At 61.2% G+C, this 57,032-nt stretch carries 48 protein-coding genes, 1 tRNA gene and 1 pseudogene (1 of these 50 running past the window's edge); 23 read left to right on the top strand and 27 right to left on the bottom strand.

The window, feature by feature from the left end; translation table 11 throughout:
• From ACTIFK_RS16420 to ACTIFK_RS16395, 6 genes are all read left to right on the top strand, one after another.
• Positions 1 to 414, top strand: the 3' portion of a protein-coding gene (locus tag ACTIFK_RS16420) for a TetR/AcrR family transcriptional regulator (protein WP_439544089.1). Its footprint begins 363 nt before the window's first position; 414 of the gene's 777 nt are visible here — the last part of the coding sequence; its start codon lies beyond the left edge, outside the window; its stop codon occupies positions 412 to 414.
• Positions 415 to 721: 307 nt separating this feature from the next.
• Positions 722 to 2,176, top strand: coding sequence for a type III glutamate--ammonia ligase (glnT, locus tag ACTIFK_RS16415; RefSeq protein ID WP_439544088.1), 1,455 nt, complete (start codon positions 722 to 724; stop codon positions 2,174 to 2,176).
• Positions 2,177 to 2,194: 18 nt separating this feature from the next.
• The gene (locus tag ACTIFK_RS16410; RefSeq protein WP_439544087.1) at positions 2,195 to 3,175 is read left to right on the top strand and encodes a metallophosphoesterase family protein; all 981 of its coding nucleotides are present in this window, start codon (positions 2,195 to 2,197) and stop codon (positions 3,173 to 3,175) included.
• A gap of 62 nt (positions 3,176 to 3,237) precedes the next feature.
• Positions 3,238 to 4,860 carry an amino acid permease gene (locus ACTIFK_RS16405; protein WP_439544086.1) on the top strand — a complete coding sequence of 541 codons (1,623 nt, stop codon included), beginning with the start codon at positions 3,238 to 3,240 and terminating at the stop codon, positions 4,858 to 4,860.
• 197 nt (positions 4,861 to 5,057) lie between these two features.
• Complete coding sequence (locus ACTIFK_RS16400) at positions 5,058 to 5,840, top strand: hypothetical protein (RefSeq protein ID WP_439544085.1); 783 nt, start codon at positions 5,058 to 5,060, stop codon at positions 5,838 to 5,840.
• Positions 5,841 to 5,891: 51 nt separating this feature from the next.
• A complete protein-coding gene (locus ACTIFK_RS16395) occupies positions 5,892 to 6,746 on the top strand; it encodes an alpha/beta fold hydrolase (protein WP_439544084.1) in 855 nt (284 codons plus the stop codon).
• A gap of 342 nt (positions 6,747 to 7,088) precedes the next feature.
• Here the strand turns inward: ACTIFK_RS16395 and ACTIFK_RS16390 are convergent, their stop codons facing one another.
• On the bottom strand, positions 7,089 to 7,748 hold the full coding sequence (locus tag ACTIFK_RS16390) for a TetR/AcrR family transcriptional regulator (protein ID WP_439544083.1): 660 nt from the start codon (positions 7,746 to 7,748) through the stop codon (positions 7,089 to 7,091).
• Positions 7,749 to 7,940: 192 nt separating this feature from the next.
• On the opposite strand from ACTIFK_RS16390, the gene ACTIFK_RS16385 reads away from it, so the two are divergent.
• The 4 genes and pseudogenes from ACTIFK_RS16385 to ACTIFK_RS16370 form a co-directional block, all read left to right on the top strand.
• Positions 7,941 to 9,068, top strand: coding sequence for an efflux RND transporter periplasmic adaptor subunit (locus tag ACTIFK_RS16385; protein WP_439544082.1), 1,128 nt, complete (start codon positions 7,941 to 7,943; stop codon positions 9,066 to 9,068).
• Positions 9,065 to 12,223 carry an efflux RND transporter permease subunit gene (locus ACTIFK_RS16380; RefSeq protein WP_439544081.1) on the top strand — a complete coding sequence of 1,053 codons (3,159 nt, stop codon included), beginning with the start codon at positions 9,065 to 9,067 and terminating at the stop codon, positions 12,221 to 12,223. The genes ACTIFK_RS16385 and ACTIFK_RS16380 overlap by 4 nt, the downstream gene beginning before the upstream one ends.
• 51 nt (positions 12,224 to 12,274) lie before the next feature.
• Positions 12,275 to 13,090 carry an oxidoreductase gene (locus tag ACTIFK_RS16375; RefSeq protein ID WP_439544080.1) on the top strand — a complete coding sequence of 272 codons (816 nt, stop codon included), beginning with the start codon at positions 12,275 to 12,277 and terminating at the stop codon, positions 13,088 to 13,090.
• Between the two features lie 213 nt (positions 13,091 to 13,303).
• Positions 13,304 to 13,948, top strand: a pseudogene (locus ACTIFK_RS16370) (tyrosine-type recombinase/integrase); the annotation flags it as partial.
• A gap of 211 nt (positions 13,949 to 14,159) precedes the next feature.
• Here ACTIFK_RS16370 and ACTIFK_RS16365 read toward each other — a convergent pair.
• Positions 14,160 to 15,305 (bottom strand): esterase/lipase family protein, encoded by a 1,146-nt coding sequence (locus tag ACTIFK_RS16365; protein ID WP_439544079.1) that lies wholly within the window; start codon positions 15,303 to 15,305, stop codon positions 14,160 to 14,162.
• Between the two features lie 534 nt (positions 15,306 to 15,839).
• On the opposite strand from ACTIFK_RS16365, the gene ACTIFK_RS16360 reads away from it, so the two are divergent.
• The gene (locus ACTIFK_RS16360; RefSeq protein ID WP_439544078.1) at positions 15,840 to 17,060 is read left to right on the top strand and encodes a M20 family metallopeptidase; all 1,221 of its coding nucleotides are present in this window, start codon (positions 15,840 to 15,842) and stop codon (positions 17,058 to 17,060) included.
• A 10-nt stretch (positions 17,061 to 17,070) separates the two neighbouring features.
• Here the strand turns inward: ACTIFK_RS16360 and ACTIFK_RS16355 are convergent, their stop codons facing one another.
• Entirely contained in the window at positions 17,071 to 18,846 is a 1,776-nt protein-coding gene (locus ACTIFK_RS16355; RefSeq protein WP_439544077.1) for an HTTM domain-containing protein, read from the bottom strand.
• Between the two features lie 164 nt (positions 18,847 to 19,010).
• Here ACTIFK_RS16355 and ACTIFK_RS16350 point away from each other — a divergent pair, with 164 nt between their 5' ends.
• From ACTIFK_RS16350 to ACTIFK_RS16335, 4 genes are all read left to right on the top strand, one after another.
• Positions 19,011 to 19,160: a hypothetical protein gene (locus ACTIFK_RS16350; protein WP_439544076.1), complete on the top strand. Its 150-nt coding sequence runs from the start codon at positions 19,011 to 19,013 to the stop codon at positions 19,158 to 19,160.
• A 359-nt stretch (positions 19,161 to 19,519) separates the two neighbouring features.
• On the top strand, positions 19,520 to 22,438 hold the full coding sequence (locus ACTIFK_RS16345; RefSeq protein WP_439544075.1) for a caspase family protein: 2,919 nt from the start codon (positions 19,520 to 19,522) through the stop codon (positions 22,436 to 22,438).
• A gap of 26 nt (positions 22,439 to 22,464) precedes the next feature.
• Positions 22,465 to 24,066 carry an alpha/beta hydrolase gene (locus ACTIFK_RS16340; RefSeq protein ID WP_439544074.1) on the top strand — a complete coding sequence of 534 codons (1,602 nt, stop codon included), beginning with the start codon at positions 22,465 to 22,467 and terminating at the stop codon, positions 24,064 to 24,066.
• 134 nt (positions 24,067 to 24,200) lie between these two features.
• Positions 24,201 to 25,232: an IS110 family transposase gene (locus ACTIFK_RS16335; RefSeq protein WP_439544073.1), complete on the top strand. Its 1,032-nt coding sequence runs from the start codon at positions 24,201 to 24,203 to the stop codon at positions 25,230 to 25,232.
• Positions 25,233 to 26,272: 1,040 nt separating this feature from the next.
• Here the strand turns inward: ACTIFK_RS16335 and ACTIFK_RS16330 are convergent.
• The 13 genes from ACTIFK_RS16330 to ACTIFK_RS16270 all read right to left on the bottom strand — a co-directional run bounded on the left by ACTIFK_RS16330 (position 26,273) and on the right by ACTIFK_RS16270 (position 40,616).
• Positions 26,273 to 26,479 (bottom strand): hypothetical protein, encoded by a 207-nt coding sequence (locus tag ACTIFK_RS16330; RefSeq protein ID WP_439544072.1) that lies wholly within the window; start codon positions 26,477 to 26,479, stop codon positions 26,273 to 26,275.
• A gap of 1,041 nt (positions 26,480 to 27,520) precedes the next feature.
• Positions 27,521 to 28,546 carry a helix-turn-helix domain-containing protein gene (locus ACTIFK_RS16325; RefSeq protein WP_439544071.1) on the bottom strand — a complete coding sequence of 342 codons (1,026 nt, stop codon included), beginning with the start codon at positions 28,544 to 28,546 and terminating at the stop codon, positions 27,521 to 27,523.
• 366 nt (positions 28,547 to 28,912) lie between these two features.
• Positions 28,913 to 29,860: a DUF2950 domain-containing protein gene (locus ACTIFK_RS16320; protein WP_439544070.1), complete on the bottom strand. Its 948-nt coding sequence runs from the start codon at positions 29,858 to 29,860 to the stop codon at positions 28,913 to 28,915.
• Between the two features lie 33 nt (positions 29,861 to 29,893).
• Positions 29,894 to 31,186 carry a DUF3300 domain-containing protein gene (locus ACTIFK_RS16315; RefSeq protein ID WP_439544069.1) on the bottom strand — a complete coding sequence of 431 codons (1,293 nt, stop codon included), beginning with the start codon at positions 31,184 to 31,186 and terminating at the stop codon, positions 29,894 to 29,896.
• 34 nt (positions 31,187 to 31,220) lie between these two features.
• A complete protein-coding gene (locus ACTIFK_RS16310) occupies positions 31,221 to 32,162 on the bottom strand; it encodes an HlyD family secretion protein (RefSeq protein WP_439544068.1) in 942 nt (313 codons plus the stop codon).
• Complete coding sequence (locus tag ACTIFK_RS16305) at positions 32,159 to 32,395, bottom strand: DUF3302 domain-containing protein (RefSeq protein ID WP_439544067.1); 237 nt, start codon at positions 32,393 to 32,395, stop codon at positions 32,159 to 32,161. Before ACTIFK_RS16305 ends, ACTIFK_RS16310 begins: the two co-directional genes overlap by 4 nt.
• A 10-nt stretch (positions 32,396 to 32,405) precedes the next feature.
• Positions 32,406 to 33,452 carry a DUF1254 domain-containing protein gene (locus tag ACTIFK_RS16300; RefSeq protein ID WP_439544066.1) on the bottom strand — a complete coding sequence of 349 codons (1,047 nt, stop codon included), beginning with the start codon at positions 33,450 to 33,452 and terminating at the stop codon, positions 32,406 to 32,408.
• A 47-nt stretch (positions 33,453 to 33,499) separates the two neighbouring features.
• On the bottom strand, positions 33,500 to 34,897 hold the full coding sequence (locus ACTIFK_RS16295; RefSeq protein ID WP_439544065.1) for a DUF1254 domain-containing protein: 1,398 nt from the start codon (positions 34,895 to 34,897) through the stop codon (positions 33,500 to 33,502).
• Positions 34,898 to 34,934: 37 nt separating this feature from the next.
• The gene (locus ACTIFK_RS16290; RefSeq protein ID WP_439544064.1) at positions 34,935 to 36,326 is read right to left on the bottom strand and encodes a DUF1254 domain-containing protein; all 1,392 of its coding nucleotides are present in this window, start codon (positions 36,324 to 36,326) and stop codon (positions 34,935 to 34,937) included.
• 10 nt (positions 36,327 to 36,336) lie between these two features.
• Positions 36,337 to 37,353, bottom strand: a complete 1,017-nt coding sequence (locus ACTIFK_RS16285) for an HAD family hydrolase (RefSeq protein WP_439544063.1) — start codon at positions 37,351 to 37,353, stop codon at positions 36,337 to 36,339.
• A 64-nt stretch (positions 37,354 to 37,417) separates the two neighbouring features.
• Positions 37,418 to 39,232 (bottom strand): arylsulfatase, encoded by a 1,815-nt coding sequence (locus ACTIFK_RS16280; protein ID WP_439544062.1) that lies wholly within the window; start codon positions 39,230 to 39,232, stop codon positions 37,418 to 37,420.
• A gap of 110 nt (positions 39,233 to 39,342) precedes the next feature.
• Positions 39,343 to 39,675, bottom strand: a complete 333-nt coding sequence (locus tag ACTIFK_RS16275; RefSeq protein ID WP_439544061.1) for a hypothetical protein — start codon at positions 39,673 to 39,675, stop codon at positions 39,343 to 39,345.
• A gap of 11 nt (positions 39,676 to 39,686) precedes the next feature.
• A complete protein-coding gene (locus ACTIFK_RS16270) occupies positions 39,687 to 40,616 on the bottom strand; it encodes a formylglycine-generating enzyme family protein (RefSeq protein ID WP_439544127.1) in 930 nt (309 codons plus the stop codon).
• Positions 40,617 to 41,265: 649 nt separating this feature from the next.
• On the opposite strand from ACTIFK_RS16270, the gene ACTIFK_RS16265 reads away from it, so the two are divergent.
• The gene (locus tag ACTIFK_RS16265; RefSeq protein WP_439544060.1) at positions 41,266 to 42,225 is read left to right on the top strand and encodes a SphA family protein; all 960 of its coding nucleotides are present in this window, start codon (positions 41,266 to 41,268) and stop codon (positions 42,223 to 42,225) included.
• A gap of 106 nt (positions 42,226 to 42,331) precedes the next feature.
• Here ACTIFK_RS16265 and ACTIFK_RS16260 read toward each other — a convergent pair whose 3' ends face one another.
• Complete coding sequence (locus ACTIFK_RS16260; protein WP_439544059.1) at positions 42,332 to 42,769, bottom strand: hypothetical protein; 438 nt, start codon at positions 42,767 to 42,769, stop codon at positions 42,332 to 42,334.
• 258 nt (positions 42,770 to 43,027) lie between these two features.
• Positions 43,028 to 43,360, bottom strand: coding sequence for a hypothetical protein (locus ACTIFK_RS16255; RefSeq protein ID WP_439544058.1), 333 nt, complete (start codon positions 43,358 to 43,360; stop codon positions 43,028 to 43,030).
• Positions 43,361 to 43,457: 97 nt separating this feature from the next.
• Between ACTIFK_RS16255 and ACTIFK_RS16250 the strand changes: the two genes are divergently transcribed.
• Positions 43,458 to 43,958, top strand: coding sequence for a hypothetical protein (locus ACTIFK_RS16250; protein WP_439544057.1), 501 nt, complete (start codon positions 43,458 to 43,460; stop codon positions 43,956 to 43,958).
• 86 nt (positions 43,959 to 44,044) lie between these two features.
• Complete coding sequence (locus tag ACTIFK_RS16245; protein WP_439544056.1) at positions 44,045 to 44,302, top strand: hypothetical protein; 258 nt, start codon at positions 44,045 to 44,047, stop codon at positions 44,300 to 44,302.
• Positions 44,303 to 44,320: 18 nt separating this feature from the next.
• Here ACTIFK_RS16245 and ACTIFK_RS16240 read toward each other — a convergent pair whose 3' ends face one another.
• The 5 genes from ACTIFK_RS16240 to ACTIFK_RS16220 form a co-directional block, all read right to left on the bottom strand.
• Positions 44,321 to 44,605 (bottom strand): hypothetical protein, encoded by a 285-nt coding sequence (locus ACTIFK_RS16240; RefSeq protein ID WP_439544055.1) that lies wholly within the window; start codon positions 44,603 to 44,605, stop codon positions 44,321 to 44,323.
• Positions 44,606 to 44,695: 90 nt separating this feature from the next.
• Entirely contained in the window at positions 44,696 to 45,517 is an 822-nt protein-coding gene (locus tag ACTIFK_RS16235; RefSeq protein ID WP_439544054.1) for a ferredoxin--NADP reductase, read from the bottom strand.
• Positions 45,518 to 45,659: 142 nt separating this feature from the next.
• Complete coding sequence (locus ACTIFK_RS16230; RefSeq protein ID WP_439544053.1) at positions 45,660 to 46,337, bottom strand: Crp/Fnr family transcriptional regulator; 678 nt, start codon at positions 46,335 to 46,337, stop codon at positions 45,660 to 45,662.
• Positions 46,338 to 46,558: 221 nt separating this feature from the next.
• The gene (locus ACTIFK_RS16225; RefSeq protein ID WP_439544052.1) at positions 46,559 to 47,158 is read right to left on the bottom strand and encodes a 5-formyltetrahydrofolate cyclo-ligase; all 600 of its coding nucleotides are present in this window, start codon (positions 47,156 to 47,158) and stop codon (positions 46,559 to 46,561) included.
• Positions 47,155 to 47,607: a group III truncated hemoglobin gene (locus tag ACTIFK_RS16220; protein WP_439544051.1), complete on the bottom strand. Its 453-nt coding sequence runs from the start codon at positions 47,605 to 47,607 to the stop codon at positions 47,155 to 47,157. The genes ACTIFK_RS16225 and ACTIFK_RS16220 overlap by 4 nt, the downstream gene beginning before the upstream one ends.
• A gap of 295 nt (positions 47,608 to 47,902) precedes the next feature.
• Here ACTIFK_RS16220 and ACTIFK_RS16215 point away from each other — a divergent pair, with 295 nt between their 5' ends.
• The 3 genes from ACTIFK_RS16215 to ACTIFK_RS16205 all read left to right on the top strand — a co-directional run bounded on the left by ACTIFK_RS16215 (position 47,903) and on the right by ACTIFK_RS16205 (position 53,230).
• Complete coding sequence (locus tag ACTIFK_RS16215; protein WP_439544050.1) at positions 47,903 to 48,865, top strand: NAD(P)H-dependent flavin oxidoreductase; 963 nt, start codon at positions 47,903 to 47,905, stop codon at positions 48,863 to 48,865.
• 166 nt (positions 48,866 to 49,031) lie between these two features.
• Positions 49,032 to 50,132, top strand: a complete 1,101-nt coding sequence (locus ACTIFK_RS16210) for an efflux RND transporter periplasmic adaptor subunit (protein ID WP_439544049.1) — start codon at positions 49,032 to 49,034, stop codon at positions 50,130 to 50,132.
• Positions 50,129 to 53,230, top strand: coding sequence for an efflux RND transporter permease subunit (locus ACTIFK_RS16205; protein WP_439544048.1), 3,102 nt, complete (start codon positions 50,129 to 50,131; stop codon positions 53,228 to 53,230). The genes ACTIFK_RS16210 and ACTIFK_RS16205 overlap by 4 nt, the downstream gene beginning before the upstream one ends.
• A 13-nt stretch (positions 53,231 to 53,243) precedes the next feature.
• Here ACTIFK_RS16205 and ACTIFK_RS16200 read toward each other — a convergent pair whose 3' ends face one another.
• The gene (locus ACTIFK_RS16200) at positions 53,244 to 53,681 is read right to left on the bottom strand and encodes a universal stress protein (protein ID WP_439544047.1); all 438 of its coding nucleotides are present in this window, start codon (positions 53,679 to 53,681) and stop codon (positions 53,244 to 53,246) included.
• A gap of 291 nt (positions 53,682 to 53,972) precedes the next feature.
• Between ACTIFK_RS16200 and ACTIFK_RS16195 the strand changes: the two genes are divergently transcribed.
• Both ACTIFK_RS16195 and ACTIFK_RS16190 read left to right on the top strand, forming a co-directional pair.
• A tRNA-Thr gene (locus ACTIFK_RS16195) sits at positions 53,973 to 54,047 on the top strand.
• Positions 54,048 to 54,252: 205 nt separating this feature from the next.
• Positions 54,253 to 54,480 (top strand): hypothetical protein, encoded by a 228-nt coding sequence (locus ACTIFK_RS16190; protein ID WP_439544046.1) that lies wholly within the window; start codon positions 54,253 to 54,255, stop codon positions 54,478 to 54,480.
• Positions 54,481 to 54,861: 381 nt separating this feature from the next.
• Here the strand turns inward: ACTIFK_RS16190 and ACTIFK_RS16185 are convergent, their stop codons facing one another.
• From ACTIFK_RS16185 to ACTIFK_RS16175, 3 genes are all read right to left on the bottom strand, one after another.
• A complete protein-coding gene (locus ACTIFK_RS16185) occupies positions 54,862 to 55,452 on the bottom strand; it encodes a toxin-activating lysine-acyltransferase (protein WP_439544045.1) in 591 nt (196 codons plus the stop codon).
• A 353-nt stretch (positions 55,453 to 55,805) separates the two neighbouring features.
• Complete coding sequence (locus ACTIFK_RS16180) at positions 55,806 to 56,075, bottom strand: hypothetical protein (protein WP_439544044.1); 270 nt, start codon at positions 56,073 to 56,075, stop codon at positions 55,806 to 55,808.
• Positions 56,076 to 56,294: 219 nt separating this feature from the next.
• Positions 56,295 to 56,534, bottom strand: coding sequence for a hypothetical protein (locus tag ACTIFK_RS16175; protein ID WP_439544043.1), 240 nt, complete (start codon positions 56,532 to 56,534; stop codon positions 56,295 to 56,297).
• Positions 56,535 to 57,032 lie beyond the last annotated feature (498 nt).

Here is a 57,032-nt window from a genome sequence, read left to right as displayed (position 1 = left end):
ATGCGCGCCATCGAAGGTGGCAGTGCGGATCCCGCCGATCTCATTTCGGCGTGGCTCGACAATCACGTCGAGCGCTACGCGGAAATTCATCACTTCGTGAAGATTGCCCTCGACTACAAAGGCTCGTCGGAGCGGGATCCGGCTGTGGATGCGACGATCGCAAGTTTCTACGCCAAAGAACGGGAACTGCTGTCGCGCTTCATCCGGCTTGGTATCGATCAGGGACGGTTCAAGCGCGTCGATCCCGGTCGTATGGCGCAATTCATCTCGACCCACCTCGATGGGTGCATGGTGCGCATGGTCATTCTTCCGGATTTCCCGCTCAAGGCTGCCGTCGGCGACCTGCATCGCTTCGTTCTCGATCATCTCGAAAGCGAAGCGCAGCCGAAGACGACGCGCAAGACGCGGCGCTGACACGCGTTGCGCGACGTTTCCAATATACATTTTTTTGGAAGCGACATCATGAAACGTAAATTGATAATTGACTAATCAATTAACACTCCGTACTATGCGCTCTGCTAACGAGGCGGTCGCGGCAGGTTCCGCAGACTGCCCGCCTGGGAGGAACGGGGACTGAAATAGCATTTTGAATTCTACGGACGCCGAGCGGCCGTCTTGTGTTTTGGTCGCGTCACGCACGTAGGACCCACGCCTCTTCCAGCCGATCGATGTGTCCCGGATAGCGGGCCGCAGCACACGCCGACGGGAGGAGAGTGCGCTCATGGGCGACGTTACAAACAAGGCAAAGGTGAAGGCGAAGGGCACGCAGGAAGAAGGTCCTGCGCGCGAGACAATGCAGAGCCTTATTGATAAAGGCGTCGAGTACTGCATGCCCTGCTACGTCGATGTGCACGGCATTCCCAAAACCAAAGTCGTGCCCATAAGCCACTTCGATCGCATGATGCGCGGTTCGGAGCTGTTCACCGGTGCCGCCCTCGACGGATTGGGGCAAGGCCCGCACGATGACGAACTCGCGGTCATCCCGGATCCGGACGCTGTCGTCCAGCTCCCCTGGCGCCCCAACGTGGCGCTCATACCTGGGCAGCTCAGCTATCACAATCAGCCGTGGCCCATGTGCTCTCGCAGTATCCTTGCTAGGCAGGTTGAGCGTGCAGCAAAGTTGGGGTTGAAGTTCAACCTCGGCATTGAGTGCGAAGTTTACGTCGTGCGCAAGGATCAGTCGTTTCACAACGGCATCGCGCCCAACGATCCGCGCGACAACATTCCAAAGGCCGCCTACGACGTTTCGCTGACTCTACTGAACATGGAATTTCTCCACGACGTCGTCACCGCGATGGACAAACTCGGCTGGCAGGTTCACTCGCTCGATCACGAGGACGCCAACGGCCAGTTCGAGTTCGATTTCGCCTATGCCGACGTCATGACGATGTGTGACCGCTTCATCATCTGGCGGCTCATGATGAAGGAGATCGCCAGGAAGTACGGCTGGGAAGCGACCATGATGGCGAAGCCGTACGCCGACCGGACCGGGTCCGGCGCGCACTTCAACATGTCGATCGCCGACATCAAGACAGGCAAGAACATCTCGGGTGATCCCAACGACAAGCGCGGCTGCGGTCTGTCCAAAAAGGCCTACCAGTTCCTCGGCGGCATGCGCAAACACGCCGCGGCCATCGTCGCCACCAGTTGCCCGATCGTCAATTCCTACAAGCGCCTGATCAAATCGGGCTCGATGACGGGTTACACCTGGGCGCCGATTTTCATTTCCTACGGCGGCAACAATCGCACGCACATGTTCCGAGTTCCGATGCTGCGGCCTCAGATCGAAGGCGATCACGCCAGCGAGACGGGCATCAACCTATCGAGCACCAGATGGGAATGCCGCGCCGTCGATCCGTCGACAAACCCCTACCTCTCGGCCGCAATGTTCCTTGCTGCCGGCCTTGATGGAGTGGAGCAGGATCTCGATCCCGGCGACCCCGATCTCGTGAACATGTACGAGCTGCCGGATCAGGAGCTCGAGCGGCGTGGCGTCAAGCAGCTGCCGCGTACGCTGATCGAGTCGATCGAGGCCTTTGAAGCCGATGACCTCGGCCGCCGGGTCATGGGCGACGACCTCTTCAAATCCTACATTTCTCTCAAGAAGGCCGAGTGGTGGAACTACCACAATTCGATCTCGCAATGGGAAGTCGACCAGTACCTGACCAAATTCTAGCTCGCGCGGAGGTCGTCTGTGTTCTGGCGAAAGAAAACTAACGGTGGCGACGAGGTGAAGATCTTCTTCGCCTCCGATCTCCACGGCTCCACGGTCTGCTTCAAGAAGTTCATCAACAGCGCGGCATTCTATGGCGCCAACGTTTTGGTCCTCGGTGGGGATCTGACGGGTAAGGCCGTCATCCCCATCGCCGAACAGACAGACGGGACGTTTCTCAGTTTTCTTCACGGAGAAACACACGTCCTCAAAGGCAGGGCTGAGGTTGATGCTTTCTCGAAGCGTAACGCCAACATGGGCTTCTATCCGACGGTGATCTCGGAAGCTGAGTTCCAACGGCTCAGTAGCGACCAGAACGCCCAGGATGCGCTTTTCAAGACATTGGTGCTCGAACGGATCCGGGAGTGGGCGGCCATCGCCGCCGACAAACTCAAGGGCACTGAAATTCCGCTCGTCGCCATCCCCGGCAACGACGACTTCCACGAGATCGACGAAATTTTGACCAGCGCGCCGCACTTCGATTTCCACGAGATGCAGGTCTGTGACTTCAAGGGCGGCTACCAGATGCTCTACTGCGGCGGCTCCACTCCGACGCCGTGGGATACGGAGCGCGAGTACTCCGAAGATCAGTACATCGCCCGCTTCGCCGAGCTCCTTCCTCAGGTCAAGGACATGAGCCGGTGCATCTTCAATGTGCACGTGCCGCCCTTCGGCACGACGCTCGATGCGTGCCCGAAACTCGATGAGAATATGCAGGTTGTCTACGAGATGGGGATGCCGGCGCAGTTGCACGCGGGCTGTCAGACGCTCGTCGACGTCATCAAGCAGCATCAGCCGCTGCTTGGCCTGCATGGGCACATCCACGAGGGACGCGCGAAAATCAATATCGGCAAGACGATCTGCATCAATCCGGGCAGCGTCTATCCGGAAGGAATTCTGCAGGGTGCGGTCATCGCACTGCGGGATGGAGAAGTGAAATCAGTCAATCTCACACAAGGCTGAAATCAACGAGCGAATAAAGAGCTCAAAGGGAGAGCTGCAACGGTCGGGAAAGGGAGACGTCGATGTCCATTTCGGATGCACCAGGCGAGAAACGTATCTTTCTGCGGAAGGCTTCAGGCCTAATCAGGACAGCGAGTGGGCTAGACACCTTCATCTACAATCTCGGCGTCGTCAGCATCGGGCTCGGCGTCGGCACCATCCTCTACTACGGGCCTGCGTTCTACCCGATGGGCAACCTGCTCATCGGCTGCGTGATCGCCGGCATCGCCATGGCTATGATCTCGCTCGGCTTCATATCCTGGACCGTCACGCTGCCGCGGTCCGGCGGCATCTATGTCTTCGCGTCCCGCATCCTTCCGCCGTCACTGGCGCTCACGCTCAGCCTGGTCGAAATCACGGCCTGGCTCTTCTACTGCGCCATTGCCGCTTACTGGATCGTGACGTTGGCGCTCGCGCCAATGTTCGCCGCGCTCGGTTTGCTGACCGGAACGGCGACGTTCACCGAGATATCGACTTGGATGCTTACACCCTGGGTCACCTTCGCGATCGGCTCGGCGATCCTGGCGCTATCGGCCGTTATTCTGTCGATGGGCATGCGCTTCTTCCTGGCCGTCAACAAGTGGGTTTTCGTACTGGCTATGGCCAGTTCGATCCTGCTGATCGCGACGCTCGCCATGGGCACGCGCGAGGAGTTCGTCGCCCACGTGAACGAGCTCTTCGGGCCGGCTCTGGGCGTGCCTGACGCCTACAATGCGATCATCGCCAGCGGCAAGGAGAAGGGCTGGGGCAATGAGGGCTTCGATTGGGGGCAGACCATCCTGGTCTCCAACTGGCCGTTCCTGCCGCTCATCGGTGCCGCATTCTCGATCGCCATCGGCGGCGAGATCAAGTCGGTCGAAAAATCCCAGAAGTGGGGCATGCTCGGCGCCGTGCTCCTGGCCACCCTCTTCTGGATGACGACGATCTACTTCGCGCTCAAGGTCTTCGGTTTCGAGTTCCTCGGCACTGCCGTCTTCAACCTTCTGAGCGCTAACGGCGGTCTCACGACGCCGACCGATCCGGCCGTGGCTCTGCTCACGGGCGTGCTGACGAAATCGCCTCTCATCACCGTCATCACAAGCCTTGGGCTTGCGCTCTGGATGTGGATGTGGATTCCGGCGATGCAAACCTTCGGCGTTCGTGCGGTTGTCGCCTGGGCGTTCGACCGGGTCGCACCGTCTCCTCTCGCTCGGATCTCCGAGACGCACCATACGCCGGTCGTTGCGATCATCGTGACCTGCATCGTCACCATCCTCGGAATGGCGGCATTCGTGTTCGTGCCGTGGTTCTCGAAGGTGGTCATCTTCATCGAGGCCGCGCTTCTCGCATGGTCCGTGGTGCTGCTGGCGGGCGTCTTCTTCCCGTATCTCAGGCCGCACATCTACGAGAAGTCTCCGATTGCCGGCCGCAAGTTCCTCGGCCTGCCGATCATGTCGGTGACGTGTTTCCTCGGCTTCCTGGGATCCCAATTCTTCTTCTGGACGCTGTATTCCGATCCGGTCGCGGCGGGCCACGACCCGGCGCAGGTTGCGATTGTCGGGGGTGTGTTCGCGTTCGGTCTCGTCTTCTACTTCATCATGAAGATGATACGGGCTGCGCAGGGCATCGACGTCACGCTCGCATTCAAGGAGATCCCGATCGAATGAACCTTGATCGCATATGAAGCTACACCGTTCGAGGATGTAGAGAGAGGATTGCTCCCCGCTCCCTGTCACCCTCCTCAATGTGGCGGCCCAGCCAAACGCCGGGCCGCCACATCTGAGATCGACGATGGGCACGCGAGATCTCGCGCGATCCGCATTTTCAATAAGACGGCGCACTCTTGGAGGCAGATGTGAACCAGATGAGCAATGACCCGGGTCTCAATCTCGAGTTTGTGGATGAAGCCCTGATCCTCGTGCGCGAGGCGGAGGCGAAGGGCATACGGCTCCGCATTCTCGGATCCATTGCCTACCGGCTGCAATGCCCGAACAACCTGCACCTGTTTCAGGACATGAAACGCGTGCTCACGGACGTCGACTTCGGAGCGGAGAAAACGCAGAATCGCGCCATCCGCGAGTTCCTCATGGCGCGCGGATACGTGCCCGACGAGGGCGTATATGTCGCCTCGGAGGGGTCACGCCACATCTATCTGCACAAGGATACGAAGCTCAACGTCGACGTGTTCGCCGACGAGCTCAATTTTTGTCACAAGGTCCCGTTCAAGGGTCGCCTACACATCGACAGTCCCACGATTTGCAATACCGATCTTCTGCTCGAGAAGATGCAGATCGTTGAAATCAACCTCAAGGACTTCAAGGACACCATCGTGTTGATGCTCGAGCATCCGCTGTCGCATCAACAGCCGGGGCACAAGTCCATCGATACGGATTACATCGTCGACATGATGCGCAGGGACTGGGGATTCTACTACACCTTCACGACCAATATGAAGCGCGTGCCCGAATACCTTCATGAGTTCCCTTCGATCAAGCCCGCCGACGCCGAGCTGATACGATCGCGTATCGACGAGCTCCTGCAAAAGATCGAAAGCGCGCCAAAGACGATCGGCTGGAAAATGCGCTCGGTCATTGGCACGCGGAGCAAGTGGTATCAGGAAGTGTCGGAGAAATCGGAACAGTACTAAGGACCGGCACGGCACGGCATACTTTACGCCCAGGACAGATAGAGGCAATCGGTGCAGCATCCACACGTGGCGTTCCAGAGCGGTCAAAAGACCGCCGAACTCGAAGGCCTAAGTCACCGTCCGCTGAAAGTCGCATGGACCGAATCCGGCCACGGCGCGCCGATCATCCTCCTGCATGGAATTCCAACCTGGTCATACCTCTATCACGACGTCATCCCGCTCCTGGCGTCGCACGCGCACGTCATCGCACCCGATTTCCTCGGGCATGGCTACTCCGACAAGCGCGATTTCTTCGATCGCTCACTTTTGGCGCAGACGGCGATGATTTTGCGCTTCATGGATCATCTCGGGGTCGATCGTGCGCATATCGTCGGACACGACACGGGTGGCGGCGTCGCGCTCATCATGGGAATCCATCATCCCGAACGCGTCGATAAGCTCGTTCTGACCAACGTCGTGGCCTACGATTCCTGGCCTATCGACGACATGATCGCGCTCGGCAATCCGAGTTGGCGTTCCAAACCTCCGAAAGAGGTCTGCGACTTCCTCGCCTCCGGACTGCCCGATGGGTTATTCAATGCGGACCGCCTCACGCCCGCGTTCATCGCCGGCATCGTCGCGCCCTACAACGACGAAGAGGGTAAAATTTCGATGATCCGCAACGCCAGCGCACTTAACTCCAACCACACGACCATGCTCGTGGATCGCCACGGCGAGATCCAGGCCAAGACACTCTGCCTCTGGGGAGTTCACGACCCGTGGCAGACCATCCGCGACGGCGAGCGCCTCGCGCGTGAAATACCGAACGCTCAGTTGGTGCGCGTCGAGAACGCATCTCATTGGATTCCTCACGACACGCCCGAAAAGTTCGCCTCCGAAATCGCCAAGTTCATTGCGCCGGCTTGATCGCCTACCCAAATTTCCATGCGAAAGCAGAAGTTTTTATCTTCATCCGGAGCGCCAATAATTTCGATGACTTAGACATTTTGGTGGTTCTCACGAATGCCGTCGATGACCGACCATCACACAAAAGCAGACGCTGAATAGATAAGCGGAACAAACAAGCGGTGATCGTCGTCAGACTTCCGCTTTTGGGACCGATCGTCGACGCTGCCGAGGCAGCCACGCCTCCTGGCCACAGCATGTCGAGGCTCGAGGTGATCCGATAGCTTCCGTCGAGTGTCCGGCGCTAAGGGCCAGGAACGGACGTTGCGGGGCAGCCCCCCCGAGATCCTGGGCGCCCACAGATCAGCGCGTCTTGCGGCGTGCCGTGGAGCGAACTGCCTGACCGGCACCTAGGAGTCTCGGCGTTACGTCAGCGATCAGCTTGTAAACGTCGAGACCCGGCGCGACACGTTCATAGTCGCCGTCGAGCTCGAGTGACGACGCGCCGTGCACGAACGTCCAAAGCCTGAGCGCGATTGCCTCCGCGTCGGCGGTGTGCCCGTGCTTGCGGCTGTAGGCTGCGACCTCATCGATCACGCCTTTCAAGCACTGATTGCCGCTCTCATCGACCTGTTTGACCTTCCTCAGTTCGGATTTGTGGCCGAACATGAGTCGGAAAATGGCAGGCTGGGCAACGGCGAATTCGAGATAAGAGATGCCCATGGCCGTGATACCAGCGATCGTGCCAGGCCCGCCTTCGGCAACAGCCCTGGCATTGGCGGCCGTCAATTCTTCGAAGCCTCGCGCTACGATCTCCTCCAGGATCTCCTGTTTGTCGCGGAAATGCTTGTAGGGCGCAGCGGTGGTGACGCCGGCGCGGCGGCAAGCGTCGGCCAGCGTGAAGCCATCGGGGCCATGCTCGATCAGAAGCTCACGCGTCGCGGCGATCAGCGCCTCGCGAAGGTCACCGTGGTGGAAGCTCCTTTTTGGGCGTACGGCGGTTTGTTTTTGCGCTTTTGCCATAACGAACTTTCCCGATGCCATCGGCTGGCGAGCCAATAAGTTAGCATATCTAACTTAAGTTAGCTCGCCTAACTTTTGTCTCCTCGCGCCGATTTCCGCTTGCAAAGTTAGTGATACTCACTTAAGTAAGCGACGCTAACTTGCAAGTTGACACGCTCGTTCTCTTCGGCCGACACAGCGATGGGGTCTTAAATGAGTGCGACATCCGTATTCCGGTTCAGCAATGGACAGCCGCGCCTCGCGCGCACCGCTTTCAGAGCCGGCGCGCTCCTGGTTCTCTCCGCTGGGCTGTCCGGCTGCAAAAGCGAAGGCGCGCCGTATGTAGCCGCGCCTCAGCCGGTGCGTGCCGCAACAGTGGTCCTTTCCGCCTCTACTGACACGCGCTCCTACACGGGTACCGTCAAACCGCGCTACGAGAGCGATCTCGGCTTCCGCGTCGCGGGCAAGATCGTCGCGCGCTTCGTCAACATCGGCGATGCGGTGACGCCCGGCATGACCCTCGCCCGTCTCGACGCGACGGACTACCGGCTCTCGCTCGAATCTGCCGAGGCCGAGCTCAAAGCCGCGCAAAGCAACCTCAAACAGGCGGACTCCGACGAAGCCCGCTACGCGGCGCTCAACAAGAAGACGTGGGTCAGCGACGCCAGCTACGATCAGAAGAAGGCCGCCGCCGACGAAGCGCGCGGCCGCGCGGAGCGGGCTGAGAGATCGCTCGCTCTCGCGAATAACCAGCTCGCCTATACGGACCTCGTCGCCACGGAAGGCGGCATCATCACCGCGCTCCCGGTCGAGGTCGGGCAAGTCGTCAGCGCGGGGCAAATGATCGCGCGCGTCGCGCGTCTCGATGAGCTGGAGGCGGTCGTCGCGATCCCTGAAAGCCGCATAGACGGAGACCCTAACGCCACGGCAACCGTCACGCTTTGGGCGGACGCCGATCGCGTCTATGACGCCAAGCTGCGCGAGATATCTCCGCAGGCAGATCCGGCAACGCGCACCTATCAGGCCCGGTATTCGCTGGTGAAGCCCAATGCGACGATCGCCCTCGGCAAGACAGCCACCGTGCACCTTTCCAACCGCAGCAACAGCCTCCGGGCCGCGCTTCCCCTGGCCGCGGTATTCAAGGACCAGGGCCAGGCTTCGGTGTGGCTCATCGATGAAGCTCACGGACGCCTGATCAAGACCGGTGTCGAGGTCAGCGCGTGGACCGAAACGTCCGCGATCATCGCGAGCGGACTATCGGCCGGCCAAAAAGTGGTTGCGGCGGGCGTGCACAAACTAGACGCCGGAATTCCGGTGCGCATCGTGGAGGTCGCGCCGTGACCGCTCCTACAGATCCCGAGCACGTCTCGCGTGGCAATCTTTCCGCCTGGGCGGTCGCTCATCCGGCTTTGGTGCTATTTTTTATCATCGTGTTCTCGATTGCAGGCCTGATGAGTTACCTTAACCTCGGCCGCGCCGAGGATCCGACATTTGCGATCAAGACGATGATCATCTCGGCTGCGTGGCCGGGCGCGACCGCCGAGGAGATGCAGGATCAGGTCGCAGACAAGCTCGAGAAACGCCTCCAGGAGCTCGAGCTCTTCGATTACGTGAAGACCTACACGCGTCCCGGCGTCACGGTCATTCAAGTCCAGCTCAAAGATCTGGCGCGGGCCAAGTCCGTGGACGACGCTTGGTATCAAGTGCGCAAGAAGCTCAACGACAGCCGCTCGACTCTGCCGCAAGGCGTGCAAGGCCCGTTCTTCAACGACGAGTACGGCGACGTCTATTCCGCCGTCTACATGCTGTCGGGCGCGGACGTGTCGCTCGCTAAGCTCAAGGACTATGCAGAGATCGTGCGCCAGCGTCTGCTCCGCACGCCCGGCGTTTCCAAGGTCGATATCGTCGGCGTGCGCGAACAGCGCATCTTCATCGAATTTAGCCATCGCAAGCTGGCGACGCTCGGCATCACACCGCAGACCATTTTCGACAGCGTCGCGCGCCAGAATGCGGTGACGGCTGCCGGCACGGTCGAGACCAGCGCCGATCGCATCGACGTTCGTGTCACCGGCGCCTTCAAAGGCGAAGCGGCCATCGCGGAGGTGCCGATCGAAGCCGGCGGAACCACGTTCCGGCTCGGCGACATTGCCACAGTCAGGCGCGGCTATGAGGATCCGCCCAGCAGCATCGTGCGCCACAACGGGGTCGAAGCCGTGGGAGTGGTCGTCGCCATGACCACGGGCGCAAACGTGCTTGAGCTCGGTCAGCGGCTCAAGGAAGCGATCGCAGACGCCAAGATGCAGGTGCCGACCGGTGTCGAGATCGACCAGATCACCGATCAGCCGCAGGTCGTCGAAGAATCGGTCAGCGAGTTTCTGCGCTCATTCGTCGAGGCGCTCGGCATCGTGCTCGTCGTCAGCTTCATCTCGCTCGGATGGCGCTCCGGCCTCGTGGTGGCGACGTCCGTGCCGCTCGTGCTCGCGGTCGTCCTTCTCGTCATGTCGGTCGCCGGCGTCAATCTCGACCGCATTACCCTCGGCTCGCTCATCATCGCACTCGGCCTGCTGGTCGACGATGCGATCATTGCCGTCGAGATGATGGTCGTCAAAATGGAGCAAGGCTGGAACCGCATGCAGGCCGCGGCCTTTGCCTGGGACTCGACCGCTTTCCCCATGCTGACCGGCACGCTCGTGACTGCGGCCGGCTTCCTCCCTGTCGGCTTGGCGCAATCTACCGCCGGAGAATACGCCGGCAACATCTTCTGGATCGTCGGCCTCGCGCTTGTCGTGTCGTGGATCGTGGCCGTGATCTTCACGCCCTACATCGGCGTCAAATTTCTGCCGGACTTTGCGAAGCACGGCGCAGCACATACCTCGCACGACCTCTACGACACGCGGCTCTATCGCGCTCTCCGCCGCTCGGTCGGTTGGTCCGTGCGCTTCCGGTGGGTGGTCATCGGGTTCACGCTTGGAGCGTTCGTCGCGGCCATCGCGGCGTTCACGCAAGTCCAGCAGCAGTTCTTTCCGACCTCCTCGCGCCCGGAGCTCTTCATCGAGATCCGCATGCCCGAGGGCACCTCCATCGGCGTCACGGAAGTTGCCGCCAAGAAGGCGGAAGCGCTGATCAAGGGCGACCCGGATCTCGAATACTACACGACCTATATCGGCGAAGGCTCGCCACGCTTCTTCCTGGCCTTGAATCCAGTGCTGCCGAACGAGAACTTCGCACTCATCGTGATGATGACGAAGGGTGCGGAGGCGCGAGAGCGGCTCAAGACCCGCCTCGAGGGGCTTGTTGCCGACAACGTCATTCCGGAAGCTCGCCTCAGGATCGACCGGCTGAACTTCGGGCCGCCGGTCGGCTTCCCGGTGCAGTTCCGCGTGCTCGGGCCCGACAGCGACAGCGTGCGCGCGGTGGCCGACAAGGTGCGCATCGCCATGCGCGCCAATCCGAATACGCGCGACGTTCAGTTCGACTGGAACGAGCAGAAGAAATCCATCCGGCTCGAAGTCGACCAGGATCGCGCTCGCTCGCTGGGTCTGACGCCGCAGGACATCGCGCAGACGCTCGAAACTCTCCTCTCCGGCTATACGGTGACGGAGTACAAGGAAGGCATCGAGCTGGTGCCGGTCGTCGCCCGCGCCATTCCGGATGAGCGTCTGGGTCTTGGCTCGTTCGAAGACCTCACCATTCCGACGCGCTCGGGCGCTGCGGTACCCATTACCCAGGTGGCGCGCGTGCACTACGGGTTCGAGGAGCCGATCCTGTGGCGGCGCAACCGCGACGTGGTTCTGACGGTCCGGTCCGACATCGCGCCCGGCATGCAGGCTCCCGATGTGACGGCGCAGATCCAGCCGGCCATCGACGCGATCGCCGCCACGCTGTCGCCTGGCATCCGCATCGAGGTCGGCGGCGCGGTAGAAGAAAGCGCCAAGGCCAATGCGGCTCTGTTCAAGATATTCCCGCTGATGTTCCTGGTCATGCTGACCCTTCTCATGGTGCAGTTGCAGAGCTTTTCGACGCTGTTTCTGGTGTTCTCGACAGCGCCCTTGGGCATCATAGGCGCGAGCTTTTCGCTGCTCGCGTTCAATGCGCCGTTCGGTTTCGTGGCGCTGCTCGGACTTATTGCCCTCGCCGGCATGATCATGCGCAACACCGTCATTCTGGTGGATCAGATTGATGCGGACGTAACGTCTGGCCTCACGCGTTGGGATGCGATCATCGAATCGACGGTGCGCCGCTCGCGTCCGCTGGTGCTGACGGCGCTGGCCGCCATCCTGGCCATGATCCCACTGTCGCGGTCCGTGTTCTGGGGTCCGATGGCGATCACCATGATGGGCGGGCTGCTGGTGGCGACAATCCTGACGCTACTATTCCTCCCCGCCCTCTATGCGGCTTGGTTCCGGGTCCGACGTCCGAGTGCGGAAGTGACACTCATGTTGCCACGACATGAGAAACCGTTGGGATCAAGTCGAATAATCGGGGCTTCCATTTGAACGAATGTCACATCGAGACAATGACATCCTCAACAGAGCGAGTACGATTCCATGAGCAAGACTAAAAATGGCGTAGCGATTGTCACGGGCGCATCCACAGGCATTGGACGGGTGACGGCTCAAGCCCTGCAGAACGCGGGTTTTCGCGTGTTCGGAACCGGCCGTCGCGCTGCCGCCGAAAGGACCGACGGCGTCACCATGCTGACCTGCGACGTCACCGATGACGCATCCGTTACCAAGCTCGTTGATGAAGTGCTGTCCAAGGCCGGGCGCATAGATCTCCTCGTCAACAATGCCGGCATCGGTTTGCTCGGCGGCGCAGAAGAATCCTCAATTGCCCAGGCCCAGGCACTGTTCGACGTCAATGTCTTCGGCGTCCTCCGAATGACGAACGCCGTGTTACCGACGATGCACCGTCAAGGAGTAGGCCGGATCATCAACGTGAGTTCCGTCCTAGGCCTCGTCCCGGCTCCCTACAATGCCCTCTATGCATCGACGAAGCACGCCATAGAAGGCTATTCTGAATCCCTCGACCACGAACTTCGCACCCTCGGAATTCGTGTTGTACTCGTCGAGCCCGGCGTTACCCGTACGGCCTTCGAAGAAAACATCACGAAGCCAGACCAACCACTTCCCATCTATGAAGTCGTTCGCGACCGCATGGCAGCGTTGATGCGGAAATTCATAGAAACCGGAGATGCACCCGACATTGTCGCAGATGCGGTTGTGAAGGCTGCAACGACGGCGACGCCGAGAAGGCGATATACGGCTGGAAAACAGGCCGGCCAAGTCCGCTTCCTGCGTCGTTTCCTTCCCGAATCCATGGTCGACAAGAGCATCCGGAAATTTAATGAGCTGCCGGTCTAAAAAGCAAAGCGGAAGTCTGTACCTCCGCTCGTGCGGCAACGGGCAATCAATTCGCGAATGAGCCGCAATCGCCGGTGTCGATGACAGCTATGGGTCAAACTCGACGGGCAGTAACCAATAAATGGAAGAAGTAGGCTGAGACCGGTCGTGAGATCAGCAGGTTAGGTGGACGGAGGCGCATGCTGGTTTGTCTCTCAGAAAAGGAGACTGACCATGGAAGACCATCCGAGTGCACCTACTGCTACTGAACCGGCTGCCAAGCCCGCTCGCGTCCCCTGGAACAAGGGCAAACTGGTGGGCGCGAAGCCGCCCTTGCGCCCGAGCCACGTCTGGTCGATCCGTACAAAGCTCCAAATCGAGGGCAAGAAAAGAGACCTTGCTCTGTTCAACCTAGCGATCGACAGCAAGCTTCGCGGCTGTGACGTAGTGGCCGTTCGCGTAGATGATGTTGCGCCGAGCGGATACTCGATGGACCGCGCAACAATCCGACAGAAGAAAACTGGCAGACCGGTACGGTTTGAGCTGGCCGATCAGACACGCCAGGCCATCGACTAGTATCTGCGCTTGACTGGACGCAAGCCGGGTCAATTCCTATTCGCTGGTCGTGGCGACAGAGGTGGGCTGACAACGCGGCAGTATGCTCGCCTGGTTCTTGAGTGGATCGCCAGTATCGGTCTCGACCCGGCCAAGTTCGGTACGCACTCGCTGCGTCGGACAAAGGCGGTGCTCATCTATCGGCGGACCGGAAACCTTTGAGCTGTCCAACTCCTGCTTGGGCATTCGAAGATCGAAAGCACGGTAAGGTACCTCGGCATTGAGGTCGACGACGCGATAGAAATCGCCGAGAAGATCGATATCTTAGCGACTGACGCTCTTCTCCCGATTCCGGACAACGTCGGCGGCGTTGTTGCGTCGCCGATTGCATTGATGTCGATGTCGGCTGTTGGGACTCTGCTGTCTAACGGCTCACGGCAGCAAAGGGCCAGAAACTGACATTACGTCAGCTCAGCTGAGACGTTATCCTAGATCGAAGGGTCGTCACGTAAGCCGAGATGAAGTTTGTTTGGACCTAGGCCATAGCCTGCTCTGGCGGTTTTGGCGCTGGCTTCAACAAGTCAACGACGAGTGCCACGATTTCCGGGTTGGTGTAGGAGGCCGAATGGTTCAGCCTCAGCTGAAATGCGTCTATCTCCACGAAGCGAATGCTTTCCGCAGTGACCGGGGTCGGCGTTGTCAACACCGCTACGTGCGGCGCAGCATAGAGAGGGATCCCTTGAGCGCCGTACCATTTCAGCCTCGCCCAGGCGAAAAGATGTACGACGACGATGAGGGTAGCGCCATAGAGTGCTGCCGAAGCGAAAGAGTAGATGAGGATTGACGCAGCGGACAGCGTCTCCGCGTTACCAGTACGAATCCGCGCAAGCTCACTACCGAGGAATGGAATGCTTTCAAGCGCAGGGAACGGTGGCAGCCAGCCCGCCAAACTCGTCACGGCGATTGCGGTCAAAGTTACGAACAGCGGTCTGGGACGAAGAAGATGCAGTAGGAATGAGTTGAATGCAGATAACCCATTCAACCCGTCGAAGACTTCGTCGCTCGCTGTGGTGATGCAGGTGACCCGCACGTTGCTGATAGCGGGCAACGTCAATTCGTCAATGACTTTGGGCACGAGATTCTGCAATGCATCAATTGGAAACAGCCGATTCAGGAGAGCTGCGAGCAAGACTAAGCAGCATCCCGCTGCCAATAGCGTGAACTCCGCCGACCAGGAAGCTTCGGTCGCGGCAAGTGCGGCCGGGTAGAACATGATTAGGCTGGCTACCAAAATGATTGTGACCGGTAGAAACAATGCTGTGAAGAGGCTCCGTTGAAAAGCGTGGAGGAAAGGTGTGTTGAGGCAAATAACTGCCGCGACTTTGCTCTGTAGCGAGGGGTCCCGGAGTGCCATAAGGGCGATGTTGCCGCCGTGACTATGGCAGATGATAAAGTGATCGGAATGCGGTTTCCGCTCAACTTCAGCTGTCAAGTGCGCCTCTAATTCAGAGGCGGCCTGCCGACGGTGTCTGTGGTTGTTTTTTCCGGTCCATTGAAAGCGATGGATTTCTGCCGTACCGGTAAAGCGAACCTGCAATGCTTGGCAAAGATAGGACCCTTCGTTGGTCCATGGCGCTTCGGGGGCAAACGTTCCATGCACAAGAGTGATGGACTGTTTCATATGAAGTCTCCCAATAGCCACGAGAAACCTTAAATCCAATTGTGCGTCGTCTCCAAGCCTCGCCCGCCTGAGAGCGGGGTGCAAGAGAGAGATCGGGCTCTGCAGTTATCGGCGGCAATGTCACAACCCGGCGAATGACAATGATTTCAGCTTACTGATAACCGAAGCGAAGACGCTCCGGAGTTGCTCAATATCAAGGGACAGACCCTACAATGCAGACGTCGCGAGCCAGGCGACTGCGCAGACGCTGAGGTCGGCTATGAGCCACAAGCAGACATAGGCGCTGGTGAACCGACGTTGACCAAATGACGCGATTGCGAGGTCCGCTTGTCGAAGCTGATCAGACGTTCAAGCGTAATCAAGCAAGGCAGCGACTGACCCTCAGCTGAAATGACCCACTCACCACCCACATTTTCGCCCAACGGATTCCCGTGGCGCGATTTTCCTTCGAACGACTTGCGAGATAGGTACCTACGGTACTAGCTTCGAGTGCGCCGAAAACGATGGCGGCGATGATCTAAAGGCAGGCATGCCATGGCGGCTAACGCGCGTCTGACCGACATCGCGCAACAGAATGTCCTCGAGTGGTTGGCTGCTCAGCAACAAGCGATGCTCGACCTGCTCGCCAGACTGGTGAACCAGGATTCCGGCTCTTTCGACAAGCGCGGCGTCGATGCGGCAGGTACTATTCTGAGGGACTTCTTCTCTGCAGCGGGGATCGAGATCGAGGTCACGCCAAACGACACGTATGGCGAACTGATGCGCGTGCTGCTCCCCCAGCCGGCCGCGCAAGACCAGCGGGATATCCTGCTGATGGGTCACCGAGATACGGTTTTCGGCTCCGGTGAGGCGACACGGCGGCCTTTTCGCATCGACGGCGACAATGCGTTTGGTCCTGGCGTCGCGGACATGAAGGCAGGGCTGGTCATGAACGCATTCGTGCTGGCGGCTTTCAAGCGCTTCGGGGGCCATCCTGGTCCGCTAGTGGCACTCATCACCGCCGATGAGGAGATCTCGTCGCCGTCGTCACGCGCCTATATCGAGGTTCAGGGTCGGCGTGCGCGGGCCGCTTTCAACTCCGAGCCTTCGCCCACAAAGGATATCGTCGTCGTCGCGCGAAAAGGCGGAGTATTCATGACGGTCGAAATTTTCGGTAAGGCGGCCCATGCCGGCGCAGCCCCGAAAGATGGCATCTCAGCTATCGAGGAACTGGCGCGCAAGGTCGTGCGCCTTCACGCGCTCACAGATTTCGACAAAGGCGTCACGGTCAACGTCGGCATGGTCTCGGGCGGCCAGAGCGTCAACACGATCGCCCCTTACGCCTCTGCGCGTATCGACTTGCGCTATGTCCACTGCAACGACCGTGAAGCGGCTCTAGCCGCAGTCCGAAGGGTTATCGAGACCGCTCACCTCGAAGGGACTCATGCGACGCTGACGATCGACAGCGAGCGTGAGCCACTCGAAATCACCGAGGAGTCAACCTGGCTCTTGGCGGAATACAAGATGGCAGGACAGGTTTTGGGCCTCGACGTCCAAGGCATTTCAGTTGGAGGAGGCGCCGACTCGGCCATTACAGCGGCTCAGGGCTGCCCGACACTTTGTTCGGTCGGGCCTGTTGGCCACAACGGTCATTCAGATGACGAGTATATCGAGGTGAGTTCGCTTGTTCCGCGGGCACAATTGCTCGCTCTCGCCATTGCGCGATTGCCAAGCGGACTCAAGAACGTCATTGCAACCAGCGCCGACGCTTCCTAGTCGAGACCCCTTACTTGCCGCATTCGAATGTGTGCGTTTTGGAGCGTGAGGGACTCTCTGGCAAGTGCGCCACGAACGACGCGCGTGACGACGTGAAAACGACATTCCGGACATCAACGGTCGCGGTGCTCCTTTCGCGCGCGAGCCGGCAGAGATAGTGGCCTAGCGCGACGCGATCCCTTTCGGCTAGGCTATCGACCCGATTGAAGTATTTGAGCCAGCGATGGTTGGGAAATTCCAGCCCGTCTTTACCCCGCATCCACAGGAGGGGCTTTGTGGACAACGCCAAGATATCGAAGGTCGAGCCATCGGCCGTGCGCGCGATCGCCTCGTAGCTATGTTGGGAGTGTATCGGGATTGGGGCAAACAAACTCCAACGCTGCCCTACTTGCCATGCGGCCACGAGATGATCGAGCCCCGTCGGCCTGTCATACGAGGGTCTCAGGGCATGATGAATGTTGCCGACGAGCGCGAGCAGCATCAACCAAGCGCATAGAGCGAGAGCAGGCTGGCCAGGTACAGCCTCGTTTCTGAACTTCAGAAAGAACGCGGCGAGTGATCCGAGCGGCCCCCGGTGTCGGCCGAAGAGGTCGTAAAGCCGTTCAAAGGAGCGCCGGAGCAAGCCTAGATCCATGAACCAGGCCAACGGCCAAAGCAAAAGACTCTCGCTCAAGACGTAGGACACCGCGCGCCACTTGAGATGCACTTGGCCGTCGGCGCCACGAACGACCCAGGAGTTTTGCTCGCGCAAAAGCCGCAGCATTTCAGGATCGGCGGATGCCGGCAGCACAGGCGTAGACGGGGGCAGCAGGAATTCGCGCAGGAGTAGCGCGGTCTTCTCGCAGAACCCGCAGTCCGGCTCGAAATAGATCGAAACGCGCCGGAGTCTCTCCCTGCGCCATTGGAAGAGCTTCTCAACCCAGGAGTCGGGGACGAACAGCAGAAGCATCGTCAAGCAAAGGAATGGAAATCCTCCGATGTTCAGCGCAAACACGAATGCAATGTGCATCAGCGCTACACCGCCCAACGCAACCGCGCGCGCGACGTCGTTTCGCCAGGGTGCGAATACGAGCAGCGGAAACGACAGCTGGAGAGCCATCACCGCGTAGGTCGCCAGCGTGAGGACGAAGGGGGCATTCTCGACGAGATAGAGCCCCGCCGGAGTACCTCCAAATGCGTTGTCGCTTAGCGCCCAGGAGATCGCGAAGCCGTCTCGCCAGGGTGCACCGCCCAGCTTGAAAAGTGCCGCAAAAAAGTAGACCGAGCAAACCTGCAGCTTGATCGCGATGTACGGAAGCACAGGGTAGGCGCGATTGCGCGCGCCCTTGTCGAGCGCCGCATCGACGCCCCAGTATCGGTTCATCGGCAGGAAAAGGCACCACAACAGCAACAGATGTGCGAGGCTCTCCGCCCCCGATCTGATGTAGGGATTGCGCCAGAAAAGGTAACAATAGAGGAGGAAGGCGATGCCGTTGCACCAACGCGTCCGGTATCCCAGTGCAAAGCCAATCAACGCGGCGGGATAGAGGTACGGCAATAGGGCTGGAAGCTGCAGCCATTCCAGCAACTTGAGCACGGGATAGATGGCCGGCATGCCCGATATGTCGCGGTTCGCCTCGAGTGACGATAATGGCAGAAAACCGGCGTCGGTATAAAAGTCGCCGAAATACGGCGCGTTCATGAGAAAGAAATCCCCGAGCAGGTAGATCGAAAAAACAATGCGAAACAGGCTCAGGGACTGGAAGTCCGTTGAAAACAATCGTGAGTCTTGATGATCTTCCGCCATGGCAATCCCTGTTTGGATGACCGCTGAAGCGGCGCTGTGACAAACCAGTCGACAACACAATTTATAGATAGCAATGACCTATCGCTGTCTGTGCACGCATGATAATCGTAAGTTACAAGTTTTGCTGAAAACTCGCTCCGCAAGAATTTAAGGGGGTCATGTCTATGAAGAATTCCATTCTCGCGTGGGTATTGGCTGCGTTGCTCACGACGTCGATTGCCGGGCTGGTTCTGAGCAACGACCCCGTTGCCGCCGGGCCTGACGACGAAGGCAAGACAAGCGGAACCGGCGAAGTCCAGACGTCTGGAGAGTGAGCTTGGCTCGGCGAGCCAGACCAAACGGCCGCGACGCATCTAGAAAAACGTTTGGTTGGAAGCGTTGATTCGAACCATTGAGGTGAGGTCGATTTGCCATGGCGATGAGGAAGTATTCGGTTGTCGCCTGGGCGCTCGCGGCACTGCTGACCGCATCTGCGGCCGTTTTGGTTCTCAGCTACGATCCCGTCGTCGCAGGTGGGGGCGAAAGTGGTTCTGGTGAAAGTGGCTCCGGCGAGGGAGGCGACACTCCGACCCCTAGCGGAAGCGGCGAATAAGCGACGGATCGAGCCCGCAAATAGAGCATCGTCCGTTTGCGGGTTCGCGTAGGCTCATCGCCAACGCCACGGGGGTCATGGTTGCGTAATTCTCCTCTTAAGACCATTCTGATTGGGCTTTTATTAAGCGCTTGGACAAGCTTTGCGCCGGCGCAGGACGTCGTTCCGGATCCCAAACTCCGAATCGAAACAGGCGATCACACCGGCATTATTCTCGGTCTCGCGTCGAGCGCCGATGGCACGCATCTGGCGACCGCGGCCTATGACCAGACCGTCCGCATCTGGTCCATTCCGAAGCTGGAGCCGACGCGCACGATCCGTCTGCCGGTTGGCAAAGGCAACGAAGGCGCGGTGTACGCGGTCGAATTCTCTCCTGACGGCAACACGCTGATCACAACCGGCTGGACGGGCGCCTGGGCCGGAGTGGACGGCCCCTGGTGCTTCTACGTGATCGACGTCAAAGTGGGCGACATGCGCAAGTCCGTCTGCGATTTGCCGCATCGGGCCAACCACATTGCCTACTCCAAAGATGGGAAGTATTTTGCGTTCGCGCTGAAGGCGGGAAAGGGCCTGCGTGTCTATCGGACAAGCGACTATTCCCTCGCGTTCGAGGATCGTGACTATGGCTCGAACAGCGTATGGGTTGAGTTCGACCCGACCGGCCGGCTCGTCACATCCTGCTACGATGGCAAGATTCGCCTCTACGACAGCAATTTCAAACTGATCGCCAGCCGCACCATGCGCGAGGGTCGCCGGCCCGATGGCGTAAGCTTCTCGCCGGACGGGACGCAGCTTGCCGTCGCATATGACGAGTCCATAAAATCCGAAGAGCGCTGGCACGCAGCGGTCGACGTCATCTCCGCGACCGACCTGACCGATCTGTTCAGTCCCGACGTGCGTGGGGTCGACAATGGTGCCTTGTGGCGTGTCGTGTGGTCGCCCGACGGCAAGTCGCTGTATGCGGGAGGCACCTGGCAAAAGGGGAATCGCTTTCCATTCCGCCGCTGGGCGGACGGCGGCAGGGGGCGACCGCTCGATATCCCGGGCCCCTCCAATCAAATCATGCGTATGACGGGCATCTCGACCGGGGGATTGGCTTTCACGAGCGAGGTTCCCTACATCGGGCTCATCGGACCCAACGACAAGTTGACGACGGAACGGCGGCTCAAGGTCGCTGATTACACCGAGGTCGGTGACCGACTTTCCGTATCGCGTGACGGAACTGCCATTCGGTTCGCCTACGAGCCATCTGGTGCAGAGCCGGCGTACTTCTCTCTGTTGGACCGCGTGATCGAGAAGGGCGACGGACCCGCCGACATCGAGATGACCTCTCCTGTCACCAATGTGCCCGATCTCGACGTGCGCAACTGGAGCCGAAGCTACGAGCCAACGCTCAACGGCATTCCTTTGCCGCTGAAAACCCTGGAACAGGCTTTGTCCCTGACCTTTGCGGCGGACGCAAAGACGCTTCTCTTGGGAACCGCGTGGCGCATCATACGCTACGATGCGGAAGCGAAGGTTCTATGGTCGACTCAACTTCCTTTCGCCGCTCGCGGTTTGGTGGCCACCGCTGACAACCGGCTGGTCGTTGCCGCGCTCGGAGACGGCACCATCCGCTGGTACGCGATGGACACCGGGACCGAACTGCTGGCCTTCTTCCCACATCCGGACGGAGCGCGCTGGGTCGCTTGGACACCATCCGGATACTTCATGTCGTCCGTAGGCGGCGACTCGCTTGTTGGGTGGCAGGTCAATCGCGGCCGCGATAATTCCGCGGATTTCTTTTCGGTCGGACGCTTCAGAGACAAGTACTACAAGCCAAGCATCGTCGTGAAGACCCTCGCTGCTCTGGACGAAGCTCAGGCAATTCGCGAAGCGAACGCGGAAGGCGGCCGAGAGGAAAAGCAACGGGACTTCGCCGAGCTGCTGCCGCCGGTCATCGAGATACTGGAGCCTCAGAACGGAGCAAGCATCAACAGCCCCGAGGTCGTCCTGCGTTACCGTCTGCGAGCGCCATCGGGTGAGCCCATAAACGAGGTCATCATACGCAGTGATGACCATCCGCTCGGAACTTTTGAGGCGCCTCCTCTCGGCGCGGGCAATGAGGTCATCGGCGAACGCAAGATCATCGTTCCGCAACGGGATAGCGAAGTGGTGCTCTTTGCAAGCAATCGATTCTCGACGAGCGAGCCGGCATCTGTCCGCCTCAAATGGACAGGCGAGCAAGCCGGCATCGCTGCTGAAAAACGCAAAGTCTATGTGCTGGCCATCGGCGTCAGCGAATACGCCAACAAGAAATTGAAACTTAGCTTTCCCGCCAAGGACGCCTCTGACTTCGTAAGCGCCGTCGTGCAGCAAAAAGACAAAGCGTTCGTCGACGTGGTTTCAAAAATCATTACGAACCAAGAGGCGACTCTGGAAGGAATGCGCAGCGGACTTGACTGGCTGACAAAGATGGTCGGCCCGACAGACATTGGAATGGTCTTCCTTGCCGGTCACGGTTTGGATACCCGCGACGGGATTTACTATTTTCTACCCCGTGACGCCAATCTCTCCCAGCTCCCGAACACTGCGCTCTCTTACGTCGAGTTGCTCTCCGCCTTGAAGCGCATTGTCGGCAGCAGGGTGCTTTTTGTCGATACCTGTCGCGCTGGCGGAATATTCGGCCCAGGACTTGTGCCGATGGACGTGATCGGTTTCGTCAGTCAAGTAAGCCAGCCGTCCATGGGCGTCATCGTGTATGCTTCGTCGACCGGAAAGCAGAATTCTCTGGAAACCGCAATCTGGAAAAACGGAGCCTTCACGAAGGCCGTCGTCGAAGGGATAAACGGGGCAGCCGAATATCGCGATCGCGACTACATTACGACGTCGATGCTGCAGACGTACGTCAAGGAGCGCGTCAGAGACCTGACCGCCAATCGCCAAACGCCGACAGTCAACATGCCGCTCGCGGTCCCCGATCTTTTGCTTGCCCGTGTGCAGCGGTCGCCGCCGCCATAGTCGTAACGTGCGTGGGGAGATTGCAAATGCTGCGCCGACCTTCTGGCCTTCTTGCGCTGATCGTCTGGCTCGCCGTGAGCTCGGTTGGCAGCGCGGACGTTTTGCAGGACTGCGAAAGCGGCGAGCTTTCGACAAGAGTACAAGCTTGCACGGAAATCATCGTCGCGGGCGACACAGCCAGCGAACGGCTTGTCGAGGCCCACTTGTTCCGGGCACGCGCCTACGCCGAGCTGGGGAAGATCGACAGTGCAATTTCCGACTCGGACAAGGCAATCGCGCTCGATCCGAATAAAGCGAGGTCATATGTCGCCAAGGCTTTGGTGTTGCGACTGGCCGGCGATGTGGACCGTGCGCTCGCCGAGCTTGCGCACGCGATCACCCTCGATCCAAAGCTTGCCTCCGCTTATCAGGAGCGCGCGCTGGTCCACCGCCTGCGAGGTGACGGAGACCAAGCTGAAACCGATGAGGCCATGGCGAGCCAGCTTAACGCCAGCGGATCGTCCAGCCCCGATGACGCGTTGGTCGAAAGAGGGCCGGTCCCCGGCGTTGACGAAGCGGCAGACGAGCCTTACGACGCCGTCCCAGTGTTCTTCGGCACCGACCGCAAACAAGCGTCGGGAACGGAGCGCGCATCTTTCGCTGGCGCGCGAGCGCGCGCCCTCGTTCTAGGAAAAGCCCTTGTTACGATTCCCAAGGACCATTACCGGGCAATAATTGAAAGACCCTGGGCGCTTTCGATTTTCGGCGTCACCCTACTGGAGCTGAGCGAAGATCCGCGGCGACACTTTACAATCCAAGACATCGGCGTTCTCAGTCGCGAGAAATTTATCGAGGCGGTTCGACAGCAGCTTGGCGCGTCACAAACGTTCAAGGACCAAGCCTTCATCTTTGTGCACGGCTACAACGTCTCGTTCGAAAATGCCCTCTATCGCACGGCCCAGATCGCCTACGATATAGGCTTCGACGGTGTACCTTTCCTCTATAGCTGGCCCTCTGGCGGCGGATTGACCGGCTACCTATACGACAAGGACAGTGCTGACCAGTCCGTCGACTACTTGCGCAACTTCATCGAGCTGGTGGCGACGCAGTCGAAAGCCACAAAGGTCCATCTTATCGCGCACAGCATGGGCAACGCGGCGCTCTTGCGCACTCTTGAAAAGATTCAACTCGCCGGCGGACTTAAGGGCGGTGCTGTCGTTTCCCAAATTATTCTCGCGGCGCCGGATATCGACCGGGATGTGTTCGAGACGCTCGCGACCAATCTGGGTAGTTTTGCGCAAGGGGTGACCCTTTACGCGTCTTCGAGCGATAAAGCCCTTATCGCTTCTCGGACCGTTGCGGGCGGCGTTGCGCGTGCTGGTGACGTCCCGGCCCCACCTTCGACTCCTCTTGTTGTCGCCGGCGTGGAGACGATTGACGTAACGGCGACAAGCACGGAGTTCTTTGGCTTGAACCACAGCGGATTCGCCGAAAAGGCTGCACTCCTTCAGGACCTCGGCGTGCTCTTGATGGACGGCACCCATCCACCCGACGCTCGCGGAACGATGATGGAGCGTATTGAGCAGGGCGCAGCCGCATTCTGGCGCTATCGCAACGAACCGCCTAAGGCCGTCATCGCGCCGAAATAAGCCAGCTCACTTTCTGAGTGGCGAGGCTGAGCTAGTCGCTTCCGCTTTTGATGCTGTGGACGGCTCCTCACGGGGCGCGCAAGCGCCTTGGAATCGGTTGCCGATGAGGCGACCAGGATCCGGAGGAGCTCATCATGCAGGCAATCACAGTCGTTGGCCTCGACATCGCAAAGTCTGTCTTTCAGGTTCATGGGGTCGATGCGCAGGGCAGCGTTGTTGTCGGCCGACAGCTGAAGCGCCGGTACGTGCTCGCGTTCTTCAAGAAGCTGCCGCCCTGCCTAGTTGGCATTGAGGCCTGTGCCACGTCGCATCATTGGTCGCGCGAGCTGCAGGCCCTCGGGCATACCGTGCGGCTCATGCCCCCGGCCTACGTGAAGCCCTATGTCAAACGCCAGAAGAACGGTGCTGCCGATGCCGAGGCCATCTGTGAGGCGGTGCAGCGGCCGAGCATGCGCTTCGTGCCGACCAAAACGACCGAGCAGCAGAGCTGCCTAATGCTTCATCGTACGCGACACCTCTTCATCCGGCAGCAGACTGCGGTCATCAACACCATCCGCGCCCATCTGGCCGAGTTCGGTATCGTGGCGCCGGTCGGACGCAACGGCGTGGAGGAGTTGCTCTACACCGTTGCCGATGAAAGGGACGAGCGTATTCCCGAGGTCGCGCGTGCGTGTCTCGAAGCCCTGGGTGCGCTGCTCAGCAAGTTCAAAGCTCAGATCCTGGAGTTCGACCGCCAGATCAACGCCTGGCATCGCTCGAACGAGACAAGCCGCCGGCTCGACGAACTCCCCGGCGTCGGTCCTGCACTCGCAACCGCACTGGTCGCGAGCGTTGCCGATCCGAAGGCGTTCCGATCCGGCCGCGACTTCTCGGCATGGGTCGGTCTGGTGCCGAAACAGAACTCCAGCGGTGGCAAAGAGAAGCTCGGCAGCATCACCAAGCAGGGCGATCGCTATCTGCGCTCGCTCTTCTGTGCGGGCGCACTGGCCGTGATCCGCTACGCCAGGATCCACGGCACCAAACATCGCCCGTGGCTTGCAAAACTTCTCGAGCGCCGACCGACGAAAGTCGCGGCGATCGCGCTCGCCAACAAGATCGCACGTATGGCCTGGGCCATGATGGCCAAGGGCGAGAGCTACAGGGAACCCGTCGCATTGGCTCGATAGGGCCGCGACGCTAGCGAGATCGCGCCGGCAACGGCGTGATGAAACGGTTGGAAAGGGCAGACAGCACGTAATGCAGAACCGGTCGATCCGGTGATCAGGACAACCCACTTGGGCCAGAGCATCTTCGAATGCGAGCTTTTGACCGGGACCTGATCCGCGGAGGGCATTATGGCCAGCGGCCCTGTGAGCCGCACTCAAAGGCCGAACACATGGCTGCTCCGACCAACACTGCTACGTGACCAAACCCTTGACAGCCCGGAGCCGTCCACACATGGCCCACCGAGTCGTATCTCCCACGTCCGCTTTGCGATGGAATGCCGACATCCGACCGCCGAGCGCAAGCAAGTGCGAGAGCTATCTCTCCGGCGTCTGCTTCCTCGGCAAAGCGGACGTTGCGTATGACCGCGATCGCCCCATCAATAGAAGTCGGCGCTCGACACGGGGTCGGCACATCGAAGTCCTGAGCGGACGTAAGCCGATCAAGACGACGGTGCGCCTCCTCGGCCGCTGCGAGCAGACGCTCTATTCAGCTCCGCATCGCTCCCGGATTTCACAATTGGACGTCGTCAACCTTCGCGAATTATCCGACGAGAGTTTCGAAATTCGCTTTGGCGGTGTTCCGGTCGCATCGCCGTTGCGACAACGAGCGAGGTCCTCTTCGGGTTCGGTGCCGGCCTCGAAGTGATCAACCGTCTCGCTTTGAGCTTCACGCCTACAGCGAGACTGTCACCCCCGGCAGCATTCGCTTTCGGCTTGGCATAACGAAGCGGCGAACAGTCGGTGCGGTCGTGGCGGGCAGACGCGGGTGGTCCGCTTATTTGGTGAGGTCCAAACTGAGGCCACACTTCCCTTTCTTGCTTGCGGAAGCTGCGTACGACCGCATCGTCCCTGGACCGACATAGGCGGCCAATTAACGACGCATACGTTCCGTCGGCACGCCGTGTCTGCATACTGGTGACAAGCAGGCATTAGCAGAACTTGCCTTGCGGAGGGGGCGAAAGAGCAAGCGCGGCAACGCAACAGCTGCCGCGCCCAAGCGATCATTCGTCAGCGGCCTCCAGCGTCTTGATCCCTTGGCCTGGAGGGCGGGCGAGCGAAACCGCGATGCCTTTGAGGCAGTGCCAATCCGGCCCTGCTTCGACAACATTATGCAGATCTTTCAGCTCCATCAGATGATGGCGAACGTCGACGTCACCAGCCTCTGAGTGGTACGTAATGTCCACGATCCATCTAACGCCTTTGTACATTCCATCCCTTTTTGTGCGGGTGCCTCAGAATTCTATTTGGCTTGCGGGACGCTCAAATGCTGAAATACTTGCGAGCTTTTCGGCGCTCTGTTGGAAGCCAATTCAAGAGATCGTGTAGGGGGTACAGGACCTGCCGGCCGATCTTGATGCACTTCGGCCCACGGCTATCAATGCGCAATTTGTTTAGGACGCTGACTGGAAGCTCCAGCAGAGTTGCTGCATGGCGGGGCGGCAAGAAATAAAGTTCCTTCAGACGCATGGTTTGTTCTCCAAAAACAAAAACCCGCCGAACAGGCGGGTTTTATTGAGATAGTCAGGGTAGCGAGGCAAAAAAAACCCGCCGATGGCGGGTCGTTCATCGCTTCGAGAGCATCGCGAAACACCGTGTGTCACGCACGGCTCCCAAGCTTGCCGTCAATACACCCCGATTCCAGAATTTTTGTCTCATGCAAAATCATGTCGGATTGTCGCAGCCTCGATTGCTGACCAGCCGCACGGGATCCGCTGAATGTAGCACGTTGCTTGCTTGGGGGCCGTGGGAGCCAGCGGTTTTTCGCTGTCTGTTACGCGCCGGATGTCGGAGCATTTTGCACCATTGTTCGAGCAGCATGATGCTTTCGGCTATCAGCGACGTTGCGGGCTAGTATGAGTTCGCTCTCGCTCGCTGCACAAAAGATCGTCGACTTGCTATCCCCAGGATGTCTGGACGACGCCCGCCTCCGAGAAGTGAGCGCTTGCGCGCGTGTTGAGGGGGCTCGCGGTGTCCCTACCGATGGCGAACCGACCGACTGTTCGGATCATGCATTTGGTTTGGTAGTCGGTTAGTCATTTTGTTTTCCACATTGATTTCCAAGATCGGCCCGACAACCCGCCGGATTGAGGGGACTACTTGAGGGTCCGGTTGGGCATTTAGAAGCGACGTCGCGCTGGCGGCGCGCCGCAGGGCTGCCGCCACGTCTTTTGGCGAAGCAACTACGGGCGAAGCGGCGGTAGGAAGGTGCTGGGCACGTCCATTGGCGGCGTCTAGACTGTCAGTCGACGCTAGGCTTCATCTCCTTCGATACGGTATTTCGATACGGTATTTCGATCTGGAGCGGCGGCCAGGGGGCCTCCCGCAGCCGGCTTGCTTGACTGCCAGAGGCCGTGGCGCGGTTGGTCGACAATCCCAACTGCTTTGAGGCGCGATAGAATTGGGCGGATGGTTGTGCAGGGGAATCCAGTTGCTTGGTTCAATTCGGGCACGCTCCGCACGCCGTCTGCCAGGGCCTCCAATATTGCAGCTATGAGACTGATTTTGTGCGCACGGTTCTCTTTATTGGTATTGCGCACGCTGGTAGTCTCATCAGCCGCAATACGGGCCGCCCTGCGGCGGTACCACGAAGCGCGCGAAATGTTTTCAAGCTCCCACGGTTTGGACTCCGCAACAGAAATCGGTCGCGACTTGCCGGCCTGCTGTCGCGCGCGTACCGCGCGCATGCGCAATCGGGCTTTTCGCTTCCGATCCGCAATCCGTTGCCGCTTGTTAAAATCTGTTGCTCCGATTGTCCGCAGTTGCAGTTGGTCGCGAATTTCCTTCGTCACGGCGAGGAACTTCGCCAGTTCATCAGCCTTCCAACTGCGCATGCGCGCGTTCGTGACGATAGCCAGGACTTCATCGGGAGGCAGTTCGAGGGCGAGGTTCTTGGATATCCAACCGAATGCTTCGGCTTGCGTGGCGTGATCGGCGATCACAATGGCAAATGCGCGCGCTTCCGCGCGTGTTGGAACGACTCCTTCTTCTATGGGGAACAGGTGTTTGAATACCTTTTCAATCTCGCGTCGACGATGGGATCCGGGCTTGTACTTGAGCTTCCGTTTTGGAGGCCTTTCTGTGGGACAGAGATGGCCTACGACGCATCCACCCGCCAAGATCGGAACGATCTCGATCGGAACGTCCTTGTCGATCTGCCGCTTCTTACGGGGATGGTCTGCTACGAAAATATCCGCAGAGACATTCGACGCACCATTGAGTGAGTTCTGAGTGTGCTTCCCGGTTGCGCCGGGAGACGCCTTTTCTTTTGTGCTCATTGCGTGGTCGCGACCCTCTGGCCACCAACGAGCGGCAATGACGCGATCCACGAGGCCTCGCGTGGCGCTCCGCGCATGCGGTTTGCCAATGCATTTAAAAAAGCAAATAAATCAATGTGGCCTCCAGTGAGGGTTTGCCACCCTAACTCATTGATTTGAACTGGACTTAGTTCTCCCGTAGGGACCGCCATTCGCTAAATACACTAGCAAAAACAAGCGATTAGTCGCGGCAGAACAACAGCCCGACCTGCGGGTTGGACACTGCTGTTCCGTCTCGGTCTCAGGGCTGAGCAGCGCCATGCCGGCGCCCGCGGAGGATGCGGCTGCGCTGCCGGCTCACTTTCATCGGTTTCCAGCGCGCTTCGATCACTTTGTGTTCGATACGGACGACCATCCGCTCTCGGGGTTGAAGGCTTCGATGCTATTGGCCGCGGGGGGCGTGTTCTCGCCCAGGTCCTTTTCGAACACGACGCCGTCCTGATCGACGACAAAGGTCTTCACGCCGGAATTTCCGTATTCGGCCGGCGTGGCGATGAGCGCAAAACCGCCGATCATGCGTCCGTTGACGATGTAGGTGCGCGCGCCGCCGGAGGCGTGCGGGCCTTGTGCGGTCAACACCCGGAAGAGGTAGCCGTGGTAGGGCTCGGGTTCCCTTCTCTTCTTGCGATACCCTTCCGCGCGGGCCTCGGCGACAAGCGGGCCGAGGGGACTTTCCGGTTCGCCTTCCGCGGTCGGCCAATAGAGACCGTCCTTCACGTTCTCCCGGCTCAGCAGGCGGCGGGCGTACTGCGCGCCCTTTCCGTCCCAGTCAGTCTCGGCATATTCGCGCTGTGCGTCGACGTACGCGCGCATCACTTCGATCGCCGCCAGCTCATTCTCGCCGATGCGCCGGTCGAGGATCTCTTCCGCGCCGGCTGCCGTGTCGAAGCGCCATTTGCCATCAGCCGACACCAGCGGCAGCGGAAAGGGATAGTCGTCATGGCCGAGGTAGAGTGTCAGCGGGCCGTCGCCCGCCTGCCGGATCTGGTTCTGTTCATCGTAAGCCGCGACGAAGCGCTCACGTGCGGACGCGTCGGCGACGGCGTCTCCCGAACTCGCGATCGCGCGGCCGTCCGGTCCGAGCACCTTGACGATGTCGGCCGCGTCGCCCGACCGCACGGCCGCGACGAGCGCCTCGGCGGCCTCTTGCGGCGACGCGAAGGTCGCCTGTTTGGTTGGCGCTGCCGAAGCTGCGCAGGACACGAAGGCAAGTGCCGCGGCCGGGACGGCGATGCTGAGAAAAAATGTTCTGGCGATCGTTGCGGCGAGGGTCATGGGAGCCTCCACTGAATTTTCCATTAGGGGCGATCAGCGGCGCCGGCCGCCGCCTCCGTGTCCGCCGCCGAGGCGGCCACCCCCACCGCCTCGTTGGATCGCGCCGCCGCCGCGTGGACCTGCCATCGCGGTCCGGCTTGCGCGACCTCGATCCGCGTTGCGCCGCACGTCGGCCCCGCGCTGCACGTTGAGCGCGGCCGGCGGCGGCTTGCGGGCTTTCGGGCGGTCGATGTCGCGGTTGGCCGCCTTGCCGATATCTTTCGCGCCGGCGCGGTCTCCAGCGCCGCCTTTGATCTTGTTTGCGCCATCCGCACGGTTGTTGATTTTGCCGGGGCCGTCGCCCGCGCGATCGAGACCCTTGTCGCGGATGTTTCCGGCCCGATCGTCGATGCGGGCGTGATCGGTCGCCTTCAACCGGTTCTCAATGTCCGATCTGTCGTGTCCGCGGAAATCCTTGTCGCCAATGGGACCCCGGTCGGCCTGCTTGAACTTGTCGCGCACGTCCTTGTTGCGATAGGGGACGGGGCCGCGATGATCCGGCCGATGCTCCCAGGTGTTGTTGGCGATGCGTGTGCGGTTGACGTTGATGTTGTTCCACTTGTTGACGTTGATATCGATGTCGTGGCGGTGCCAGTCGCAGTGGTTCCAGCCCCAGATACCCGTCGCAACGGCAACGCCCGCGCCCCAGAAGAAGCCGTTCACGTACGCGGCGCCCGGATAGCCCCAATAGTAGGGTGGATAGGCGGGATACCACCAGGGCCCGTAGACGACGGCCGGCTGGTAGACGGGCACGTAGATCGTTTCGGGTGTTGCGGGCTCAATAATGTAGACCGGCTGCGCGGCCGAGCCCGTTTCCTTCACGACCTTCTGCTGCTTGGTGCTCTTGAGGTGGCCGGCCTCATCGGCTTTCGCACGCAGGAACTGGATTTCGTCCATGACCTCACTTTGCTGCGCAAGGAACGCGTCGCCCAGCTTTTGCGTCCAGTCGAGTTTGTCGCTCATGGATTTGAGGACGTCCGGAAACTGGACGAGGGCCTTCACGCTCGGGTCCCAGTCCTTGGCTTCAAGGGATTTTGTCAGAGCATCGCCTTTGAGCTTGGCGGTTGCGGGCTCCCGGCGCCAGCGATCCGCCGCCACGACATCGAGCGGATAGGTCGAGGCCATGAGAACGTTGGTGAGGAGGTCATCGGGATAGAGCGCGATCGGAGCCAGCAGCTGATCCAGCTCCTCCTTCTTGAGCTTGTCATCCTGCGCGGACGCCAAGCCGCATGTCATGGCGCCCAGAACGAAGATGGTCATCGTCCAGATGGAGAGCCGCTTGAGCATGACATTCGCTCCCATGATGTGAGGCCACACGGCCCTAGAACGGGTTGACGTAATTGAGGATCGCCGTCATGCGCAGCATAACGCGCCGGATCATGTGGCTCGCCTTGACGTGATCGGTGAAAATCGCGGCCTCGCCGGTGCTGCCGGCGGGAAGCTTGCTCGTGACGTCCCCGTCATCGAGCTTGATGCGGACGACGAATGGCGCTGCCGATACGGCCGCAGGCGTTACCGCCAAGCCGGTCGGCTTGAACTGGCCGGTCGAGACGGCCTGAAGGATCGACTCTACCTTGCCGGGGAAGATGTGGCCCGGCCAGTATTTGAATGTCACTTCGACGGTTTGGCCGGGTTCGATGTAGCGGGCATCGATCTGGGAAATCTCGGTGCCGATGATCGTCTCCGAGGTGTCGATGAAGGCCATGACGGGCGCGAGTGGAAGTGACGCCACGCGAGCGCCCTTGCGCAGGGTCACGTTGGTGACAAAACCGTCGGCCGGAGCGCGCACCACCGTTTTGTCCAGGTTCCATTTGGCGCCGGCGAGCTGCGCCTTGAGCTGTTCGACTTCCGACTCGCGCTGCTGGACATCGAAGGCGCGACCGGCATCGCCGCGCTGCAACGTCGTCATCTGCTCGTGCCGCAGCTCCGAGAACTTGAGTTGCGATTCGAGTGTGTCGACCTGGGATTGGAAGGGAGTCGGATCGATGCGGAACAGGACGTCTCCCGCTTTAAGTGGCGTGTTGGGGGTGACGGGAACGTCGATGATCTCGCCCGAGACATCGGGCACGATCTCGACAGAATGGCGCGCGACGAGCACCGGTCCAGACGGCGCGCCCCAGCCCATGGGAATGAACAGGCCGATCAGCAGCAACAGCAGGACGAGGACCGGCGAAATCTTCCAGAACAGGTTGAAGGGAACGATCTTGAACCAGACCAGCAGGAATAATAGCACGAGATAGAGGTTGAGCAGGAAGACGATCATTTCGCGCCTCCCTTGCTCGGCGCGTCGACGAACGCCCACACGAGGGCGAGCGGCCACAGCACAAAGCCGCAGATCAGCGTAATCCAGCCCGCGACCTCGACCGCCTGCGCCCAGGGATGACCTCGCGTCTTTGCAATATGTCCGGGCGCCATGCCGAGGCCGGCAAAGACCGCGACGCCGGTCAGCACCAGAATGAGGAGAATGAAGGCCGCGAAATAATCGATGAACGACATCGGTGTGTCCTCAACTTGCGGGTTGCGGTTCAGGGAAGGTCCACGTGCCGTCAAGGATTTCGGCGCGTGGGCGATAGAGCCGCACGGTGTAGTTCCAGCCCTTCATGATCGGTAGGCAGTTCGGGATCTTGCCGTCACAGCCGCCGAACTGGATGGCGATCGCGCCGTCGTCGCTCTTCTTCGCGGTGATGTTGTTGATCGTGTAAGCGTCGAATTCGTTCTTCTCGTAGTAGCCCTTCGCATCGTAGAGGCTCACCGACCAGAAACCGTCGACAGGCACATCCTTCACATCGAGCTTGTAGACGGTGGTGCCGTCATTCTTTGCCGGGGTGACGTTGAGATACAACGCGTCCTTGTCGGGATTGCCTCCCCATCCCGCAGCCGTTCCGATGAGGTGACGCACGGGATCGACCTCATCCTCCTTGCCGAATGCGAGTTTGAAGTCCGGGATCGTGGTGGCGAGCACCAGCAACGCGTCGCGCACTTTTTTCTGACTGGCCGAGTCCCACGCTGGAGCTTCAAACGCGCCGGCGCTGGCCTGTTTGACCTGAATGGCGTCCTGCAGGGCATGAACCTGCTCAAGGTCTTTCGGATCTCCCGGATTGACGAGCGTACGGATGGCGGTGGCGACATAACGCGTGCCCACCTTCTCCTTATCGAGCGTGTAGGCCCCCGCGCCGTAGTAGACGTCCGGGACGTAGTGATCTTCGTTGATCACCTGCAGAGACATGAAACGCTGGCCCGCATCGGGCAGCGTGATCGTCACCGGCCCGGCGTCGAGATCGAACACAGCCGAAGAATAAAGCGTGTCGCGGTTGAGGCGGATGACGGTCTGATTGTCGATCCGCGCCGGCTCGCGCCGATGCGAGAATTTCCCGATGCCGCCGCTACTATCCTTGATCAGCCCGGCGAAATACATGTCCGACTCCGCGCGGGCGAAGTTGTCGACCGTGACGGGCTCGGCGGGCGCGGATGGTTTCGGCTGATCCTCCGCGAGCGCGGCTGAACCGGAAAAAAAGAGCAGTGCTGCAACGTAGGCGTTGAAGGACCAGCGCATCGTTCGCTCCATGGCTGCGTTGACGTCGTGACATTGTAAGCCGGCATTCAATCCGCCTTTGTCATTGGCGGCTCCTTCCATGCGCCCGAGATGACCTCCGGCTTCGGCATGTAGATGCGCATGACCACGTAGAAGGGTCCGGCAGGAGCCGGGAGCCAGTTGCTTTCCTTGTCCGCGCCGGGAGATTGGTTCTGGATGAACAGGGTCAGGCCGCCGTCAGCGTCGGGCTTGAGCGACGCGAGCATCGGCGAGTTGATGAGGTAGCGATTGAGGGGATTGTCGACGAGGAGCTGGGTCTTCCCGTCGTACATGGTCACCGACCAGAAGGCGTTGGCGGGTGGGAGCTGTCCCTTCTCAAATCTGAGCAGGTACCGGTTGGTTGCCGCATTGAGCGGCGCGCCGGTGCTATCCACGAAATAGGCGGGGTAGATCGCCTCCTCTCCCGAGTTGCCGAAAATGCCAAGTTTCGCGCCCGCATACCGGTAGAGATAATTGTTTTTCAGGAAGGCGCGGGTGCCGAAGAACTCGTTGCTATGCACCTGCTTGGTATCGATTTTCGCCGTCTTGAAATCGGCGAACTCCTTCTGGCCGTCGGCGATGCCGTCCTGCAGCGCCTTGCTCATCTCCGGCGAAAGTTTGCTCTCGTCGAAAGGAAGCCCTGCGCCGACGCCAATCTTCGCGAAGCGCGCGAGAGTATCCACCTCCGACGGATCGGTGGGTGCGAAGTCGAGCAGGAAGCTCATGTAGCGAAAGAGGGCCGGCGTCGTGGTCATCGCGGCAAGATCCGGCTTGGGCCAATCGATCGACGGGGCCGGAGAGGGCGCGTCCTGGCTCAAAAATGCCGACAGTGGCCGCACCTGATAGCCGCTCTGGACGCGCTTGACGTTGTCGAGGTCGTCGGGTCCGAAGAGCTGCGTGCGATAGAGCGCGTATGCGAATTCGGTTTCGCAGTGGACGACCTTGGTAATCCCTTCGGGCGTCTCGCCGGTCCAGGTCGGACCGGCGATCAGGAAATTGCCACCGCCGCTGCCGGTCGTCCGCTTGCCGAGATAGGCGAAGTTCTGCGTGAAGAGATCGATCAGCTGGACCGAGTAGTAGCGCTCAGGTTCGATCTCCGGCAGCGTCAGGACGATCGGCTCGGTCCGCAGATCCATCCAGACGAATGAGTAGGGTGTGTCCGAATTTGGCGTGATGATCGCCGTGTCCTTCGGCGTGAACACGTTTGCGGTATTGCCGATGCTGTTGAACGGCGCCTTGAAGTTCGGCCCGCCCTGATCGACGGCCTGCGAGTAGAGCGTCTTGTAGCTCTCGACCATCGGGAAGCCGTAGATGTAGGCATCCTTTGCGATCGCCCGCGCGTCCTCCGGCGACGCGGTCTGAGCGTCCGCGGCCGTCGTGAGCCCGATCCCAATAGCAAGCGTTAGAGAAATCAGTCGTTGTGACATGGCTCACTCCACTTTGCGCCGACGAGAAAAGGGCTATTTACTTTGCGTTGTGAATCGGTGGCGATTTCCATTCGCCGGCGAGTAGCTCCGGCTTTGGCCAGTAGTAGCGCGCGGCGACCATGAACGGCCCACTCGGCGCCGGAAGCCAATTCGCCTCACGCTCGGCGCCCGGCGATTCAGCCTGGATGTAGATCGTCAACCCGCCATCGCCATCGAGTTTGAGGTTTGGCAACATCGGCGCATTGATTAAGTAGCGGTCGATGGAGTTCTTGACGAGGAGCTGGCTCGGCAACGCGTACATGGTGAGCGACCAGAACGCGTTGACCGGAGGAAACTGGCCACCTGCGAAGTGAACCGTATAGCGCCCCTTCGATCCGTCCAGCGGCTGCCCCGCATCGTCCTTTTCGTAGATCGGGTAGAGCGCTTCCTCTTTCGAGTTGGCACCGATCCCGACCTGCGTCCCCGCAGCACGGCGCACGTAGTCGTTTTCAAGAAATTCTCGCGTCCCGAAGAGGTCTGCACTGCTGCCGTGGAGGGTCGCGCGCAGGCTATCGATCTCCTTCTGCCCGTCGGCCATTCCGCCTTCGATCGCTTCCTTCATCTCGGGAGACAGCGACGATGCATCGAACGGCTTGCCCGGAACGATGCCGATGCTCTCAAATCGCTTGCGCAACTGGACTTCGCTCGGATGCGGAGGCTCTGCGAGCTGAAGCGCGAAGCTCAACACATTAAAAAATTCCAGCGATGTTTTCTGATCAGCTGGAGGGATCGGCTTAACCCAATTGAGGTCGGGGAGCGGGGATGGCGGCGACGTCCCGAGATAAGCCGACAGCGGCTGCACTTTATATCCGGCTTGGATTTTCTTGACGTTGTCGAGATCGGCGGGATTGAAGAGCTGCGTGCGGCCGACGACGTTGACGAGCCGCGTTTCCGAACGAATGACCTTCTTGATGCCCTTGGGCGCGTCGCCGTTCCAGGCCGGTCCGACGAAGAGATAGTCGCCCCCGCCGTTGCCCGTAGTGCGCGTCCCGAGATAGTCGAAGTTGAACGTGTAGAGATCCATGATCTGGAAGACGAAATAGCGGTCCTTCTCCATCGGGGGCAGCGTGACGACCATCGGCTCGGCGCCGAGATCGAGGCCGATGAAGGAATAGGGCGTGTCGGAGTTTGGCGTGACGAACGCCGTATCGTCCGGCGTGAAGACACGGGCGATGTTCAGGATCGAGTTGAAGGGGCCCTTGTATTGCGGATTGGTCTTGTCGACCGAGAACGCGTACATCGTCCCGTACATGCTCACCATGGGCACGCCGTAGACGTAGGCGTCTTTCGCAATGGATCGAGCATCCGCCGAAGTTGCGGGTACCGTCGCAGTCGAAACCGAAGCGAGCAGCGCTGCTCCCGCAATCCATCCGTGCCAGAAACGTCTCATCACCGGGTCCTCAAGGTTTTGGCGGGAATACCGCGTTCCAATCGGTTTTCATGTCGACGACGGTCCAGTTCTTGGCCGTTGCCTCGTCGAGCGCCTTGTCGAGCTTGCCGACGTGAGATGTGCGGTCGTAGGCCCACTCTCGATCGGCATCGGTATGATGGACCAGCCCCATGAAGCGTGCGCCGCTTCCCGCCGCGGTCCACTCGAGCATCTGCTGGTCGCCGTCCGAGTTGCCGAACGCCAGGATGGGGCGGCGCCCGATCGCGCGGTTGATGCCGACCGGTTTGCCCGGCCCGTCGTCCACGAACTCGATCTTGGCTTCCTTGGTGAGCGCGGGCTTGCCGTCGGCGCCGATGCCGAACTTCACGACACCGGTCGATCCGATGACCTGTTCGGGCGGGATGCCGTAAACCTTCTCGGCGAAGCGGCGCATGAACTCCACGCCGCCGCCGGAGACGATGAACGTCTTGAAGCCGTTGGCGCGCAGGTAGCCAAGCAGCTCCAGCATCGGCTGGTAGACCATCCCGGTGTAGAGGCGTTTGGTCTTCGGGTGCTGCGCGCCTGCGAGCCAGCTATCGACGATGTCGCCGAATTTATCGGTCGTCAGGCCGGCATGCGTCGCGGCCATAATTTCGAGAAGCCCATGTTCGCCGGACGCGGCAACAGCTTTCAGATCGCCCTCGATGATGCCCTTGAAGGGCTGCGTATCACTCCACTCGGGATGCTGCGGCGCCAGCGCCGCGATCCGGTCGATTGCGAAGGCGAGCTGAAAATAGACCGGTTGCTCGGACCACAGCGTGCCGTCGTTGTCGAACACGGCAATGCGCTCGGCGGGCGGTACGAAGTCCGGCCCGCCGTCCTTGGTGACGCGGCCCACGAATTCGACGATTGCCGTCTTGGGCGCAGCGTCGTTCCAAGACGGCAACGGATCGGCCTGCGCGGCAGCTTGGTTGGCCCCGACGGGCAATAGGAGAAGAAGTGCAAGAGCAGACGCGATGGACCACGAGCGCAGGATCAGAGCACGCATACCAAACTCCCGAAGGTTGGATAGAGAGCGGCGGACGCGCTCGTGGCGTCCGCCGCATCAGGACCTAAGGAGCCGTGCCGTGAAGTTTCTGGTCGATCATCTTGCCGACTCCGGCGCGAATGCGCTCCGGATCGATGCTCTCCTTCAGCATCTTCCTGGTTTTGATGTCGTCGAGGAGCTGCTCCATGATGTTCGCCGGGTTGAAACTGGGTGGAGAGGATCGCGGCGGGAATTCCTTGAACGTCGCCGCGAACTGAAAGACGTCGTCCATGACCCCGTACATGTTGTGGACATGGTTCATCTGCCAATCCCAGAAGGTGTTGGACGTGATGTCCGCGCGCTCGAACGGGTCCTGCATCACGTTGAAGATCTTTTGCAGGCGCAGCGTCGTGAAGGGCTCTGCCCACACACCCAACGTGCCTTGCATGCGCTGCTCGGAGAAAACGTATTTGTAGTCGCCTTGCCGGAAGGCCACGAGTAGCCCGTCATCGCTGGAATAGAAGTAGTTGTTGCGCGCGCTCTTGGTGCCGTTGTTGTTGGCGGCGCTCCCGCTCACGGTCGTCAGGAATTTGGATTGGTCGTATCCGTCGAGGTGTACTTTGTAATTGATGCCGTTGGCCGTGTAGCCCGCCTTGAGCTTGCCGACGATGTCCGGTTCGCCCGCGATCGAGCAGAAGGTCGGGATCCAGTCGTTGTGGCTCATAAGCTCGTTGGTGACGGTGCCGGGCTTGATCTTGCCGGGCCAGCGGACGAAGCAGGGAACGCGGAACGCGCCCTCCCAGTTCGTGTTCTTCTCCGAGCGGAACCAGGTCATGGCGCCGTCCGGCCAGGTGTTCATGTGCGGGCCGTTGTCGGTCGAGTAGACGACGATGGTGTCGTCAGCCAACCCCATGTCATCGAGGGCCTTGAGCAGCTTGCCAACGGTGTCGTCATGTTCCTGCATGCCGTCGATGTATTCGCTGTCGCCGTGCTTGTAGCGTCCGCGGTGCTCGGCCCGGACGTGCGTGCGCAAGTGCATGCGGGTTGCATTGAACCAGCAGAAGAACGGCTTTCCACCTGATTGCTGCCGCTTAATGAAGTCGATTGCCGCATTCGACGTTTCGTCATCGATCGTTTCCATGCGCTTCTTGGTCAGCGCGCCCGTGTCCTCGATGGTCTGTTTGCCGACCTTGCCGAAGCGCGGGTCTTCGGTCGGATCGTCGACATCGGTCGCCTTGCACTTGAGAACGCCGCGAGGTCCGAACTTGGCGAGATAGGCAGGGTCTTTCGGATAGTCCGGCAGCTCCGGCTCTTCTTCCGCATTCAAGTGATAGAGATTGCCAAAGAACTCGTCGAAGCCGTTCACCGTCGGCAGCGATGGGTTGCGATCACCGACGTGGTTCTTGCCGAACTGGCCTGTCGCATAGCCGAGGTTCTTCAGCAGTCCGCCGATGGAGGGGTCCAACTGGCTCATGCCCATCGGCGCACCGGGGAAGCCGACCTTGCTGAGCCCGCTGCGAATGATGTGCTGGCCGGTGAGGAAGGCAGACCGGCCGGCGGTGCAGGACTGTTCGCCGTAGTAGTGCTGGAATTTGAGGCCTTCCTTGGCGATGCGGTCGATGCTGGGTGTTTCGTAACCCATCAGGCCGTTCGAGTAGGCGCTGATGTTGGCGATGCCGATGTCGTCGCCCCAGATGACGAGGATGTTCGGTTTGCCTGCGCCGCTGGGTGGCGTCGCTGCGGGGGCCGGAGTGGCTTTCGGCTCCTGCGCCTGCGCCGTCTGGCCTCCCGCCGTGGCAACGAGCGCCAGCAGCGAGCCTCCGGTCATCAAAATATTTCGGCGATTGAAATCGGTCGGGATTTGTTTGTCTGAATCGGCGTCCTTGGCGTTGTTCGACATGGCGAGATCCTTCTCAAGAAAACTATGAAGTTTCCCCCCGCCGGTTGTGCTCGTGTCAGTTTTGGAACTCTGGCGCCCCGGGGGTCCCGGCCCGAGGCCACCAGCGTGGCCTAGTTGCAGTGCTCGACGTACCGGTCGTGCCAGTAGGCGCTGCCGGTCGCTTTCCATTTGCGATAGTAGTAGCCGCAGTTGCTGGCCGTCCCGACGGCGACGCTGGCGGCCACGCCGCCGACGACCCAGACGCCGTTCACCCAGCGACCTGCGCGGCGGACATTGCGCCTCGTTACGCGGCGCGCGACTCCGGCTGGCCGGACGTGGACTTTGCCGACGTTGGCGTGGCGCATCCCGCCACCAAGCCGGCGTGCATCGGCATCAGGCGCGACGCTGACCGCGCCAAACAAAAACGCAAGTGCTCCTGCGAAGATGAGAGGTATCCGTTTCATGGCCGTTTCCTTCAATTTTCATTGATGTTGTGTGCTCTCATCACGCAGCGGAACCCGACATGGCTTGTCGACGTGTCGACGGGCTCGGGATGGCGCGCAGCGGGGCGATAGCGGCGGCAATAGTTCGGCGCGCAGAGATGTGAGCCGCCTTTCAGAACTTTGCGCGGAATGCGAATTTGTGGCTGGCAGGGGTCGTAGCTGTGCTCTTCGCGGGGCCCGCGCGGATTTTCCGGAATGCAGCAAGCCTTCGGCGCATCCGCCGGGTGCTTGGGCACGTACCAGTCGGCCGTCCATTCCCAGACGTTGCCGATCATGTCGCTGAGGCCGTAGCCGTTTGGCGGAAATGCTGTCACGGGCGACGTGCGTTCGTAGCCGTCTAGCTTGAGGTTCTCGTGCGGGAACGCGCCCTGCCACGTGTTGGCCCTCTGCTGCCCATCGGGCGCAAACTCATCGCCCCAGGCATATTCGGCACCTTCGAGGCCGCCGCGTGCGGCGAACTCCCATTCGGCTTCGGTCGGAAGCTCCTTGCCGGCCCATTTCGCGTAGGCTTCCGCGTCGCGATAGGCGACATGCACCACGGGATGATCGTCGAGGCCTTTGATCCAGCTTCCTTTGCCGTAGGGCCGTCGCCAATTTGCGCCGAACATGAAGGTCCACCACGTCGACCAATTCCGGAGATCGACCGGTGGAGCCGGCGGGCTGAACACAAGCGAGCCGGCTTTGAGCATGTGCGGGAGCGCGCCCGGATAGTCCTCCGCCATCGGAGCGATCTCGGCGAACGTGACGTGGCCGGTCGCCTCGACGAAATCCCGGAACTGGCGGTTCGTGACGGGGGTCGCGTCCATGAAGAAGCTGTCGACGCAAACGCGGTGGACAGGACTCTCCTCGGGGTAGTGCTTGTCCGATCCCATTGCGAACGTACCGCCGGGCACCAAAACCATGCCGTCGGGCGCAGCGCCGCCCGGCGGGCTTCGGTCGTCAGTCGGCCCGGGAAGAAGCTCGAGACTTTCCATTTTTGTGGTCTCACAAATGGAATTAAGTCTGTCTTGCCTTGCGTATTCGATATTCAAAACGGCAATGAATTCGTGATCAAAAGAACACGCGGCAACGGTCGCGTCTCGACCGCTGACTGCGTTAGGTTAGCAAGCCATTTCTTTTGCAACTGCGAAGCTGAAGGAGGCAAAGGCTGAAGCGGGCGTCGGACCGTGTCGCGCCATGGCGTTCGCCGGGAAAATGACAATGAGAGAGGATCGAGCCGCTCGGGCTCTCGCAACACGGCACAGCTCCATCCATGTCGACCTCCTCGGCCGATTTTGGCAGCTCTCCCTATTGTTAGCTATGACTCCGACTGCGTTGCTTTGCAATCGCTTTTGCCGGGTACGGAGGATCAATTTTTTGAGACGGGGAAATTAACGAGACTGCCGGCCAATGGCCATTCCGAGCATATCAGCGCGTTATTCTGATTATCCGCCGTGCTCTTTCTGTCACCCGATTGAATGGCGCGGATTATAAGATTGCTCAACCGATTCGTCGCACGCGATTGTTCACCTGCCCTGGGAATTTTCCCGGTCTTTATTGGAGACCGCACCAATGGACCGACAGTGCTTAAGAGCCCGAGCCTTTCAGGTTAGTCTGCGCGCGGCTGCGATCGCGGCGATGCTGTCGACTGCGTTAGGAAATGCTCACGCGGACGAGTTCGCATTCTCCTCCTATGGCCTCGGCGGTGCAGCCTTCGGCGCCGGCGTCACTCCTCCCGCTGGTACCTACGTCACACTGGTTTCCGGTTACTATGAGGGCGAGATCAACGGCCCGGTCACAATCGGCGGTCGCGTTATCAATGTGGGAATGGGTGTTGAATTCTTCCAGCAGGCGACGAACATCCTGTACGTGCCCGAGAGCAAGGTGCTCGGAGCAAACCTGGGCGTCTCCGTTACTATTCCGGTTGGACACATCGATATCGATGCGCGGGTCACGGGACCGCTTGGCAATACGGTCTCGGAGTCGGTCGACGGCTGGGGGTTCGGCGACGTGAACGCACGCGTGCAGCTCGGCTGGTCGCGGCCGGAGTTTTCGCACACGGCCTACGTCCAGGTGGTCGCTCCGACGGGAAAATACGATGCAAACGGGCTGCAGCCGAACATTGGCCTCAACCGGCCCGGCATCGACGTAGGATGGGCCTTTACCTGGACGGCTTCGAAGCTGCAGGTGAATGCTGCCACGGGCGTGACATTCAACTTCGAGAATACGGATACCGACTACGACAGCGGCACCGATTTTCACTTCGAATGGGCGGTCGGATACGAGATCTGCAAGGGCCTCGTCGTCGGAGTCGTCGGTTACGACTATCGGCAGCTCAGCGGCGACTCTGGCGCCGGCGCGGTGCTAGGACCATTTGAAGGTGATGTCGATGCTGTCGGCGGCGGTCTGTCGTACACGACACTTGTGGGAGCCACGCCCGTGGTGCTGAATGCGCGCCACTATGAAGAGTTCAATGCCGAAAGGCGCATGGAAGGCAGCACGACATTTTTCTCGGGCACGGCGCGCTTCTAACGAATATCTTCGAGCGTGAGCAGCGCCGTCGCGTGTGACTTCCACGACGGAAGCGGACGCCGGCCGAAGCCAGCGTCCGCCACAGAGCTAAAATCCTGAAGAGCCGTTACTGACCCTTCGTGGCAGGCCCCGTGCGGGTGTCAGGAAAGCCCTGAACGCCGCTGGAGTCCTGACTCGGCTGGGTTGCCGCCGGATCCTTGGACTTGTCCATTCCGGCGCCGCTCGAGCCAGCGTCACCCGAGGATGCGCCCGAACTTGCATCGCCTGCGCCAGCTGGTGCGCGGGTCGACGGGCCGGTGCGCGTGTCAGCAGGTCCCTGTACGCCAGGGCCGGAATTCGCCTTCGTATCACCGATCGGTCCTGCGCCCTTCGCGGCAGGCAGGTTGGCGCCGTCTTCCGTCACGCCTGACTTCTGGTTCTGCATCTGCTGCTGATACAGGTACTGCTGTTTTTGCTTATCGGTCGCGTTGTCGGTTGCGAGCACCGGCGTTGCAAAGACTGCGGCTGCTGCAAGTCCGCCGATTGCGATTTTGGGGAATGACATTGTTTTCCTCCTTATGATTGACCGCCTGCTTCTGACGGCTTCAGGGAAACAATGCTTTGAGGCTTGGGGTGTTCCCCCCTGCGGCGGGTTTGCCGCATGAAGAGGGCAGGCGGCGACGCGCACGCCACTCTGTTTGTGTCCCACAACTTCGTGATTGAAACTTTTTGTGATTGAAGCGAAGGGCGGCGCCCGCCCCGCAACAGACGCCGCCCAATTGGCCGCACCGAGCCCTCTCGGTACGACCAAAATTCACAAGGATCAAAACGTTCGGTGTTCGGCCGGGTCCTTGAGCTTCGAAAAATGATTGACGAACGGCGGGCGCGTGGCCGTCTCGTCGAGCCCTGTGGCTGTAAAGATGTGTGGAATATTCAACCCTGCGAGTGCGGTGCAGAAGTTGCGAGTTGCCTGCCCTTCGGAATATTCCAGGAATACCACGTTGACGCGGTTGCGGTGTGCGACCATCAGCGCCGAATTCAAACTTCCGACGACGCGGACGTTGCAGCCGGCGTCGATGAGGCGGGCTCGAAGATGGAATGACGAAAGCGTCGCACCATCGATAATCAATACGGTAGGTGTCTCGAGACGAGTCATCAGTGGGTACCTGCGTGCGCAGAACGGCTGCGCTTTCCGCTAGGAGCGGGAGATTTGATCCCGCAGTCCCATTCGACAACCACAAGGGCGCGGCAGCTTGTGGTTTGTCGTCTTCGCCGTGCTGCGCCACGGGCAACGTATCACCATCGCGTTCCAAAATTCCAGCGGCGATTGCGCATCAGCGATCAGAAATTTCGGCGCGGGGATGCTCGTTGTTCAAGACGCCGTGATCGTCAATCGCCGCACACTCAAGTTTCCGTTTCAGGTCAAACGGCAACGCGTGCAGGCAACCGCTGCGTCGAGGCAAAGCGCGCATGTGCCTCAGCCGATGTCGCGAGTCGGACGCACGGTGCGACACATTCCAAACGACGGACCTTCCGAGGCCGGGCCGCGTTTCAATCTGACAAGGAGAGGCGCGATGAAGAGTTTTTTCGTTGAAGACACCGAGCGGGAGCTGACCTCACTGGTGAACGGGATCGGGCAGCGGCTGCAGCGCGACATGCCGTTTTCCGACGATGTGCCATTCAAGATGGCGCTGCTGATTGAACACTTGCGCCGCGCCGAGGAGCACGGCGACGGCAGTGCCAGCTACTCGTGACGCGCGCCTCGATTAGGTGAGGAACGAATTCGCGACTTTGCGCATTGATTTATCCGACGGCCTTCACGTTCGCACGCGGCGGTGTGATGAATTTCGAAAACATATCGAGCGAAGACCTCAAGCTTATCAGCGCCGTGCTGCACCAAGCCGTCGCGGATGACCTTTATCAACTCCACGACATCCCGCTCAGCGTCATGGTTCGCCGTATTCACGATCGGATCCGCATGGGCGAGACCGATGCCGTGAAGCTCAAGGCGGCGGCGCTCGGTGCTCACGTCGTCGTTCCCTTCGTGTTCCGGCCGCGGCCCGAGCGCTACGTCGAACTCCCAAAATCGTCTGCCTGAAAATCCGTCAGTTCGCGATCATGCACTTCGGGCGAGCAATGCTTCGAGCATCGCGTTTGTGTCTTCGCGTCTGGCGGGGATGCGATGGCCGTCCTCGATCTCATCGGGGGCGTCGCAAAGGTCGGCGAGGGCGGCGACCTTGTCCCAGGAAATCGCGTGAGAGCCTTCGTGGTCGCCCAGCAGCATCGTCGCCGTGATGAGGATCGCATTGCCGGTCGGACGCCACGTCAGGCGATCGTCGACAGATTGCAGCGGGTCACGAGGGTCGAAGCACAGGACGAGGGCCGGGTCGCAGGAGTTCATGATGAGGCTGATGTCCAAACGCACGTTTACCAGTGCGGGACGTAGCCGGAACTTGCTGACATCAGACTGACGAGCGGTCGGGAAAAATGCCTAGCGTTGGGCGAATGCCTTCTCGATGACGAAATCGCCGGGGGTGCCGCTGTTGCCCTCGCCGAAGCCGTCGCCTTTGAGCAGCGCCGTAATGTCGGCCAGCATGCCCGGATTGCCGCAGATCATGACGCGGTCCGTTTCGCGATTGAGCGGCGCGATGTCCAGATCGCGGGCGAGCGTCCCATCCGTCAGCAGGCGGGGGATGCGGCCCTGGTGCGGCGAGGCCTCCTGCGTCGTCGTCGCGTAGTAGCGCAGTTTCGGGCCGACGTATTCGCCCAGCAGCTCATGCCGGCCGAGCGCTTTCACGACGCCGTTCGCGTAGGCCAACTCGGCGACGGTGCGGCAGCCTTCGACCGCGATCACGGTCTCGAAGCGCTCGTACGTTTCCGGATCCCGCAGGATGCTCGCGAACGGCGCGAAGCCGGTGCCCGTCGCGAGGAGGAAGAGGCGGCGGCCGGGGCGAAGGTTGCCCAGGAGCAGCGTTCCGGTCGGCTTGGCGCCGACCATCAGCTCGTCGCCGGCGCGGATGTGCTGCAGGCGCGAGGTAAGGGGGCCGTCCGGGACTTTGATCGACAGGAATTCGAGGTGGTCGTCGTAGAAGGCGCTCGCGAGGCTATAGGCGCGCAGCAACGGGCGGCCTTCGGCTTCGAGGCCGATCATCGTGAACTGCCCGCTCTGGAAGCGGAACGACGGCGTGCGCGTGGTGCGGAATCCGAAGAGCTTGTCGCTATAGTGCGTCACGTCGAGCACGCGCTCGGTCAGCAGGCTTCCGCCGCGCTTGGCGGGTGCTGCCGGTTTGACCTGCTCTGCAACGTCGGACATAGCCGTCCTCTCATTCATCGAGTTTATCGGGGGGGGCGCCACTGCCCGCCACGCGGTGATTGCTTCCGCGCTCAACCGGCATACATAAAAAACGCCCTTTCGGGCGTTATGCAGGGAACACCGTTGGTGGGGCAATGCCGCACTAAGCCGCGTCAGCGAGCCGCTGAAGCATCGGCATGTCGACGATCCGCAGGCCGTCAGCCGTTTCTTTGACGGCGCCTTGCTTTTTCAGGCTGAGCAATGCCGCACCGAGCTTGTCGACGGACATGTCGAGCTTGTCGGCGACAAACCCCGCCGTAATGTCGTCGGCGATGAACGACGCGTCGCGGCCCTCCGGGCCATTCATGCCCGAAATGGCGATGAGAAAGTTCGCGACCTTGGCGGCGGCCGGCTTCGGGCCTTCCATGAGGGTCTTTTCGCGGAGATGCTCGAACTCGCGTTCGACAGCGGACGCCTGCCGGAACGACAGCCGATCGTCGCTCTCGAGCGCCAATTCGAAGTCTTCCTCGGACACGAGGCTTACGACCGTGTCGACCATCGCCTGCGCCGTGCTGACGTGGTGGCGAAGATGCCCGAGACCGATGATGTCGCCGGGGAAGGCAAATTCGATCACGTCGTGACGGCCATCGGCCCACAACATGTAATGGCAAATCGCGCCGCTCTCGATGCGGTAGAGCGTGCGGTCTTCGCCCGGATGGAACAGGAATTCGCTGGTGTCCACATTCTGGACGACCATGCCGCTGCCGAGGGCCGCCGGATTCAGTTTCCCGAAATCCTGCCCGCAATCTTCAAAACTTTTCCCTTGGCAAATACTCGCCATAACGCACTTACTCCAGACAATGGTTCTGATGTAAATCCCGGCCCTGCCTTAATCAAGTCATATTTGACAATATTGCCAAACAGTAAGGCCCCTTTTCGTGATGTTAGAACTACTGCCGCCGGGGTCTGTTCCCGAGGAAACAACGCTTTTGTCCCGATGCGACCATTTGTTCAGATCAAAGTGTTTCGGCGCGCGCTAGCTCCTTTGGATCATTGAACATTTTAAAATGGTGCGGCGTCGCTGGACGACATGGTCCGGCGCTCAGTTACTATCGAATTCATGAAAATATCGTGGGCCGCGGGCGTAAAATCCGGCGTTTCGCAAACCTCGAAACCAATACCAAAGGCGAAAGGCCGCACGGGCCGCGCCGCGAGGGTCCGGTCGAAATAGCCGCCGCCGTAGCCGAGCCGCCAGAAGCCGCAAAACCCGACCAGGGGCGCGATGACGACATCGGGGAGGACCGGGATCCGGGCCGCCGGTTCGGGAATGTTCCAGAAACCGCGGGTCATGGGATCTCCCGCCCGCCACAAACAATATTCGAGGGGCGTCTTGGGCGTCGTCACGACCGGGAGGGCGAGGGTCACCGGCCGCCGGGCGGACAGAGCCGTCGCCCACGGGAGAAGATCGATCTCGCGCTTGATGGGCCAGTAGATGCCGAGAACCGCGACGTCCCGCCCGGCCAAGACGCGGTCGAGATTGGCGATCACTTTATCGCCGAGGCTGCGCCGCTCGGCACTCGGCATCAGGCGGCGGTGGTCGAGCAATCTCTCCCGTTGTTCGCGGCGCCAGATGCGCTGAGCGTCGGTCAGCGGCGCGATCATCCGATGGGCTCGGGTTCAGATCGAAAATTGGGCGGCGTGACACCGGGCGGCTCGCCGCGATGCAGGCTGATCCCCAGGTGCAAGGATTCGGCGATCCGTTCCGCGCGCTCGATGAAGAGCGCTGCGGCCTGCGGCGGGCAAATCGCGCGGGCGCGCGCGCGGAACAACGCCAGCCAGCGTTCGAAGTGGGGACGCGAGATTTCGGGCATGGCGATGTGGGCCGCCATGGGGCGGCCTTTGTAGCGGCCCGTCATGAGCGTCACCGACGACCAGAACGCGACGAGCTTCTCGAGGTGCTCGTCCCAACTCTCGATGTGGCTTGCGAAAACGGGTCCGATGAGCGGATCGCGGCGCACATCCGCGTAGAACGCGTGCACGAGATCGTGGATCATCGGCTCGGTGACCGAGGCTGGAAGGCCGGGTGCTTTCGGGTGGGGATCGCGTGACATGGTTCACTCGCCGTCGTGGGGCAACTCGCCGTGGTGGGATTGGCATCGGCGACCTGATTCTGGAGCGCCGTTCCGTGATATCTCCAAGTACAGGTGTGCGAGGCATGGTCGTCAAGGGAGGGGCCTTGCATATTCGGGCGGGCCGCTTTGCATTTGCGGCGGGCCGCCTTGCATTTTCCGGCGGGCCGCCTTGCATTTTCCGGCGGGCCGCGTTGTATTTTCCGGCTCTCTCCTCCCTCGCCGGCGTCGCATTGTGCAGGTCCGCCGCTGCTCTCATCCCGGACAGGAATACCCCATGGCCCTTTCGACGCGTCTGACTGAACGCTTCCGGCTGGCGCATCCCATTATCTCGGCGCCGATGGCGTTTGCGGCGGGCGGGCGTCTCGCGTCGGCCGTGTCGGATGCCGGCGCGCTGGGCCTGCTCGGCGGGGGCTACGGCGACGAAGCCTGGCTGACACGGGAACTCGATCTCGTGACGCCCGGCCGGTTCGGCTGCGGGTTCATCACCTGGTCGCTCGCCAAGAAGCCCGAGCTTCTCGACCTCGCGCTTGCGCGCAAGCCGGTCGCGCTCTTTCTCTCGTTCGGCGATCCCATGGCGTTCGCAGACCGGATCAAGGCGTCAGGCGCGGCGCTGATCTGCCAGGTGCAGACGCGGCACGATGCCGAACGGGCGCTCGACTGCGGCGCCGATGTGATCGTGGCGCAGGGGGCTGACGCGGGCGGTCACGGGCAGGCGCGCGGCACGTTCGCGCTGGTGCCGGAAATTGCCGATCTCATCGCGATGCGCGCGCCGGAGACTTTGCTTTGTGCGGCGGGTGGCGTCGGCGATGGACGGGGTCTGGCCGCGGCGCTGATGCTCGGTGCGGATGGCGTGCTGGTCGGATCGCGGCTGTGGGCGTCGGCCGAGGCCAATGTGAGCGCGGCGATGCATGCTGCGGCACTCGCGGCGACGGGCGACGACACGATCCGAACGCAAGTCATGGATCTCGCGCGCAAGCTCGACTGGCCCACGCACTATACGGCGCGCGTGCTCCGTAACGCCTTCACGGATCGATGGCACGGCCGCGAGGCTGAACTCGCGCAGGTGGCTGACGTCGAAGCGGAGAACTACCGCGCCGCGTGGGCGGCCGGCGATCCGCAGCGGAGCAATACGTTCGTGGGCGAAGTGGTCGGCCTGATCGATCGCATCGAGCCGGCCGGCGACATCATCCGGGCCATGGTAGCGGAGGCCGAAGCCCGTTTGGGGCGGTTCGCCTGAGGAGCTATCCGCCGTCGGCGATATCGTCCGGAGGTAGGCCGCGCGGCCTGACGTCTCCCGGAATTCGTGCCGGATATCAAGTCCCTGCCTCGCCAGCATGGCTGTACGGCGCCGTATGGACGTGGCACCTTCGATCGTACTGAATCGGGCGAGCGGGACTGCCGACATGATGCCGAGCGATACGGGCTTCAAAGCGTTTCTATTTGCGTTGGGGGGACTTTTCGTCGGCTTGGCCGGATGCAGCGAGGTCGCTGCGCCCAAGCCGGAGATCCGGCCCGTCCGCACGATCGTCACGGAAGCCAAGCCCATCGATGACGATCGTCAAGCGGTCGGTGAGATCCGGCCGCGGCAAGAGAGCGATATCGGGTTCCAGGTCGGCGGAAAGCTGGTTTCGCGCGCGGTGGATATCGGAGTGTCCGTCAAAAAGGGTGACCTGCTCGCGCGGCTCGACGAACAGGATTTCCAGAACCGCCTGCGGTCGGCTCAGTCCGACGTGGTGTCTTCCGAAGCCGTGCTGGTGGAAGCCCAAGCCACCGAGGGCCGGCAGGTCGAACTGCTGGGCAAGGGCGTGACGACGCGTTCGAACTACGACGCCGCGCTCAAGAATCGCCGGTCGGCCGAGGCCAAGCTCGAGTCATCCAGGGCCGCACTCGATCTGGCCAAGGATCAACTCGCCTACACCGAGCTCAAGGCCGACTTCGACGGCATCATCACGGCCGTTGCGGCCGAGCCCGGGCAGGTCGTCGCTGCGGGACAGATGGTGGTGAAGCTCGCCAAGCCGGATCAGATCGATGCCGTCTTCAGCGTGGCGGAGGCCGCGTTCCGCGACCGCAAGCCGGGAGAGAAACCCGCCGTGCTGGTCAGTTTGCTGAGCAGTCCCACCATCGTCGCGGACGGGGTCGTGCGCGAGGTATCTCCGGTCGCCGATCCCACGACGCGCACCTATCAAGTCAAGGTGTCGCTCGAAAATCCACCCCCGGCGATGCGATTCGGCGCGAGTGTGATGGGGCGTTTGAAGACGACCACGGCGCCGGTCATCTCGCTGCCGGGAAGCGCTCTGTTCGATCAGGCCGGAAAGCCCGCGGTGTGGGTGTTCGACAGCGCCTCCTCGACGGTCAAGCTTCGCCCCGTCGAGGTGGCGCGCTTCGAGACCGACCGGGTGGTGGTGAGCGGCGGTTTGCGGGCCGGCGAGGTGGTCGTCACCGCAGGCGTCAACCGGCTGCGTGAAGGCCAGACCGTGCGTCTGCTGGAGCAGGCCGGATCATGAGCGGCTCTTCGCGCGACGCGGGCTTCAATCTTTCCGATTGGGCGCTCCGCCACAAAAGTCTTGTCGTCTACCTGATGCTCGTCTCGGCGATCGCGGGCCTTTACGCCTATCAGAAGCTCGGGCGAGAAGAGGATCCGCCGTTCACCATCAAGGTCATGGTGATCCGCGCGCTGTGGCCTGGCGCGACGACGGCCGATACGCTGACGCAGGTGACGGACCGGATCGAGAAGAAGCTCGAGGAACTGCCGCATCTCGACTATGTGCGCAGCTACACCAAGCCGGGAGACGCGCTTGTCTACGTGACGCTGCTCGACAGCACGCCGGCCGCGCTCGTGCCGGATCTCTGGTATCAGGTTCGAAAGAAAGTCGGAGACATCCGCGGCCAGTTGCCGGAGGGTATTCAGGGGCCGTTTTTCAACGACGAGTTCGGAGACACCTACAGCGTTGTCTACGCGTTCACGTCGGACGGTTTTGGCCCGCGCGAGGTGCGCGATCAGCTCGAGCTGGTGCGCACGCAGCTGCTGCGCGTGAAAGACGTGGCCAAGGTCGATTTCATCGGCACGCAGGACGAAAAGATCTACCTCGAGTTTTCGACGCAGCAGATGGCGGCACTCGGGATCGACGCGGCGAGCCTGATGGACAGCCTCCAGGCGCAGAACGCCATCGTGCCGAGCGGAACCCTCGAGGAAGGGCAAGAGCGCATCGCCGTGCGCGTGTCGGGCAGCTTCGATTCCGAGGAAAGCCTGAAGTCGATCAACTTCCAGTCTGGGAACCGCTTCTATCGGCTCTCCGACATCGCGGAGGTGAAGCGCGGCTACGTCGATCCTCCGCAGCCGATGTTCCGCTTCAACGGCGAGCCGGCGACCGGGCTTGCGATTTCCATGGCGCAGGGCGGAGACGTGCTCGCGCTCGGCCGCGCGATCGAAGAAACGGTGGCGGAGATCACGCGCGACCTGCCGATCGGCATCGATGCGCATCTCGTGTCGGACCAGCCGCGGGTGGTGGAAGAAGCGGTCGGGGAATTCACCAAGACGCTGTGGGAAGCGATCGCGATCGTGCTCGGCGTGAGTTTCCTGGCGCTCGGCTGGCGTCCGGGCGTGGTGGTGGCGGTCGCCATTCCGCTCGTGCTGGCGGTGACGTTCGCGGCCATGCTCTATTTCGGCATCTCGCTGCAGCGCATTTCGCTCGGCGCGCTTATCATCGCGCTGGGGCTGCTCGTCGACGACGCCATGATCGCGGTCGAGATGATGATCTCGAAGCTCGAGGAGGGCGCGGACAAGATCTCGGCGGCGACCTACGCCTACACCGTCACCGCGTTTCCGATGCTGACGGGAACGCTGGTCACGATCGTGGGCTTCGTGCCGGTGGGGTTCGCCAAGAGCGGCGCGGGCGAATACTGCTTCACGCTGTTCGCGGTGGTGGCCATCGCGCTCACCGTTTCGTGGGTGGTTGCGGTTCTGTTCACGCCGCTGACGGGCGTGTTCATCCTGCCCGACAAAATCACAGGCCATAAGCACGCCGCGCCGGGAACGTCGCGGTTTGCGCGTGTGCTCGATGGGGCGCTGCGGGCGAAGTGGCTTGTGTTGGCGGGAACGGCCGTGGTGTTCGTGCTGTCGCTGGTGGGCATGCGCTTCGTGCAGCAGCAGTTCTTTCCGGCGTCCGACCGGCCGGAGCTGTTGATCAACGTGACGCTGCCGCAAACCGCTTCGATCCACGCGACCGAAGAGACGGTCGAGCGCATCGAGGCGATCCTGAAGGCCGATCCGGATATCGACTACTGGAGCTTCTACGTCGGCCAGGGGGCGGTTCGCTTCTATCTGCCGCTCGATGCGCAGCTCGCCAACACCTTCTTCGCGCAGGCGGTGGTCGTGACGAAGGGGTTCAAGGAGCGGCCGGGCGTCAAGGCGCGGATCGAGGCGGCGCTGGCGACAGGCTTCGAAAACGCGATGATCCGCGTCAGTCCGCTCGAGCTCGGGCCGCCGGTGGGGTGGCCGCTCAAGTTCCGCGTAAGCGGCGACGATGTGGCCCAGGTGCGTGAGCGCGCACTTGCCTTCGCTGGCGTGATGGGCGGAAATCCCAACGTGACCAACATCAATTTCGACTGGAGCGAGATGTCGAAGGTGGTGAAGGTCGACATCGACCAGGACCGGGCCCGCGCCGTCGGGCTCACCTCGCGGCAGATCGCGAGCAACATCAACTCCGTGCTGTCGGGCACGACGATTACGCAGGTGCGCGATCACACGTATCTCGTCGACGTCGTGGCGCGGGCGATCGAAGGCGAGCGCGCCAAGCTCGATACGCTGCGCAGCCTGAGGCTCGCGACGCCCGCGGGCGGCAACGTGCCCTTGGCGCAGGTGGCGACGCTTTCGTACACGCTCGAGCCGCCGCTCATCTGGCGGCGCTCACGGCTTCCAACAGTGACCGTGCAGGCGGACGTTCCGCCGGGCGTCGAGGCGATCACCGTCGTGCGCCAGCTCGGAAACGCGATCGAGGGTTTCCGCACGACGTTGCCGCCGGGCTACTCGGTGACGGCGGGCGGTACGGTAGAAGACAGCGCCAAGGCGCAGGCGAGCATCTTCGCGGTGTTCCCGATCATGCTGTTGATCATGACGACCATCCTGATGATCCAGCTCAGGAGCTTCCAGAAGCTGATCATGGTGCTGCTGACGGCGCCGCTGGCGCTGATCGGCGTGGTGGCGTCGCTGCTGCTGTTCCGCATTCCGATGGGCTTCGTCGCGATCCTCGGCGTGATTTCGCTGATCGGCATGGTGATCCGCAACTCGGTGATCCTGATCGAGCAGATCGACATGCACATCGCGGACGGCGAGCCGCCCTGGGAGGCCGTGATCAGCGCGACCGAGCACCGGCTGAGGCCGATCCTGCTGACGGCGGCGGCGGCGATCCTGGGCATGGTGCCGATCGCGGGAACGGTGTTCTGGGGGCCGATGGCGTTCGCCGTTATCGGCGGGCTGATGGTGGCGACGCTGCTGACGCTGGTGTTCCTGCCGGCGCTCTATGTGGCGTGGTTCCGCATCCCGCCGCCCGATGCGCCGCGTGAGATGGCGGGCACCGACGCCTCGGCCGCGCAGGCGGCGTGATCGACCCTCGGCGTTAGCGGCAGATGAGGACCGGGACGGTGCTGCCGCCCAGGACCTTGATGGCCTGACTGCCGAGCAGCACGCGCATCAGGCCGCGTCGGCCGTGCGAGGACATGACGATCAGATCGCAGGCGTTCTGATCGGCGGCGGCGATGATGCCCTCGGCGGGGAACTGGTCTTTCATGTGCTGCCCGGTGCAGGCGACGCCCGCCGCCCGTGCCTCGCTTTCGACGCCGGCCAGGATCCGGGCCGCGTTCGTCGCGACGCTCTCCTCATACTCCTTGACCGGGAACGCCATGGCGACCTCGCCCGGCGCGACGGCGACCCAGGGTTCAGTGACATACAAGGCGGTGACCCGCGCGCCGAGCGCCTTGGCCATGGCGAGCCCCTGGATCACGGCCTTCTGGGCCAGGTCGGAGCCGTCGGTCGCGATCAGGATGTGCTTGAACATGGGGTGGCCCGCTCCTTGTGCGTCCAAATCTGTCTCTGTCGCCGGTGCAAATCAAATGGCGCTTTGCGGTGCTGCGGATGGGCCGGACATGGGATCAAAACGCCACGTTCAGGGATAGTGCGGCCATTTATGCCGGGCTGGCGAGGCCGCGATCGCATTTTTCGGTGCGGGGCCGGTTGCTCTTGGCGCGCGGGTCGGTTAGATGATCGCAGCCCTGCGGCCCTCGGGTTCGCAGGGGAGGCGAAAGCCCGCAGCGCGGAGCGCTGACAATCAAGCATATTTTCTAGGTTAGCTGCCGTAGCTCAGTGGTAGAGCACTCCCTTGGTAAGGGAGAGGTCGCAAGTTCAATCCTCGCCGGCAGCACCAGAAAACTTTCAGCGGATTCAGTAACTCGTCGATGTTCTCGCCTCAGCCCCGCCGAGGGACATGCGCGGTACGACGCGCTCCTGACCCCCAAACAGCCTGTAACAAACCTGTAACACCCTCAAGGTCAGTCGTATCGACATCTTGATCTCGTCCACGCGAGCGCTGCGGTAGCGTCTCTGATCGGTAGCGATTAGGAAACGACCTGATGTCGATCCTCCAGCGCTATGGCCTTCTCGAACAGCCGTCATTCCAAAACGCGTCCGCCGATCCAACGCGAGACCAGTGGCTCCTGGATCAATCCGGTGTTGAGAGCAAAAAAACACTGCTGCCCCTTGACGGCTATTACGGGCTCGACTGGTGGCCCGCCTTCGAGGATCAGCGCAGGGAAGACATGAAATACTTTCCGGACACGCCGCCGCGCCCCCAACGATGAGTTAAGGCCGATATTTCAGATCGAGGGGAACGCCCGCCGGCGCTTTTTGCGCTGTCCGCTCCGTGAACCATTTCGGAGGCGCGAGCATGCGGTCATTGCGGTTGCATTCATGCTGACGAACCACTGCCCCTTGTGAGGTTACATACTGCTCACATGCTTCGACTGACCAGAAGTTCCGTGTGTGGAGCTGCTCGGTTCCGTCAGCCAACTTGAACAAGATGTAAAGCGTCGCTGTTTCCATCCGTGCGCCGTACCCGTCTATAACGGCGAGAGAGTGATGGCCCCGTTAATGAACGATCGCTCAAGAATCGCGTTGGCGTGCACCCCGACATATCGAGTGCCGGCGATCTTCCGGGCCGGGCTGGAACACGCGCGGCGCGTCTAAGCGGCCTTGATCTTGATCTGGACCTCGCCGACCTTGGCTTTTCCGTCGGGACCGAACACGCGCATCTTCGGGGCGCGACCCTTGAATGCCGCCTTGGTCAGTTGGTCCAGGAGGGTGCCCAGGATATTCGGATCGCCGATGGCGTAGAAGATCCAGGGGATGTCGCCTGAGTGCCACTCCGGCGGCGTGAGGCGAATGGGGCCGGTGTCCTGGTTCGTAAGGCGTTGATCGACGTCGGCCGACACGAGCCCCCAGAGCACGGCTGCGACCGGGGTCACTATTCCGTTCTCTTTCGATTGCGCCTCCGCGAGCGCGAACTGGCCGCAGCGAATGGCGGGCGCGACAAGCCAGTCGAGGTCACGCAGGCTGTAGTGCTGTTCGCCGGGAGATTGGCTCATGAGCAGCACGATGTCGCCGAACGCGGCCGACATGCGCTTCGAGGCGACAGCGCGCTTTTTGGCTTCGTCCGCATCGAGGACGACCGCCGGCGGTGTAGCGGCTGTCGCGGCTGGTGGCAGGGCGGCGTCTGGGGTGCCGGCATTGCCGCTTTTGACGGGCTCCGTCGTTTCGTCCTTCTTGAAGAACATATGCAAACTCCTGTGCGCAGCGAGGAATGACGTCCGACCGCGGGCATTGCGGGCCGGCGCTGGTCAATGGACCAGAAGGCCGGCCGACAGGCGCCGTCATGGTACAGATCGCACGACGCCGAAGTCCAGCGCCGTGAGTCCAATCCCGTTCGCCAAGTCCGGCGTCGCGTTGCGCGGTGTGGGCCTGGACGAACAATCCGAGTGAGATTGTCCGCCACCTCTCGGAAGGGGACGCCGACCATAGAAAAAGCCGGTGCGTGGAGAGGCGCACCGGCTTTCGGATTCCTGATCGGTCGGGCCGTGAAACTGTTCGGACGGCTGCGGGGCGAAGGCCCTGCAACTCATCGTCATCCTTACTTGGCGGCGACCTTCTTCTGGACGGCCGACTTGGAGACTTCACCGGCGGCTACGAGAGCGCTGACGCAGCCCTGCGAGAGGTTGCGGCCGACCGAGCGCATGCACTTACGGACGCCGGGAGAGTCGGGCGAGTGCATGCTGCAGTGGGCGTGGTAGTCGGCGGCGCAGGCAAGCTTGACGCCGAGGCTGACGGCGCCGGCCTGGCTGGAAACGAGGAGCGCGCCGAGGGTGATCGAAGCTGCGAGGATGTTCTGGATCTTGGTCATCTGGGCTCTCCATTTTCTTTGGCGCGTCTTCGACACGACCCGCCAGTGTGTGTCCGATGAAGAGAGAATGCCTCCAGCCGGCCGTGGCCGCTGTTCCCGGGGGAACGCGGCAGCGAAATCGTCAAAAATTCTGCAGAACGGCGGTCGGGCAACCCGACCGGGGCACGGTGGGTCGCGCTCATGGAGCGCGCCCGATGCCGCAGTTCATTGTAATGCCGTCTACTTCACGGCGATCTTCGATCCAGTCAGGGCATTGATGCAGCCCTTGGAAAGCTGTGCGCTATGGGCGCGCATACACTGGCGGGCTCCCGCGCTTCCGGAGGGGTGCTGGCTACAGTGGGCGTGATAATCGGACGCGCAGGCCATCTTGACGGCCAGGCTGACCGCGCCGGCCTGACCGGCAATCGTCAGGACGGAAAGTGCAGCAGCGCTTGCGAGAATAGTGCGGATCGGGGTCATCGCTCACTCCTTCATGCTGGAAGCGCGTCGTCTACGTTTCATGCCGGAGGCGCGTTTTCTGCGCGACGCCGGGTCGATGGGCGGACTTTGGCCCGAACGCCAAGGAACCGCTGTTCCCCGGGGAACGCTTGGGGAATTCAGGAAATCTTGGGACGCCACCAGGGCTTGGCGCACATGATGATAAGCCGCCGTTCCCTGAGGAAGGCGGCACGATGTCTCAAAGATCGTTTTTGGGGGAATAGCCCGGAGGGCCATCCGGGGTTCTGGCAGCGTATCAAAGTGCAGCCGAGCGACTTGGTGTTCTCGTCGTACCGGAGCGTGGAGAGTTCGCTTCGGAGACGACGGGTGGGGAAGCCTACTTGGCGGCGACCTTCTTCTGGACGGTCGACTTGGAGACTTCGCCGGCGGCTACGAGAGCGCTGATGCAGCCCTGCGAGAGGTTGCGGCCGACCGAGCGCATGCACTTGCGGACGCCGGGAGAGTCGGGCGAATGCATGC

Source organism: Hyphomicrobium sp., assembly GCF_051860585.1.
Classification (GTDB): Bacteria; Pseudomonadota; Alphaproteobacteria; order Rhizobiales; family Hyphomicrobiaceae; genus Hyphomicrobium_C.
The sequence above is the reverse complement of the archived record's forward strand: the minus strand, read 5'-3'. Positions and strand labels throughout refer to the sequence as shown.

Bases quoted from the DNA above. Each gene is read 5' to 3' on its own strand.
- glnT (WP_439544088.1), top strand. From the start codon at position 722: ATGGGCGACGTTACAAACAAGGCAAAGGTGAAGGCGAAGGGCACGCAG.
- ACTIFK_RS16405 (WP_439544086.1), top strand. From the start codon at position 3,238: ATGTCCATTTCGGATGCACCAGGCGAGAAACGTATCTTTCTGCGGAAG.
- ACTIFK_RS16400 (WP_439544085.1), top strand. From the start codon at position 5,058: ATGAGCAATGACCCGGGTCTCAATCTCGAGTTTGTGGATGAAGCCCTG.
- ACTIFK_RS16390 (WP_439544083.1), bottom strand. From the start codon at position 7,748: ATGGCAAAAGCGCAAAAACAAACCGCCGTACGCCCAAAAAGGAGCTTC.
- ACTIFK_RS16385 (WP_439544082.1), top strand. From the start codon at position 7,941: ATGAGTGCGACATCCGTATTCCGGTTCAGCAATGGACAGCCGCGCCTC.
- ACTIFK_RS16375 (WP_439544080.1), top strand. From the start codon at position 12,275: ATGAGCAAGACTAAAAATGGCGTAGCGATTGTCACGGGCGCATCCACA.
- ACTIFK_RS16365 (WP_439544079.1), bottom strand. From the start codon at position 15,305: ATGAAACAGTCCATCACTCTTGTGCATGGAACGTTTGCCCCCGAAGCG.
- ACTIFK_RS16360 (WP_439544078.1), top strand. From the start codon at position 15,840: ATGGCGGCTAACGCGCGTCTGACCGACATCGCGCAACAGAATGTCCTC.
- ACTIFK_RS16355 (WP_439544077.1), bottom strand. From the start codon at position 18,846: ATGGCGGAAGATCATCAAGACTCACGATTGTTTTCAACGGACTTCCAG.
- ACTIFK_RS16350 (WP_439544076.1), top strand. From the start codon at position 19,011: ATGAAGAATTCCATTCTCGCGTGGGTATTGGCTGCGTTGCTCACGACG.
- ACTIFK_RS16340 (WP_439544074.1), top strand. From the start codon at position 22,465: ATGCTGCGCCGACCTTCTGGCCTTCTTGCGCTGATCGTCTGGCTCGCC.
- ACTIFK_RS16335 (WP_439544073.1), top strand. From the start codon at position 24,201: ATGCAGGCAATCACAGTCGTTGGCCTCGACATCGCAAAGTCTGTCTTT.
- ACTIFK_RS16330 (WP_439544072.1), bottom strand. From the start codon at position 26,479: ATGTACAAAGGCGTTAGATGGATCGTGGACATTACGTACCACTCAGAG.
- ACTIFK_RS16325 (WP_439544071.1), bottom strand. From the start codon at position 28,546: ATGAGCACAAAAGAAAAGGCGTCTCCCGGCGCAACCGGGAAGCACACT.
- ACTIFK_RS16320 (WP_439544070.1), bottom strand. From the start codon at position 29,860: ATGACCCTCGCCGCAACGATCGCCAGAACATTTTTTCTCAGCATCGCC.
- ACTIFK_RS16315 (WP_439544069.1), bottom strand. From the start codon at position 31,186: ATGCTCAAGCGGCTCTCCATCTGGACGATGACCATCTTCGTTCTGGGC.
- ACTIFK_RS16310 (WP_439544068.1), bottom strand. From the start codon at position 32,162: ATGATCGTCTTCCTGCTCAACCTCTATCTCGTGCTATTATTCCTGCTG.
- ACTIFK_RS16305 (WP_439544067.1), bottom strand. From the start codon at position 32,395: ATGTCGTTCATCGATTATTTCGCGGCCTTCATTCTCCTCATTCTGGTG.
- ACTIFK_RS16300 (WP_439544066.1), bottom strand. From the start codon at position 33,452: ATGCGCTGGTCCTTCAACGCCTACGTTGCAGCACTGCTCTTTTTTTCC.
- ACTIFK_RS16295 (WP_439544065.1), bottom strand. From the start codon at position 34,897: ATGTCACAACGACTGATTTCTCTAACGCTTGCTATTGGGATCGGGCTC.
- ACTIFK_RS16290 (WP_439544064.1), bottom strand. From the start codon at position 36,326: ATGAGACGTTTCTGGCACGGATGGATTGCGGGAGCAGCGCTGCTCGCT.
- ACTIFK_RS16285 (WP_439544063.1), bottom strand. From the start codon at position 37,353: ATGCGTGCTCTGATCCTGCGCTCGTGGTCCATCGCGTCTGCTCTTGCA.
- ACTIFK_RS16280 (WP_439544062.1), bottom strand. From the start codon at position 39,232: ATGTCGAACAACGCCAAGGACGCCGATTCAGACAAACAAATCCCGACC.
- ACTIFK_RS16275 (WP_439544061.1), bottom strand. From the start codon at position 39,675: ATGAAACGGATACCTCTCATCTTCGCAGGAGCACTTGCGTTTTTGTTT.
- ACTIFK_RS16270 (WP_439544127.1), bottom strand. From the start codon at position 40,616: ATGGTTTTGGTGCCCGGCGGTACGTTCGCAATGGGATCGGACAAGCAC.
- ACTIFK_RS16265 (WP_439544060.1), top strand. From the start codon at position 41,266: ATGGACCGACAGTGCTTAAGAGCCCGAGCCTTTCAGGTTAGTCTGCGC.
- ACTIFK_RS16260 (WP_439544059.1), bottom strand. From the start codon at position 42,769: ATGTCATTCCCCAAAATCGCAATCGGCGGACTTGCAGCAGCCGCAGTC.
- ACTIFK_RS16255 (WP_439544058.1), bottom strand. From the start codon at position 43,360: ATGACTCGTCTCGAGACACCTACCGTATTGATTATCGATGGTGCGACG.
- ACTIFK_RS16245 (WP_439544056.1), top strand. From the start codon at position 44,045: ATGAATTTCGAAAACATATCGAGCGAAGACCTCAAGCTTATCAGCGCC.
- ACTIFK_RS16240 (WP_439544055.1), bottom strand. From the start codon at position 44,605: ATGAACTCCTGCGACCCGGCCCTCGTCCTGTGCTTCGACCCTCGTGAC.
- ACTIFK_RS16235 (WP_439544054.1), bottom strand. From the start codon at position 45,517: ATGTCCGACGTTGCAGAGCAGGTCAAACCGGCAGCACCCGCCAAGCGC.
- ACTIFK_RS16230 (WP_439544053.1), bottom strand. From the start codon at position 46,337: ATGGCGAGTATTTGCCAAGGGAAAAGTTTTGAAGATTGCGGGCAGGAT.
- ACTIFK_RS16225 (WP_439544052.1), bottom strand. From the start codon at position 47,158: ATGATCGCGCCGCTGACCGACGCTCAGCGCATCTGGCGCCGCGAACAA.
- ACTIFK_RS16220 (WP_439544051.1), bottom strand. From the start codon at position 47,607: ATGTCACGCGATCCCCACCCGAAAGCACCCGGCCTTCCAGCCTCGGTC.
- ACTIFK_RS16215 (WP_439544050.1), top strand. From the start codon at position 47,903: ATGGCCCTTTCGACGCGTCTGACTGAACGCTTCCGGCTGGCGCATCCC.
- ACTIFK_RS16210 (WP_439544049.1), top strand. From the start codon at position 49,032: ATGATGCCGAGCGATACGGGCTTCAAAGCGTTTCTATTTGCGTTGGGG.
- ACTIFK_RS16205 (WP_439544048.1), top strand. From the start codon at position 50,129: ATGAGCGGCTCTTCGCGCGACGCGGGCTTCAATCTTTCCGATTGGGCG.
- ACTIFK_RS16200 (WP_439544047.1), bottom strand. From the start codon at position 53,681: ATGTTCAAGCACATCCTGATCGCGACCGACGGCTCCGACCTGGCCCAG.
- ACTIFK_RS16190 (WP_439544046.1), top strand. From the start codon at position 54,253: ATGTCGATCCTCCAGCGCTATGGCCTTCTCGAACAGCCGTCATTCCAA.
- ACTIFK_RS16185 (WP_439544045.1), bottom strand. From the start codon at position 55,452: ATGTTCTTCAAGAAGGACGAAACGACGGAGCCCGTCAAAAGCGGCAAT.
- ACTIFK_RS16180 (WP_439544044.1), bottom strand. From the start codon at position 56,075: ATGACCAAGATCCAGAACATCCTCGCAGCTTCGATCACCCTCGGCGCG.
- ACTIFK_RS16175 (WP_439544043.1), bottom strand. From the start codon at position 56,534: ATGACCCCGATCCGCACTATTCTCGCAAGCGCTGCTGCACTTTCCGTC.